We start from the raw sequence: 57,671 nt of genomic DNA, 5'->3' as shown, positions 1-57,671 counted from the left end.
GGCTTTGGGAACTTCCTAAGCCCGCTTCTACACGCATTAACGTCGGCAATAAGCATACTTGCAGAGTTACGGAGTATTTGTACAGGCACTTCTTTCAAGAAAGCCAGCTCAGGCTTCGCTTTGATGGCCGCATACTTCTGGTGGATCTCCGAACCTTTTTCGGCTCGGATAAGTTCGAGACTTTCCTCAATCTTTTGATTACGCATGACATTCGAGCCACCGATCCACTGTGCAAAATGAGTAGCCTGACGGCTACTCAATCTGTCAGTTATTTCGATGCTAAATCCACGAATTGCCATTAATCAAATACCTTGCTCAATTATTAAACACAGAATATTATAGCTCTACTCAAAAATCAACCATGAGTTTAATATGTACGAATGGAGAACAGGAAGAAGTTGCGTTTATAAGAATCAAGTACACCTAGTATTCGTTACAAAATACCGTCGAGAAGTCTTCACGCTAGAAATGGGCGAGATCCTTAAACAAGTATTCAGCGAAACCTGCGAACAAATGCAGTGCGAGCTAATGGAATACGGGTTTGAGGCCGAACACGTCCACCTAATGGTGCAGGTTCACCCTAAACTAGCCGTATCTAATTTAGTGGGCAAGCTAAAGGGTAAGTCTAGTTACATACTTCGACGTGACTATTGGGAATCAGTAAAAACAAAGCTTTGGGGCGACAAGTTTTGGTCTCCTAGCTACTGTGTTGTATCGTGTGGCGGCGGTAGTTTGGAACAGGTCGCTGCCTATATAGATTCGCAACGTAAGCCTCCCTCAGAGAGGGCGGTTAAGCAGAGTAAAGCCATTACCAAGCATAAAAACTAAAACCGCAGGGCTTAACTCGTGGCTAAAGCAGACGAGAATGCGCCCTGCAAATGTTCAAAAAACCGATAGTGCATCATTAGCGCTTATTATTGAGCATGAAAAAGTACACATAAAACGCCGTGATAATTTACTCAATATGCTGTTTTTAATAGCAACATTAATATGCTGGTTTAACCCAGTAGCATGGCTAGGCTACTTAAGCTTTAGACGCTTACAAGAACTGTCATGCGATGAAAAAGTGCTTGAAAATAAGGGTACTCAACAACGAATTTTATACAGTAAAGCACTGATTAATTGTGCAGAACACACCCGCACAGGTTTAATGGCCTACTCACACTACGGAGATAAAAACATGATGTTACAACGACTCAAGCAAATAAAGCATACCGGAAACAGCTCACTGGCCGCCAAAGGTGCCTTACTTATTTTTACCGCAGGCATACTAAGCAGCTTTGCCACAGCTAAACAAACAGACGCATCTTTAGCTAAAGCAGAGCACATTTCACCCACAATACGCATTGAACCAGTTTATCCTTCACATGCTGCTGAGCAAAGCATTAGTGGTTCCGTGGTTTTAAAATACGATATCAGCCCAAACGGTGAGACACAAAATGTCTCCGTCGTTAATGCCAAGCCAGCGGGTGTATTTAATAAGGAGGCAAAAGTAGCATTAAAGCAATGGCAATATAAGCCATCAAATTCTGGCTTTAAAGATGTACTCGTGCAGTTAGACTTTGCACTTGATGAAACATACAAATCGCAAAGTCTGATTGAAAAAGTGACTGTTGCTGCAAAATAAGTTTCAACACTTAGAAACCCTAAAGCAAGCGCCTTATTTTAGCCGCTTGCTTTGTGGTTTTTAAATATATACCCAACCCATCTCAAGATGCAGAATTCAGCGTTTCACAGGGGCTTAATATCAAGGCGTTACTTTGCAAGAATGGCAGTCCCTTTTAAGATGGAACAACGATGAGAGTAAGTCCTGTAAAACGCCCAAAGGGTTGGCTTAAAAGCGATTTATACTGCGTTATTGATTTTTACAATAGAACCACTATTATTTGCAATCAATGCCTTGCCTAAATCGCTTTTAATTCCAACTGAAACTCGCATATTGAGGTGGTTTGAGTATAGACGTTAGAAACTGACCACAATCATCGCGATAGCTGCGCCTAAACCAACAAACCACACTAATGAGCGAAGCACATCCAGGTCTAAGTAGTAAAAAACACAATATAAAACACGCGCTATAATATGAGTAGCAGCCAAAAGCTCAGTTACTTGATGCACATTATTGGTACCAAGCACTACCGCCAAAGCAACGGCGAATACCGCAAGCGCTTCAAAGCAATTTTGGTGTGCAGCTAAAGCCCGCCCGCCAAAACCCTTTAGCTTTGCTTGCTGAGCACGCGGGTGCTTGTTGTCGTAGCCGTCAAGCTTGTGCATCGCTAAAGCAAGCGGTACTTTGGCAAGGTAAGGCATTAATACCGAAAGTAAAGCGCAGATCAGTAAAGTTGTCATTGTTATTCCTCTTATTACTTTTCAATAAACTAGCATAAAAAAGCCGTCACTACTGATATAAGTAATGACGGCTAACAATAACATCACCATTACTATAGCTCAGATTGCTTAGTTTGAAACTGTGACAAATTGTCGCAGCCAATATATTTTCATATTCCGTATTATGGATTCGCATTAGCGTTTCTCTACTGGTAACTTACCCATCTATCAAATTTTTTGTTTTTTATTATGACTTGGATTTTTTTAACTATTTTAGCGGCTTTTATGCAATCGTGGCGTAATGCCCTGCAGAGTAAACTCAGTGCACATGTGAGCGTTGCAGGAGTAACACTTGCACGCTTTATTCTTGCCAGTCCAATTGCCTTGGCTTATTTAGCATCTTTATATCTTTATCAGGATGCTGCTTTACCAACTTTTAACCTATCTTTTGTTAGTTATATTGTCGGTGCCAGCATAGTACAAATTATAGCGACAGGGTTGATGGTGCAATTATTTAAAATGAATAACTTTGCCGTCGGCGCAGGGCTTGCTAAGAGTGAAGCGCTGGTAGCAGCTATTTTAGGAGTATTGTTTTTTGGTGCCACTCTCTCAGTACTAGGTTGGCTGGGTGTATTTATTGGCTCTATAGCCGTTTTATTATTAAGCGGAATCACTAATGTTAAGCACTTTAGCTTGAAAACGGCTCTACTAGGTTTAGCCTGTGGTACTGCATTTGCATTGTCTTCATCGTGGATCCGCGAAGCGAGCCTTAACTCAGGGCTACTATTTCCTTATTCTGCCGCATGGGTGTTGCTGTTTATTATTAGCCTACAAACTATTATGTTATGTGGTTATATTGCCTTTAAAGAACCCGCAACATTTTGTGCGATGTGGGCACATAAACGCACGACTAGCGCAGTAAGCTTTTTTAGCTGTATTGGTTCTATTGGTTGGTTTAGTGCCATGAGCTTACAACATGTTGCTTATGTAAAAACCTTGGGTCAAGTAGAAGTGTTTTTTACTATTTTAATATCAATATTGTGGTTAAAACAGCCGCTCAAACACCAAGATAGTGTGGGGCTTGTGTTAATCGCCATAGCAGCAATCTTAGTGATACTACCAATATAAAAAGTGCGGCTATTGCCACACTTTAAATAATTGAATTAATGACTTATTTTAAGCGTAATTACACCACTTATAATCAACAGCACCCCAGCAATACGACCAAAACTGGCAGCATCGTTATAAAAAAGAATACCAACTAAAAACGTACCCGCGGCACCGATCCCCGTCCATACGGCATAAGATGTACCCATAGAAATATCACGTTGAGCAAGCCATAGCATAAAACCGCTGGCAACCATAAACACCACTGCAATGCCAATACCTAACCAACGGTTTTCACCTTCTTGCGACATTTTTAAGCCTACAGGCCAGCCAATTTCAAGTAAGCCAGCAATAATTAAATACATCCACGCCATTAATTATCTCTCTTTTTTAGAATCACATCATATAAATCTTCACGGCGATCTTTTAAGTTACGTACGGTCCCCTCACTGTGAAGAATTTTCAGCTTATCCATATCTAAATCACTAAATAGCAACATCTCTGTATTCGGGGTTGCTTCATTAAGCGTTGCATCATGCGGGAACGAAAAGTCCGAAGGCGTTAATACCGCCGATTGTGAGTATTGTACATCGAGGCTTTCTACCTCTGGCAAGTTACCAACTGAGCCTGCAATCACTACATAGCACTCATTTTCAATCGCACGAGCTTGGGCACAGTGACGAACACGTAAATAACTGTTTTTGGTGTCGGTCCAAAATGGCACAAACAAAATATCTAGACCTTGTTTGGCTAAAATACGCGACAGTTCTGGGAATTCTACGTCATAACAAATTTGAATGCCTACTCGCCCTGCATCGGTATCAAAAACGGCAATTTTATCACCACCTTGAATTACCCAATCGTTTTGCTCATGCGGGGTAATATGTATTTTACGTTGCTCGTCAACTTTACCGCTGCGGTGACATAAATAACTAACATTGAAAATTTTATCATTTTCTGAAAGTGGCATAGAACCGGTAATAATATTGGCGTTATATTCAACAGCCATACGCGACATGGCATCGCGGAATGTTTCAGTGTATTCAGCTAAATTACGAATCGCTTCAGTTTGGCTTTTTTGTTCAGTTAAGCCCATTAGCGGCGCATTAAAAAATTCAGGAAAGAGGATAAAGTCACTTTTGTAATCAGATACCGTATCTACAAAATACTCTACCTGCTTTAATAATTCATCAACCGAGTCTACGCAGCGCATTTGCCACTGCACTGCACCGACACGCACAATCGATTTAGTCGATTCAAGTACCGTGTCGGTTGGTTCATACATAATGTTATTCCACTCAAGTAACGTGGCATAACCTACTGACTCCTGATCTTCTGGTAAGTATTTTTTAAGTAGCCGTTTTACTTGAAAATCATTTGACAGCTGAAAACTTAAAATTGGATCATAAAGCTCTTTATGATCAACCTTAGCAATATACTCCGTCGGGCTCATATCCTTACTATGATTAAAATAGCGCGGAATACGACCACCGGCTAAAATAGCTCGTAAGTTATACTGACGACAAAGCTCTTTGCGCGCATCATAAAGTCTGCGGCCTAAGCGCATACCACGGTGAGTAGAAGAAATGACCACATCAAGGCCATACAAAGCATCGCCTTCTAGGTCGCTAAATACACGGTCGTGGCCATCAACAATGTCTTCGTAAGTATGTGGATTAGAAAAACGATTGTAATCAACTTGCACACTTAACGCTAAGCCAACCAAAACACCATCATCAATTATGCCTAATTGCCCTTCAGGAAATTGATCTATTAATCTAAAAATAGTGTGCGTTGGCCATGCCCCACCTAAACCAGGGTAAGCTTGATCCATCAAGGTTTTTACTTGTGGATACTGCTCTTTACTTAAGTTGCAAATCTCAAGGTGGGTTTTTTCTGCCGACATACACGACTCCTTTTGGCAAAAGGGATTAATACCTGCTGAATAAAGCAAACCTCAGCTCAACAGATATGAAATAATGGCACAAAAATACCATTCAATTTTATATATTAACATTGGCTGAGTTTTTTAAGCTACGATAAAAAGTGTAATTAGTCACTTTTTTAGTAACCACTTGATGCACTCTAAGCCTAGTATAGCTGGCAGAACCACTGCCAACATTTTTGCTTTATCAACTAGCCGATAATACGTAATTAGCCCTAAATGGTCACTTACCGCGCCCAGCGCTCACTTATCATCCATGTATTGAGTACCATCAGGCGCCTTTAAAATGCCGCCAGCGCAAATATACTGCTACAAGCTAGTATGGCTTAATCGTGAGTCGATGAATCACCGATTGTGGTAACAATGGCGTTGGCTTAGCTTTTATATAGTCATCAAACCCAGCACGATAAAACCTCGAAAACGGATGCCCTGATTGCCCACCAGGTATTGCCATTATTGCCTTATCTAAATGCCCAGGCTGCGCAATAAAGCGCTGCGATGCACCAAAGCTAGTACCTTGTACTGCAGGCATGTAGCTATCACCAAAACCTACCGCACTGGGCATATTTAAAAAGCTTTTTAAAATAGGCATCTGTTTAGCAAATGGGTGCTCTATCACTAACTCATTAACCTTACCCCATTGCCAACTTTGCAAGTTATTACCATATTTGGCAGTTAACTTTTTAACTACCAATTCAAAAGCACCCTCCATTTGCGCGGACCAATTAGCATACTTTTTATTTAACCAGCTGGCTGGCTGTTGCTTTATCAGTTGCCATGTTGCTGGCTCTAAATCACGCTTTATGTACTCTAAGCTACCTTGTTGTTGCTGAAGGTTTTTCTCAATGCTACCAAATAAACTATTAATCACTTCATCACGAAAATGCCTAACTAATGTATATCCTACAGACTCTGCACAAGCACATCGCTGCCAGCTATCAAGAGCTTGTATATACTGCTTATTTTTTTGTGGCGCTGCCTTTAATTGGCTAAGCAATAAAGTATGCCAGGGCGTTAAAAATCGAGCTTCGTTGTCATGCTGTAATTGGTTAAAATCAGCTTCATTAAATTGCTGTTTTTCATAAAGCCTATCGCGAATTTGACTTGCGCGAGCGCCAAGTGCATAACTACCATTACCAAAACGTTGATCATCTTGGACTGAAACTACTCGTGAGTTACCCGTCCATAACCGACCATCTTTAGGGTTTTTAACACTTGGTCTTATAACTTCATTATCGTGCCACTTTGGAGAATAGCGCCCCTCAGGTACTGCAAGTTCACTAGGGGTTTTACGTGCTGGTATTGCGCCCATATTTTTCCATGCTGCACTGCCTTGACTATCAACCACTACTAAGTTTTGCACAGGGATCCCGATTTCAGCAGCGATACTTAATGCATCATCAACATTTGTAGCTTGCTCTAATTTTAGTAAGCTCATGTCAACCGCATAATCATGATGAGCAACCCAGCTTAACGCATACGGTTTATCATTAATTTGTTGTACAGGGCCGTATTCACTCATGGTAATTGAGTAATCTTCATCAACTGTACCTGCAACCGCTATTTGTTCTTTTACTTGCCACGTTTTATGGGTGTCATTAATCGCAATCCAATCAGCAGTATCAAGGTAACCATTGGTAAAACCCCACGCGATTTTATTATTAGTGCCAACCACAATGGCGGGCGCGCCGGGTAAAGATACGCCAGTAATCTGATGCTGTTGCCCATTTTTAAGATAATTAAGTTGCGCCCGATACCAAATAACCGGCACTGCCATAGATAAATGCATATCATCCGACAGCATACCAGCGCCCGTACTTGTTAATGCACCTGTTACCGCCCAATTATTACTGCCGCGTTCTTGATTGGCTGCAATCTCAACATGAGTACCGACTTTCTGTTCAAGTGCGGGGATCCCACCTGAGTAAGGCGCTAACTTACTACCATCTAATGCTGCTTGATGAGTACTTGGCTGGGTTAAAAACGCTATCATTTGCCTGCCAAATTGCTGTTCAATTTGAATCAGCGCCTTATCTCGCTCAAAGGTTGCCGTTTGTAAATCTAGGTACATGCTAAAAATAACTAACAGGCTATCTTCACTTTGCCATGGCTTTTGCTCTGTACCCGTTAATAAATATTCAAAACTCTTAAAGCCAATTTGTGCCAGCCCTTCGTTTACACCCGTTGCATAACTAGCTAATAAGTTTTTATCCGACTCAGGAAGCTGCTCGAAAATAAATTGGCTTCGTTTGCGTAATTGATGAAAGCGCATTTTTTTATCTAAATTAATAGCTGCTTTACCAAATAACTCGCTGAGTTCGCCAGCGGCATTGCGGCGTAGTAAATCCATTTGGAAAAAACGATCTTGGCCATGGGCAAAACCAAGTGCATAAGCGGCATCATTACGGTTACTTGCATGAATAACGGCTTGGCCTAATTTATCACGCTCAATGAGCACTTTATTCGTCACTGCTTTACTGCTCCCTTGGCCATCAAGGGCGGGCAAACTAAGCGTTAGCACTGCATACAAAACACCAGTAGCAAGTAAAGCTATTATTAATAAACTCAGCACCAACCATTTTATTACCTTAACCATAAACGTATTCCTTGACGGGTATTAACCCATCATAACCTGTGTTTTATGAAAAAATAATATTACACACTATATCAATAAAAAAATAACTATAATTAATCCCACGTAGGTACTGTCACCTACGTATAAATTAGCTATAGTTAATGTGCCTAACAATAAAGTTTGATGTGCTGATGCCCTTGCAAAAAAACAATAAAAAACTTCAAACCACTAACTTTAAAATCGCTTTTTGGGTTTCCCTAGTACTGATTGTATTAATAGGTTTTGTACTCGATCACATTAATTACAACCGTGAAAAAGCAGCACAAAGGCTGCAGGTTCTTTCTGAGGTCAGTACCTATCGCACCCAAATTGAATCCACTCTAGTAGCTAACATTCAATTAATTCGAGGTCTTGGCGTAGCAATAGCTGCAGAGCCAAACTTAGATCAAGCACGATTCGCACAAATAGCAGCCCCATTATTTAAAACCTCCTCTGAGTTACGAAATATTGCCGGTGCGCCTAATATGGTCATTAGCATGGCCTACCCTTTAAAAGGTAATGAAGCAGCTATTGGCCTTAATTTTTTAGAAAATGAAAAACACCGTTCCAATGCTCTCAAAGCACGTGATACCAATAACATTGTTATGGCTGGGCCTCTGGAATTGATACAAGGAGAGCAAGCCTTAATAGCCAAGGTACCTGTATTTTTGGAACCTGATGAAAAATTCTGGGGGCTATTATCGGTGGGGTTAGACATCGATAAAATTTACACCAAAGCAGGATTATATGAACTTGAAGAAGAGTACTTTGTAGCGCTACAGGGCCGTGATGGTCTTGGTACTGAGGGGGATTATTTTCGAGGTTCAACTGATATTTTAAGTAACGATCCGCTATCATTCCCACTGCACTTTCAAGGCGGAGAATGGCAGCTATATGTAAGCCCTAAATCGGGATGGGATCCTGCTAGTTCAAGTATCTGGCCATTACGATTTACTATTTTAACAATTTGCGGGATGCTAATTTGGGCCTTTGTTTTCTTTTTAAAAATGCTTAACCGCCAACAACAAAGCGAACAAATGTTCGTGACCATGAGCAATATGGCACAAGTTGGGGCATGGTCATTTAACTTAGAGAATCAGCAAGTTTACTGGTCAGATATGACCAAGAAAATATTTAAATATCCTCTTGATAAGCAGCCCGACTGGCCCACTAATTTAAACTATTTTAAGTCAGGTAAAAGCCGTAATACAATACAGAAGCTCATTGAAAGAGCAATTAAACACAACGAGAATTACGAGGTAGAATTACAAATAATAAATTCTGAAGGGCAAACCGTATGGGTACTTATGCATGGTGAGCCAGAGCAAAAAAATGGCCGATGCGTGCGTATTTTTGGCTCATTACAAAATATTGATACCCGCAAACGGATTGAGTTAGAAAATAGTAAAATAGCATTGCACAACGAAATGCTCGCATCGTTAACCACTAATGATTTAATTCTAACGGGTGAGCTAAGTCGCTCAAAAGCTATTATTACTCAAGCAATTTGCCATGCTTTAAAAGTAGATAGAGCAAGCATTTGGATATTCAACACTGCAAAAGACAAGCTAGAGCTTTTTGCCTTCCATGGTAATCATGATCTTAGCTACAGCACTGCAAAACCATGGCTTAAAAGTGAATTAGAGGATTTTTTTGCCGCCATTGAAAGTCATGCAGTGGTTAGCGCTACAGATGCACAAAATCACGCTATGCTCAGCCCTTTAACCGCTCAGTACCTTAAGCCCCTTGAAATTAAATCAATGCTCAATGTTATTATTCCCGCAGGCTCTGGTGTTATGGGCATTGTTTGCGCTGAGCAATCAAGTAACAAACGGCACTGGACTCACAATGAGGAAGGTTTTTTAATCGCCGTGGCTGCGCTTATTGGTAGTCTTCACTCTAGTCAGCAACGTATCGAAACCGAGCAACAATTAGTCACCGCCAAAGAAACTGCAGAGCAAGCCGTAAAAGCTAAAAGCGAGTTTTTAGCTAGTATGAGCCATGAAATTCGTACTCCTATGAATGGGGTACTTGGCATGCTCAATATTGTCAAGCAAACCCAGCTTAATAAACAACAAAAGCATCATATCGAATTGGCACAGTCATCAGCGCAATCATTGTTAAGTATTATTAATGATATTTTAGACTTTTCTAAAATCGAAGCCGGCAAGCTAGACATTGAACATGTCACATTTAACCTTTCTAAGTTGCTCGGTGAAATTGTCGAGTCATTTGCACTAAAGGTAGAACAAAACAATAGTAAATTGATTTTAGATGCCACCAAAGTCACATTTAATGTGATTAAAAGCGATCCTAACCGCTTGCGTCAAATTATTAATAACCTACTTGGAAATGCCGCTAAATTCACTCAAGATGGTGAAGTAATTGTAACGGCAGAAGTTAAAGATAGCTTTGAAGGCACCTTTTTACGTTGCGCTATTATTGATACCGGAATTGGTATCAAAGCAAATAAACAAGATACACTTTTTGATTCATTTACCCAAGCAGACACCTCTACGACGCGTCAGTTCGGCGGCACCGGGCTTGGCCTTGCAATTGTAAAGCAGCTTTGTGAACTAATGGGTGGCGAAGTCAGTGCTACGAGTGTATATGGTCAAGGTAGTACATTCTCATTTACTATTAAAGTTCATCCAGTGCAAACTGAAGAACAACTACCCAGCCACTTGATTAAGAATAAAAAAATACTAATAATTGATGACTGCATCTTAAGTAGCACCATCGCGAGTAAACAGCTAAGCTTATGGGGCAGTAATGTTAACACTCTCAACAATTACGAAAACTGCCAACAGCAACTAGCGGCCTTTGACAACGTATTTGACGCAGTGTTACTCAATTATTACTTTTTCCAGCAAAGCGATACTAAAAGCATTGCAGCACTTAGCCAATATTTAACCAAACATCACTGTAAATTGATTCTAATGGCACCAATGGGCTTTTCTCGTGAGGAAGCGAATTTACCTTTTGAGATTGCCAGCATTATCTTTAAACCACTAACTCCATCAGACTTATTCGATGCTTTAGCGAACGATAAATACATAGAGCAACAACAAATTAATACGCCACCACAAACATCGGTAACCTTAAGTAATTTTGCCGATGAAAAAAGTGTTACAGTGCTTTTAGTTGAAGATAACAAAGTTAATCAAGTTGTGGCGTCTGCATTATTAAAGCAAGCAGGAGTCAATTTTGATATTGCTGAAAATGGCCTTGAAGCTATCGCTAAAATAAAAGAAAAAGCCTCAGCACCTTATCAACTCATTTTAATGGATTGCCAAATGCCAGAAATGGACGGTTATCAAGCAACAAAAGCAATTCGTCAAGGCCAAGCGGGAGAGGAATATAAAGAGACAATAATAATTGCGCTCACAGCTAACGCCATGCAAGGCGATAGAGAAAAGTGTTTAGCTGCCGGCATGAATGACTACCTAACGAAACCACTTGATTTTAAAGTCCTTAATCCTATGCTACAACAATGGCTAAGCCATCAATAACGCGCTAAGCTAAGACTTTAAGTAGGCAGAGAAATATTATGCAGTTAACCGTAAATCAACAACGAGTAATCGGCTGTTTATTAGAAAAGCAAAGCACTACGCCAGAGCATTACCCATTATCTTTAAATAGTTTAACCAATGCTTGCAACCAAAAGTCAAACCGTGACCCAATACTTACACTGAGTGAAGAGCAAGTACAAAACACCCTAGATGAACTAATTTCAGAACACTTAGTTACCCTCGATGAAGGGCTATCTGGACGAGTAAATAAATATGCACATCGCTTTTGCAATACCGAGTTTGGCAATTTACAGTTCAGTGAGCAACAACGCGCTATTATTTGCTTAATGCTACTAAGAGGCGCACAAACACCTGGCGAATTAAGAACACGCTGTAATCGCCTTGCTGAATTTAATAATGTTAATGAAGTAGAAGCCGCACTGAATACATTAACGGGCTTAGATCTGGTAACTAAACACCCACGAGAAGCAGGTAAACGCGAAAGCCGTTATAGCCATTTATTTTGTGATGCGAAAAGCCCTAGCCCCCTCACAGAGCCGGTACCAGTGACTAAATTTAAAACCGATGAACTCAGTGAATTACAGGCTGAAATTGACGAACTAAAAACCGAGCTTGCAAAAATAAAACAACATTTAGGGCTTTAACTTCGGTTAATCTCATTACATAATTACCCCCTAATCAACACGAGGAGCAAACCAATGCGCGCTGAGATACTTGCTGAAATGAAAGTACAGCCGACTATAGATGTAACCGCTGAAATCACCCGTCGAGTCAACTTTCTAAAAAATCGCCTAGAGGCTGCCAAGTGTCGCTCTTTAGTCTTAGGAATTAGTGGCGGTGTGGACTCCTCAACCTGCGGTCGTTTATGCCAACTTGCTGTTGATGAACTGAATCAAGCACACACTACACCTCACTATCAATTTATTGCTGTGCGTTTACCATACGGCGTGCAAGCCGATGAAGATGAAGCACAAATGGCACTTGATTTTATCAAGCCAAGTAAACGCCTCACAGTTAACATCAAACCCGGCGCAGACGGCATGCATGAGCAAGCACTCGCCGCGATTGTAGGCGCGGATGAGTCATTACCTGAACAAACTCAAGTTGATTTTATTAAAGGCAACGTCAAAGCCCGTCAGCGCATGGTAGCGCAGTATGAAATTGCCGGTTTTTGCCAAGGCTTAGTGGTTGGCACCGATCATAGCGCAGAAAATATTACTGGCTTTTATACCAAGTTTGGTGACGGTGCTTGCGACTTAGCCCCCCTGTTTGGTTTGTCAAAACGCCAAGTTCGCGCCCTTGCTGAGCAATTAGGAGCCCCTGCCGCTCTTGTTCATAAAACGCCAACGGCTGATTTAGAATGCGACCGCCCAGGCCTTACAGATGAAGAAGCATTAGGCTTAAGTTATGAGCAAATTGATGACTTTTTAGAAGGCAAAGAAGTCGCGACCGAAGTAAAAGAAAAGCTCATCGCAATATACAAACATACCCAACATAAACGCCAAGCAATACCTACAATTTATGATGAGCTGTAATTATTTATAGCTAATTACAGCTATCACACGCTAAATTAAGAGCAGTTAACGCCAATGACAATTCGTTAACTGCTTTTTTATATCAGGCTAAAATAAAACCGTTGATCGTTGTAAAGGTTTTTTACGTATAGCTGACGTCACTATGGATGAAATATTACCGCCATTTAGTTTATAGTGGGCGCAATAAAACACCGTGTTAAATTGAGAACAACAAACTTTATGACATCACCGATTTTAATAACCGGTGCAGGCCAACGAATTGGTTTAGCATTGGCCGAACACTTTATTGCTTCTGGGCAATCTATTATTGTTACCTATCGTACTCGCCATGCCGCTATTGATAAACTCGAAGCGAAAGGTGCAATTTGCCTCTACGCAGATTTTAATACCGATACCGCAATTAATGAATTTATTACGCTATTAAAGCAACATTGTCAGTCGTTAAAAGCGGTTATTCATAATGCCTCTAGTTGGGATTGTGAAGCAAACAACCCTGACAGTGCTGCATTATTTGATAACATGATGCGTATTCATGCTAAAGCGCCTTATTTAATAAACTTAGCTGTGAGTGAGCTGTTATTAGCATATCAGCAGCATAATCAGCCTGCAGACATTATTCATTTAACTGATTATGTAATTGAAAAAGGAAGCCCAAAGCACTTAGCTTATGCCGCTAGTAAGGCTGCACTCGAAAACCTTACAAAATCATTTGCAGCTAAATATGCCCCCTATATAAAAGTAAATGCGATTGCCCCTTCGTTAATTATTTTTAATGAAGGTGATGATGAACAATATCGCCAAAAAACGCTAAAAAAATCATTAATGGCTATCGAACCAGGCTGTAAAGAAATTATCAACAGTGTCGAATTATTACTAAATAGCCAATACATCACAGGACGCTCATTACCTGTCGATGGTGGCCGGCATTTAAAATAACTAATTTATAAATAATTGAGAACATTATGCACAATGAACTAAAAAACAGTTACCAAGAAATTATCAGCGCTGTAGGTGAAGATCCTAACCGTGAAGGCTTACTCGACACCCCTAAACGCGCAGCCAAAGCTATGGAGTATTTAACTAAAGGCTATCGCCAAACCTTAGATGAAATCACCAACAACGCGGTGTTTACTTCTGATGCTGATGATATGGTGCTAATTCAAGATATAGAGCTTTACTCTATGTGCGAACATCACCTATTGCCATTTGTTGGCCGCTGCCATATTGCTTATATTCCCGATGGCAAAGTACTTGGCTTATCTAAGTTTGCTCGTATTGTTGATATGTACGCACGTCGCTTTCAAATTCAAGAACAACTCACCCATCAAGTCGCCAAAGCGGTTGAAGAGGTAACGGGTGCTAAAGGTGTTGGCGTAATCATTGAAGCAAAGCATATGTGTATGATGATGCGTGGTGTCGAAAAACAAAACTCAAGTATGCGTACATCGGTTATGCTAGGTAGCTTTAGAGAAAATTCAAAAACTCGTAATGAATTTTTACAACTAGTAAAAGGCTGAGCTAATGGCTAATGCAATTATCAACGTAACCAACTTACGCCTGCGTACATACATTGGTTTTAACCCTGATGAGCGTGAAAAAAAACAAGATGTTGTGATTAACTTAGAAATTCATTACCCAGCTGATCAAGCATGCGAAACTGATGAAGTAGAGCAAGCACTTAACTACAAAGTGATCACCAAAGAAGTAATAAGTATTGTTGAGCAAGGACACTTTTTATTACTTGAAAAGTTGGTCGCTGAAATTCTAGCTGTGTGCCATAGCCACAGCAGCGTAAATTACGCCAAGGTAAGAGTAGATAAACCCCATGCATTGCGTTTTGCTGACTCTGTATCATTAACCCTTGATTGGACTAAATAATAATCTTATCAAGCCCCGTGGCAAAGGCGAGTACGACGAGATAACGAACTCCTTTGCCAAGGGTGACAATCCACAAAAACGTCCACCAGCGTACTCTAAATATCCCAGCAACAACCGTAAGTGGGTCGCCAACAATCGGCAACCATGCAAAAAATAAACTATACACGCCGTATTTTTCAAAGCTCAGCTCAGCCTTCGTGATACTCCCTGATGAGACAGGAAACCAGCGACGATCTTTAAAACGCATTATTTGCGTACCTAGCCAATAACTAGTACAGCTACCAAGCACATTGCCACACGTTGCCACCAACCAAAGTAACCATAGCAAATAACCCCCTTCGGTTACCATCGCTGTAAGCACGAGTTCTGATGAACTTGGTAGTAAAGTCGCGGAGACAAATGCCGTAAAAAATAGAGTTAAATAAGCCATAGCACCTTTAATTCACACAAATAAAAACCCAGCCATAGCTGGGTTAAAAAAATGCCTAGCTTGCTAGCTATTATTTTATAAAGTTAATCGTCATCGGGTAGGAAAACTCTTTACCATCGTTGGTTTTAACAGCGGCAATCACCACCATAATAAACGAGAAAATAGCAACCAGAGGCAGTAAAATCACACCAATAACAACAAACATCAGCATAAAACAAACCACATAAGCAATCAGTAATGTAAGCTGAAAATTAAGTGATTTCTTACCATGTACTTCAACCAGTGGCATTTCATCCTTTTTGATGAGCCATATAACGAAAGGGCCAATGATGGCGCCAAATGGAATAAAAAAACCAACAAGTGCACTTAAGTGGCAAGCCATAGCCCAAGTATGCTCATCTTTATTATTCAGTTCAACAGGGGCAGCTTGCGGCTCTAAAGGCTGCCTAGTTGATTGTGTTGTTTCAGATTCAGGTCTGTGATTTTCTTCCATAATAGTTTCCTTGTTTTGATTGTTCACTATTTAATATTACACCTTGTATAGCTAAAAACACAGTGAACTCATCAATTCCTTTTGTTAATTTAAGTAAGCTCTCAGCTTATAAAAGTAAGCGTGATAGAAATATAATAACTTTGTGAGGCTTTTGTGGTGTCACAGCTCAAGACTAAAAATATCAATAATTATTAAATAGAATACCTAATCGTATTAATAGGAAAGCTTTTGTATTATTGTCTTGGTATCGCTTAAAAAAAGTATTTAGGAAAATCAATGAACTCAGAAGTCATAAATATTTTGACTATGGCGAAGGTAATCCAAACAGCCGTAGCACCAGTCTTTTTAATTACCGGTATCGCAGCAACGCTAGGCGTGCTATCGAACCGATTAGCTCGTATAACCGATCGTGCGCGTCAGCTTGAGCGAAGATTAAAAGTAAGCGTTGATGAAAGCTTTAATCTAACTTTAGCAACAGAACTCAGAGCACTACTAAAACGTTCCCGCTGTATCCATATTGCATTTAGCTTTAGCGTATTAAGTGCACTATTGGTGTGTACTGTGGTTATGTTATTGTTCTTATCGCATATTCAATCAATTAATTTAGGTGTGACTATCGCGTTCTGTTTTGTAATTGCAATGGCATTACTCATTTTTGCATTTTTAGCATTACTAGGAGAGGTTTTTCTAGCAACAAGAAGCATGCGCAGAGGAATGATATTTGCCGATGTTGACCTCAATGATTAAGCACTGATTTAGTAATTTAAGAACAAGTATCAATGATTAGAGTTAATATTTATAGTTAAAGCTAAGTTAAGCTTCATCGCATTAAGCTTGAACCTTTGTAATAACTAAGATACAACAATAACTATTCTTGCTATGAATAGACAAACTAAGGGGCAAAAGGAATGAAATTAACATCGTTATTTTTAGGTGCTGCATTATCAGCAGTTACATTTGGAGCATCGGCGAACTCAGTTTTTAAAGAGCCAAGCGACGCCATTGAATATCGCCAAGCAGCGTTTTCTATGATCAGTGTGCAAATCGGTGATATGGGCGATATGCTAAAAGGTAAAGTTCCTTTTGATGCAGAACGTTTTCAAAAGCGCGCTGACAATGCAGCGGCTTTGGCAAAAATGCCATGGGAAGCATTTGTAGAAGGTAGCGATAAAGGTGATACCGCTGCATTACCTGAAATTTGGAGTGATAATGAAACCTTCATGAAAAAAGCAACAGCCTTTCAACAGTATGCTGACGAATTAGCTGCTGCAGCCAAAACCGGCGACAAGAAGTTGATTGCTAGTGCGTTTGGTCCGTGGGCTAAAGGCTGTAAAGATTGCCATAAATCATTCAAAGATTAATTATCTTTTAAAGTATAAAAAACCCGCTTAAATCAAATTGACTAAGCGGTTTTTTTTATGGGATAAAAAGCAGCTTTATATAGCCGCTTTTATCGCCCTATTTTTTAATACGGCGGCGTAGTATTGCAAACGGTGCAGCTAACAATACTAACCAACCAAATGAACCTGATGAATCATTATCTGGTTCTGGTGCTGGCTCTGGCTGAGGATCAGCAATCGTATCATTGACAGTTATAGACACTGTAGTCGCTTCTGAAGTGGTACCTGAAGCTTCGCGTACTGTGTAGGTAAAGCTATCTTCACCTGAGAATTGCGCATTAGGTGTATAATCAATGCTGCCATCATCATTCACAGTGGCGGTGCCATTACTCGGCTGCTCTGCCACCTCAAGAGTTGATGCTTCAAGGCTTCCCGGGATACGAGCTCCTTTATGAGCAAAGAACTCTGATGTTGAAGTCTCTGAAGTAGCGCTTGCATCAAATACAAAACGAGATTCAGCTAAATCATTCTCAAGTACATCAATAGTAATTGTTTGCTCTTCATCTACTACAACTGAATCATTCGCTGTGTAATGGCTACGATCTTTTGCGAACACTTGGAAATCAATTGATACCGAGCCACCTTCAGCTTTGTTTATCACATATCCTTTACCAATGTCATTACCTGTTGGGATATTGCTAAGCAGAGCACCAATCTGGCCATCAACCGATTCAACACCTGCTGAGTGAGAACTTGGCAGCTGTGGCACATCAATATAATTTATACGTATATCATCAGTACCTTCAGTAATTATTACCTGAAATGTATATTGTTCACCACTACCGGCATACAATTCAGCATTATTCCATTCAACAATATAGAATACATCTCCATCTTCATTACTGAGCGTACCTAGGTAAAGTTGTCCACCCCCCGTAGCACCTCCGGCCAAGTCATAGTCAGCCCACAGCGGTGCAATCACTCCATTAGGCGCTTGTGAATCAGGCATAGCTTGAGGCGCATATGAACCTGTTGTATCTACATCGGCACCTACAGCAATAAAGCCATTATCAGAAACAGTGAAAGACGAATACTCGCGGTCATCAAATATAAAGTCGGCATTTACGGTTACACTAAACTCATCACAATCCCCGGCACAAGCAAAAGGTTCTATACCAAAATCGGCTAATGAAGTAGTGCCTAAAAAGTCTTCACCCTCTATAATAAAGCTTTCTCTTGTTGCCGTGCCTTGCCAATTGATTGAACGCTTATCATCACTTAAAGTAAGATCTCCTGAACCGTTAGTAACAGTCGCTACAGGCTGTGCTCCACTAAGCATTTCGGCGTTTTCATCTAGCTCAACATTGATTTCAAACTCATCACTATACACCGTATTATTAAACTCAACGGCAACTTTAGCCGGTGTATAAGAATTCAGCGAGTCGGCATCAACAGACACTTTAAATACACTTGCATTAGTTGTTTCATCATCGTGAATAGCAAAAGGTAAATGTGCTACTTTTCCTGATGTATGAGTCCAGACTACATGACCAAAATTCCAGCCCTTAATAGTATTAAAAGAGGTATCTATATCAAGGTTAAATGTTGCTGTATCACCTTCATTATCACTACCTAATGCATCTAAACTTATAACACTTGGTGATACGCTAATTTCAGCGCCTGCCATATCTGTAACAACTTTAGCGGTCCATTCACCAGCTTCATCAAGCATGTTAGTCATAGTATTAGAAAAACTACATACACTTAAACAGCTTGGATCTGCATAAGAACCGTGCCCAAACGTAAGAGCTGCGTCGAAAGAACTTGGTATATCTAGTCTCCCTGCACCTACATCGAATGGATCAGCTTCGGTTACAAGATCTTCTTTGTGTAAACCATCCATTTTAGACGTGCTCATCAATGCTGTTTTTATTTGTACTGCATTCCACTGTGGATATTGTTGCTTCATTAATGCTGCCGCACCCGCGACATGCGGGCTGGCCATACTCGTGCCGGTTAATGAACTAAATGTTAAACCGTTTCCTTCATCGGGCGAAAATGCAGATAAAATATCAGTACCTGGCGCTGCAATATCAGGCTTTAAAAAGCTTGGTTCGCCATTAGGCCCACGCGAACTTGACGAGTTCACCGCATCAGTAAATCTTTCTACAATAGTTCTAATTACTGTTGGATCAAGGCGTGCAATGAGTGCATCCTCGGTATCTGTTAATAATTCGACTATGTCGGTACCATCTTCAAGACTCACAGATACTGCAGGGATAGTAGCGTCGTCCATTGCCATACCCATTGCACCGCCTAGGACATTGTTATGAATGATGACAGCTTCAGCCCCAGCTTTTTCTGCATTTTGTGCTTTAACAGAAAATGCACACGTACCACGTGAAACCAGCGCGACCGAATCAGCAAAGCTAACACCTTCTGCAAACTCTTCACAGCCTTCAAAATTATCTGGCGCTATCACTTGAGCCGAAATGATTGGCAATTCAAGCACTGAATCTAATGCCTCATTACTGCCCTCAACCGCCATATAAGACTCGCCTGCAACTTCAAGTGTTTGCGAGAAAAAACGACCCGTTTGTGTATTAGCAACAGTTAAGCCAGACTCGATACAACTTGGACAACCAATAGTTTGTGGCGCGTTACCATCATTACCAGCAGCTGTAACAACGACAACCCCCGCTTCTTCGGCTGCTTTAAATAAATCAGCATAAGCGCTCGATGCAGGGTTACCACCAGCACCACCACCCCATGAGTTATTTATTACATCAGCACCATCAGCGATAGCAGCTTCAAGAGCAGAAATAAGAGCTGATGTTGTACCACTAGCACCACCGTCGTTTGTGTGGTAAAGCGCCTTGTAAGCTAATAGCTGTGCTGCTGGTGCAACACCAGAAAGAGCTAAGTTGCTACCTTGATATGTTATTTCAACAGAGTTACCAACAGCCGTCCCGGCAACATGAGTACCATGTCCGTCATAACCTAATGGTGACAAATATTCATCTGGATGAAGTCCACTAGGAGTAGGCCCGAAAGCACGCGCTACTATAAGTTTATTGTTACAAAAATCAGCCTCCCCGGTTGAAATTCGACAATAATCAGGGTTGCTAGTTAAATATGCTTGTTGATCCGCAGTAAACTCCGGCTCACCGAAACTATTATCTGAGAACATTGGGTTTTCAGGACGGATACCGGAATCGATCACCGCAACCTTGACACCTTTGCCGGCCTCTGATTGCCCACCGAGAGCTTCCCATGCCTCGATCCCTTTAACAACATCAATCGATGCATCCATCACTGCATGATACTCAGTATCTAAAAATACTTTTTTTACACCTGGTAATGATGATAAAGCAGCTAGTTGATTAGACTCCCCTTCAACAACAACACCATTAAATAATGTATCAAATGATTTAGATACTTTAGCTCCACTTACTTTGGCAATGCTTTGTGTTAGTTGTTTTTGTTTTGCTTTTAAATAGCTTCTATATTTAACAGCAGCTTGTGAACCTAGTTGTACTTTACTATCTCCTGTCACAGATGATGAAGTAGCCATTAAACCAACAATATCACCTTCATAAGTGGCTAGAGGTTCATCTTCTAGCTGTACAATATAACGCGTTTTCGTTTGTTGAGTTTTATTTTGAGAGTATTGTTTAATACTTGAAGTTTCTGATTTAAAAACTTTATCGAAAGTGGGGGCTGCTATTGAACTAGTTGCTGCAAATGTAACAGCAACTGCAGCTGCGACAGCTGAAATTTTTATTGTTTTAGACATATTAATCCCTGGAAATGTTTTTTGTTTAAGTGATATCAAGCACATGAAATGCCACGTAATGGCAAATCAAATTAACATCAATAACAATTAAATCACAATAAATAACCGTTAGGGTACCAATATATCTAAAAAAAAAATAAAACTATAAATAACAAAACATTACAATGTAAACAAATGTAAATAGCTGATAAAAAAGAATAACTAACTAAACAAATAGCTCAGTGGTTCTTTACCCCACGTAAGCATTAGCACAATTAATAGCACAGCAAAAATGGCAAAAGCTAGCCAAGGAGTTTTGGTCACTGATTCTGCTGGAGCGGGACTTTGCTGCTCTTTACTGCCTGTGATCATCGCTTTAACTAATGGCTTGCCTTTAATACTATAAATAGCAATCGCTACAACATGCAAAATAATCGCATAAAATAAAATATCAAAATTGATACTATGAAGCCAACCGGCAAAATCCACAGTATCACTTGAAATATATTCCACCAAAGGACCATCAATGAGAATGTCATCGCTATTCATCAGCCCTGAAATTAATTGCACAATCAGCAAACCAAAAAATGCAATCACCATATAACTACCCGCTGCGCCATGGCCTGGCTTTTCATCTGTTTCAGTAAACGACTTAAATGCTTTAATAGGTGAATGAATAAGCGCGCTTAACTTGGCTGTTTTACTGCCAATAAAGCCCCAGATAAGTCGTGTAGCCAGTAGTGCGATTGTAAAAAAGCCTGCAACAAAATGCAGTTCCATCATTGCTTCTTCAGCGCTAAAGTAAAGTGTTGCCATAGCGATTACTAACAGCCAATGAAAACTTCGAATAAAACCGTCCCATACTTTAATTTTTGTCATCACTAACCTCAAGCCAATAAAAAGGGTATTATTTCAAACTTACGGTATTTTAGCATTACCGCTTGATTTATCTATGACAAAAAAAGAATAAAAAGAGTACTATTTTATGAAGTCGACTTACCGCGCCATTTTGAAAGGTTTTTTAGACATGCTGCCGCTGTGCCTTGCTGTGATACCATGGGGAATTTTGTGCGGCTCGTTGGCGATTCAAAATGGCTTTACTGCGTTTGAAACTCAAGTCATGTCATTACTCGTCTTTGCAGGTTCTGCGCAACTCGTTGCTATTGAACTAATGGCGGGTAACCCCCCCTTATTAACTATTTTATTTACTACTTTTATTATTAGTTCTCGGCATTTTTTATACGGTTTAGCTGTTCGCCATAAAGTGATTGATAAACCTATACGCTGGCGCTTACCTGTAAGCTTTGTACTGACTGATGAGCTCTTTGCATTTTCGCATCACCGTAAAGCATACCGAACAAAAGTGCGCTTAATTTACGCCCTAAGTGCAGGATTTAGTTTTTATATCGCGTGGAATTTATGGACCTTGATTGGCATTGTGGCGGGTAGTTTATTACCAGACCTAACTAATCTTGGCCTCGACTTTGCCATCGCCGCCACCTTTATTGCACTGGTTATCCCAGGCATAAAAAATTTGGCTACTTTAGCCACAGTAATAACGGCCGGTATTGTTGCTACTGTTTTAAAAAGCCAAGGCTTGCAACTTTGGCTCGTTGCAGCGGCTTTAACAGCAATGAGTGTCGGTTACTTAATTAGTCGCATCCAAACAAAGAAGGAGCACAGCGCATGATGACCACTATTTTGCTCATGGCCTGTATTACCTTTTTTACTCGCTATTTATTTTTACACCGCGCTTTACCATTTAAAGTTGGGCCTAAAATGCAGCAGTTTTTAAGTTTTAGCGCACCCGCTGTACTTACCGCTATTTGGGTGCCGATTGTGTTTGTCACTGATGAGGGGATTAATTTAGATTGGCAAAACCCATACCTGAGCGCCGCTGTTGCAGCCATTATTGTGGCCTATAAAACGCACAACATTTACTACACAACATTGGTAGGCATGGGTTTATTTTTGATTTTAAACTAACGAGTTAAACCTGTATTAAACGCTCGCTAATAAAATTTTACGGCTTTTATCTATCGTCACTTGCTCACGTTCGCCAAGTGCTGTCATGCCGTGGCGTTCAAGCTGCGATACTATTTTATCTGCAACTTCTTCACCTAAGTTATAATCACTCAATCGAGTTGGCATATTAACGCTATGAAAAAACGCTTCTGTGGCGACTACCGCTTGCTTAATGGCTTCATTTTCATCAGTAATATCAAGGCCTAATACACGCTCGGCGTATTGCAAAATTTTATCGCGCTTGGTTTCTTGCTGCTCTAACATCATTCGCGGTAACACAATTGCTAAAGTTTGCGCATGATCAAGGCCGTACACAGCGGTCATTTCATGACCAAGCATATGTGTTGCCCAATCTTGTGGCACACCAGCACCAATTAAACCATTGAGCGCCATAGTTGCTGACCACATAACATTGGCGCGCACTTGGTAGTTATCTGGCTCGCTAAATGTTTTAGGACCTTCTTCTATTAAGGTCATTAAAATACCTTCTGCGAAGCGGTCTTGCAGCTTACCGCCAACATCATAAGTTAAGTACTGCTCCATAGTATGCACAAACGCATCAACAATACCGTTGGCTACTTGGCGTTTAGGTAATGAGTAAGTAACAGCCGGATCAAGCACTGCAAATTGTGGCTGCACAAAGGGGCTGCCAAATGGCAATTTAGAGTCAGTTTCAAGGTTAGATATCACGCTCATTTTGTTTGATTCTGAACCTGTTGCTGGCAAAGTTAGTACGACACCCAATGCAATCGCAGATTTAATTTCAGCACCCTTGGCTAAAATATCCCACGGCTCACCATCAAAGTTAGCCGCAGCAGCAATGAACTTACTACCGTCAATAACCGAGCCACCGCCCACTGCTAGAATATAATCAATCTGCTTTTCTTTAACTAATGCAACGGCCTTCATACACGTTTGGTAGCTTGGGTTTGGTTCAATACCTGCAAATTCAAACCATTGATGCTCACTTAGTGCATCGCTGACTTGCTCATAGATGCCATTTTTTTTAATGCTGCCGCCACCGTAAGTAACAAGTACTTTTGAGTTTTTAGGTATTTCTTGTTTAATTTCTGCAATTTGTTGTTCGCCGAAGTGAATTTTCGTCGGGTTTGAAAAACTAAAATTTAGCATTTTTTATCCATCATTGTGTCATTAATATGCAGTATATTGTAGGTCCTTAATTTCTAAAAAGAAGTGGTTCAGCAGGTAATCTCCTTTGCATGTATGCAACAATGAATGATATAAGTAATAATTATATCTATATTGGAAATATTCCTATGTGGCAAGGACTCGATGAATTTTTACACGTGGTTGAATACGGCAGCTTTACACAAGCCGCAAAAAAGATGGATGTGTCTACCTCCCACATTAGCCGTCAAGTTCAACAATTAGAGGCGCGCCTTGGCTCAATTTTATTTCAGCGCACTACGCGTAAAATAAACCTAACGGATACAGGTCGCGAATACGCGGTAAAACTAAAAGCCATCAAACAAGAGTTGATTGATGCCAACAATCAACTGCAAGGTGAGCAACGAAAACCTAAAGGGCTTATTCGTATTTCAGGTGCTGGTGAATTTATGGCTGCACAGGTAGCGCCTAAAATAGCCGAATTTGTTACAGACTACCCTGAAGTAGAAATTGAAATTGACTTTAACAACCGCAATGTTGATTTAGTCGAAGAGGGTTTTGATTTAGCCATTCGCTTTGGCCGCATGCAAGACTCTAATTTAATTGCTCGCCCCCTTTGTCCACGTTTTATGACCTTAGTGGCCAGCCCTACTTATTTAAAACATAACTCAACTCCCACACAGCCAATACAACTACAGCAACATAATTGCCTAATTGCCATGGGTAACCGCTGGCGCTTTAATGTAAATAACGAGGTGCAAGAAGTAAAAGTAACGGGTAACTGGCGTAGCAGCCACCCTAGAGCACTGCTAGGCGCCACTTTAGCAGGGCTTGGTATTGCTCACTTAGCAGCTGATATTGTTGATGAATATGTAGCAACTGGCCAGCTACTTACTATTTTAGAAGAATTTCAAGTAACTGATAACGCCTCATGGTTGGTTTACCCGCGTAAAGACTTAATGCCGTATCGGGTTAGGCTACTGATAGAGTATTTACTAAAAAGTTTTAGCAGTGAAATGTAAGGGATTATTAAAAGTTCGGCTTTGCATAACTCAGTACTCAAGTTAATATTGACGCAAATAACAATAATAATTATTGAGCCAACATGAATGACTTTTATCAACTTTCAACGATGACCTTGCAAGGCCAACCCTACGAATTTAGCGATCTAAAAAATAAAGTCGTATTAATAGTCAATACCGCCAGTGAGTGCGGCTTTACTAAGCAATATGAAGGGCTACAAACACTACATAAAAAATATGCTGAGCTGGGTTTAGTGGTGCTGGCTTTTCCTTGTAACCAATTTGGTAAGCAAGAGCCCGGTAATGCAGATGAAATAGCTAAAGGCTGTTTAATTAACTATGGTGTAGATTTTACGGTGATGAATAAGGTTGATGTAAACGGCGAGCATGCTCACGCAATTTTTCGCCATTTGAAGTCACAACTTCCGGGGCTATTTACTCGCAAAATAAAATGGAATTTCACCAAGTTTTTAATTGGTTCAGATGGCCAGGCAATTCAGCGTTTTGCGCCTTTTACCAAGCCACAGCAAATTGAAAGTGCGATTGTTAAGGCGCTTAAAAATAAGTCGTAAGCATTAAAACAATAAAGAGGCATTAGGCCTCTTTACTTTTAGTCGTTTAAGTACTCATCAAAGTCATCATCACCTATACTTTTACGCAAGCGTTTTTGCTCCAGGTAGTCTTCCAACTTTTTTTTCACTTTTTGCTTTTTCTTGTCATGTTGATTGCGCCCGACCATTTCGTACTCGTCTTCAACAAAATCATCATCTAGCGCATCGTAACTAAATGTCTTACTCACAACCCACTCCATAAAATGCTTGAAACCAACCAAACGCTCATTGCGACAAAAGCTGGTAGATTAAATAAATTTAATGCGGCTATCCAGACTATGAAGGCGCATTAAAATAAAGCCATATTGCTACCTTAAATAGCTTCTATGTCATTAATGTGAATAAATAGCGCTAAATTTGAATTTTAGAAAGTGAGACTTTTTTATCGAAACGATAAAAAAATTTTATTACCCAGGATTTATTAGTCAAATTGACTAACTATTAGTTTATTTTTAATAAAAGGCTTTACATAAAGTTCATCGTAAAACGTTAACTCCTTGTTTATAAATACAAAATACAATTGGCATTAAGCTTGATAATAACTACATAATAACGAATTATTATTTCAAATAAGATGGAAAATAACATGAAAAAGTTACTGTTAATTAGCTCATTACTCATTACGACTTCTGTAATGGCGCATAACGATCATGATAATAATATTTCTTTTAATGGTGAGCAGTGCGACGTTGAGTTTCATAATGACGTGCGTATTAAGCCTAACGAGTTAGAGATCTTCACCAGTGATAATCACACCATGAAAATTGTTAATGACAACCAACTTTATATCGATGATCAAAGTATTACACTTAATAGTGAGCAGCGCCAAGCAATCAACGATTACTCGGAAAGCCTGCGTAGCCAATTACCCGAAGTTGCTGATATAGCCCTAGAAAGCGTAAAAATTGCAGGTGTTGCAATTAATGAAGTCGCTCAAGCATTTAATATTGAAGAGCTTGATAGTATCGACAAGTTAATGGCTGATATTGAAACTAAAGTAAACGATACTTTTTACCAGCAAGATGATTTTGTGATGGGCCAGCAAAGCTTTCAAAAATTTGGTGAAAACTTTGAATCAGATTTTGAAGAGCAAATATCAGCTGCGGTTGAATCTGCAATCAGCCAGTCCATGGGTAGTATTTTAATGGCGGTAGGCTCACAAATGATGGACTCAGGTGGCGACATGAAAAGCTTTGAACAACGCATGGAAAACATGGGCACAGCAATAGAAACCAAAGTAGAGCAGCAGGCTAAACGTTTAGAAAAACGCGCAGATACGTTATGCAGTAACTTTTCGGTTATTGCAGAGCAAGAGCAGCAACTTGTAACGCTGCTTCCTGAGTTAAAAAGCTACTCATTGTTTAGCTACAAGCAAAACACCTCTAAACAGTAAAGTTTTGATATCCCTTTTGCAGCAAATGGCTTAATTCCACTTGCTGCTTTTTTACTTTTAGCTTGCTGAGTTAATTCTGCCAAAGTATAAAAAACCACCTCTAAACGCTCTCACCCCATGGCAAGCCAAAGCTTATTCTAAAGCAACTACGGTACTTCTTTCCCACAGAAAATAACCCCTAGCGTAATACTTATACCCACAAAAAGTGCTAAATGAAAAAGTTTTACTGTACCGTACTCTGGGCCTAAATCAGCCTAAATAACGGTCATACTCACCACTGGCAATAAATTCATACAAGGTCCACGGATTAATACACGGCGCCGAACAATTCAAAGCACACTTTTAACGTCGTACTTGAGCTGCAAATTTACCCGCTATAATCCAATCAACACGATAGCTAGGATTCTAAACTCAACGGTTAAAGGCACAACGTATGAAAAGCGCAGCGTTATATAGCAATTGTACTAACCTGGATATTGGTATTAAGTAAAAAGTTACCGATGCATAATTCAGTTCACGATCATGGCTTACTGGCACTTTGCAATTTTGGCTTAAATTACTTTATTGGACGCAAATTACCAAAGCTCAGCAATGGTCTCTATCACATTTTCAATACTGCTATTTAATGAACACAATCAATACCCGGTTATTCTTTACTAAACAGATTGTAAGACGTAGTTATTTTGGTGCAACCCTGTAGGTTATTGGTAAACAGATGGCAAAACATATTTATTTTGGTGCAAATCTGGAGGTTATTGGTATCATGAGCGTGTTTTGGCCACAAAACCAGCAATTCGACTTGAGTAACTGGGTGTTCGTCGGGTTACTCCTTGCACTTACGGGTACCTTTGTGGCCTCATTGGGCAATATGGTGAGTGAGCGCAACTCATTGCACTGTATTGGTGCCATGCAAGGTAACATATTGGTGCTATATAAGTTAACATATGGGGCATGTTATATAGTGCACTTGGCTTAGCCATATATGTACTATTAAGTAATAGTAATTTTGTTATTTCTGCCCTGAGTAGCTATTGGTTATCACTGCTTTAGTTCGCGGTCTTCGGTATTGTGATTTCCTTTACATGCTACTTAGCTTTACTAAAAATATCCGCCCAGAGCGGGTCTGTTACGTAATAGTATTATTTCGTTAGTTGCAGTAACGCTAAGTAGTATTTTTGAATACTTTATTTGGCAAGCTAATACCTTTTTAGGGTTTAGTTTAGTGCTACTCGGTAATGCTATTGTACTGACGCCCGCCCACCAAGCGAATTAACGCTTTTTTGCTGCCAGATCATTTCAGCAAAAAAGCTCTATCCCCAGTTAGAGTGCGCTATTGCGCAACTAACGCCAAAGCGCCTACCTAGTAGGCGCTTTTTTTATACTTTACTTTTTTATAACGCAAGACAGATGGATGAACACTATTTTTAGCTCGCGTTAAACTGATAAACTCCCATCGGCTTTAATTAATAAACCAAACGTTTTAATTGTGGCTGGTATCGATATAACTTGGCTTTAAACTCAAAGCAGCGCTGCATTAAGTTTTAGCTTTACAGTTAAAGCCCCGTGCAAAGTTATTATCTGTTTCACATGATAAAAACGCTAATGATACAACCACTATTAAATAATGCATTCACTGTTAAGTGCAGCAACCTATCAGCCCTTATTACCACTACTAAAAACACTAAAGCGACCTGGCAAACTTTTTCACGGTTTAAGTCAAAGCTCCCATTGGTTAACTAGTCGATACTTAACCCCTTCCTTGAGGTAGCCTATAGTAATTAATCAATTATTTTTTAGTATTTTTTTAGCTATAGACTCTCTTGTTACCACCATCTACATACGCTTTTCCTTGCTAGACTTAACGGCCACTTAAAAACACAAAAAAGCAAATTATATTAATCTGAATAATTACGCAGCCACTTTATATTCAAATGCATAAACCTATACAAAATAAAAATAAAAATGAATAAACACAACAAGTTAAAAATAAACCGCTATGCATAAAAATGCAACACCTTAAAATCTCACAAACTTAACAACAAGTTAATAGCCACTTTCAGATAAATAAAACTAATCCTTCAACCTCAATTTTTATCGTTGTCTTTTTATCCAAATAGCATGCAAAATACGCACGTTTTCAACCAAAACAATTCGGAGCAAAAGTAATGACACCAGTAAATACATTAAATGGCGCAGCAACCCCACCTGTGGCAACTAAATCAACCAATCGCAAAGCAAAAATGTTAGCTAGACTTAACCAGTATGGAAAAGCGCTCGCATTAGGCGGCGTAATTCAATACAAATAATCACCCAACCATGATTATTTTAGCGGTGCAGCAAACATCCAACCACTAAATGAAGACTCTTCTTTAGCTCCTCGTTTGCTGCAACCCTTTATTATTTAATCTATAAATACGCTATTTACGCCCATCTATATAATAAAAAAGCCTTTTTAGAACAAAAAACCATCAAACGAACATTTTGCTATTTACACACCTCAATCACCTGCGTATTATTCTTTCCCAACGGAGAGATGGCAGAGTGGCCGAATGCACCGGTCTTGAAAACCGGCAGGGGTTTGTAGCCCCTCTAGGGTTCAAATCCCTATCTCTCCACCATTTTATGTTTTGGTGATTCACTCGATTATCAAAATAACAGTTTATGCGCCGGAGAGGTGGCCGAGTGGCCGAAGGCGCTCCCCTGCTAAGGGAGTATAGGGTTTGTAGCTCTATCGAGGGTTCGAATCCCTCCTTCTCCGCCATTTATTATCGAAGAAAGCCCCACAATTTATTGTGGGGCTTTTTTTGTTATAAAAAATAACAGAAGGCAGGTGAGAAGCTTCTACAGGGTTCGCCCAAACGTTGTCTTAAACCAAGTTAAACGCACGTAGTGCGGCCGAAGGGTAAAGTACATGGACATAAGCAAGCCTATTCATTTCCTGTAATGATCAGCAAATTCCGACTTCAAATCTGCAATAATCTCACTGCGTTAGGCCCTCTTGTTAGTTTTTGTTAGTATTTTATAATCTTAGTCACCTTTACTTACGCGAACTAATCTTATGACTAATACTATGACTGAACTTGAAAAAATGTTGGCGGGCTTACCTTATGTCGCCTCCGATCCCGAACTTGCGAAAGCGCGCACTCACGCAAAGGTTATTTGCCATCAGTTTAATTTGGCTGATCCTACAACGCCTCATGAGCGAGTTAAAATTCTTGGCGAATTACTTAAATTTAGAGGCAAAGCGTATCTTGAGCCAATGTTTTACTGTGATTTTGGTCGCAATATTGAATTAGGTGATAACTTTTATGCTAATCATAATTTAACTATATTAGATGTTTGCAAAGTGACGATTGGTAGCAATGTGATGTTTGGCCCACATGTAATGATCTCAACAGCCACTCACCCTATCGACCCTATTGAGCGTCGTAGCACAGAATCTGGAAAACCAATAACAATCGGTAACGATGTCTGGCTCGGCGGTAATGTGTCGGTGTTGCCAGGAGTAAACATTGGCGATAACTGTGTGATTGGCGCAGGTAGTGTAGTTACTAAAAACATTCCAGCCAATTCAGTGGCCGTTGGTAATCCATGTAAAGTTACCAAAAATATAGAGGCTAAATAGCCTCTCTGGTTGTTAACGCGGGTTAATTCTGCACACTAAACTTGTCGGCATCTAAATGTGCAGGAAAGCGTTGTTTAAACAGTTCAAGTGGCTCCTTACTGATTGTACTAATGATGACCTCACTTTGATTGTCTTGTGCCAGTGCTTGGGTGTCACCTTTAAAATCATACACACCAGTGCCACCATTATGCGCAACGCCATTACCATCATCACCCACCCGATTAACCGCCAATACGTAACATTGGTTTTCCATCGCGCGCGCCATCAGTAAGGTATCCCATACTTTGCGTCTGGCTGCGGGCCAATTAGCGACATTGACCATTACATCATAATCATTACAACTACGTTGAAAGACCGGAAAACGTAGGTCATAGCACACTTGCGGTAAAATTCTAAAGCCATTGAGCGTAAATATTTTACGCTGCTCGCCAGCTTGTACAAAATCGCCCTCTTTCCCTAAACAGAACAGATGGCGCTTGTCGTAAAATTTAACATCCCCGTTTGGCCACACCCAGTAAAAGCGATTGGCTTTTTTATCACCTTGCTGTACGAGTACCGAACCGGCAATTACTGCATTGGCTGACTTTGCATTTGCGACCATCCAATCGAGCACCTTACCATTTTCAGGCTCTGCGCAATCTAGGTTAATAGCAAAGCCGGTGGCGAAGGTTTCAGGTAGTAAAATGAGCTCAACTGATTTATCGATATCCGCAATTTGAGCGCTAAAGCTTGCTAAATTAGCGTCTTTATCTAACCAGTTAAGCGATGTTTGTATTAAGGCAATGGTTAAAGTTGACATAAAATCTCCGCAGCTTGTAATAAGGTCAATTCGTTTTTAGCAAAACATAAACGAATTACTCTATCATTGCTAGGCTGCTGATAAAACACACTGAGCGGAATGGCCGCAACACCGGCTTGTTCAACTAACCACTGGCAAAATTCAATATCATTTAAATCAGAGACATCACTGTAATCAAGCAATAAAAAGTAAGTACCTTCGCTTGGCAAAATAGTGAAGCGGCTCTGTTTTAGTGCGCCGCTAAGTACATCACGCTTTCGTTGATAAAACTCGCTAAGCTCGTCGATATGTTCCCCTTCCTGTTCTAGCATATCTGCCAAAGCATGTTGTGCGGGGGTGAAGCTTGAAAACGTTACATATTGGTGAACTTTACGAAACTCTGCGGCAAGTTCGGCCGGGGCAATACAATAACCCATTTTCCAGCCAGTGCTATGAAAAGTTTTACCAAAGCTTGAAACTACAAAGCTTTTAGCAAACAGCCCATCATCACGCAGTACACTTAAATGCGGCTTATCATCAAAAGTAATATGCTCATAAACTTCGTCACTTATTACATATAAATCGTGCTCTAAAACTAATGCTTTCAATGCAGCAATGTCGTGTACCTTCAATACTTTACCGCTGGGGTTATGCGGCGTATTGATAATAATAGCGCGCGTTTTACTGTTTACCGCCTTTGCTACCACTTGCCAATCAATTACATATTCAGGAGCACTCAATGCAACATGAACCGATTTACCACCAGCGAGTTCTATCGCGGGCTGGTAGGAATCGTAAGCGGGGTCGAATACAATCACTTCATCGTCTTTGCGTACAATGGTTTGAATTGCCACAAATAACGCTTCTGTTGCACCCGAGGTAACGGTGACCTGCTCGCTGGCATTAATATTAGCGTTGTATTTACGCTTTGCTAATCCAGCTACTTGTTGTTGTAAACGGGGTATACCTGCGGATGGAGAGTATTGATTCTCACCTTCAAGCACATAATGGTTAAGCTGCTTTTTAAGTAGCTCTGGCACCTCAAATTCAGGAAATCCTTGTGATAAATTAATAGCTTGGAATTGATTTGCAAGCATGGTCATTTGACTAAAAATACTGGTGCCTAAATTTGGCAGTTTACTTTCAAACACAGGTGGCCCTTAATGATGGTTTTGCGCCCAAAGCGATGCTATCATTGCACTAAGTAGAAGTATAGCCGTCTATACTATTTCAGTAGCTTGGGGGAATATATGCATAACAATACTGCAATTTCAGAACTTATAAAAGCAGGTAAATGGATCAGCCAGCGCGGCTGGGTCCCCGCCACAGGTGGAAACTTTTCAGCGCGCACAGCGACTGGTTTTGTTGTCACGGCAAGTGGCTTTGATAAAGGTCAATTAGGCACTCACACCTTTATTGAGCTTGACCATTTGGGTTATCGCACCGCTGGCGCAGGTAAACCCTCAGCCGAAACTGAATTGCATTTAAGTATGTATAAGCTTATTCCTCATGCTAATTTTGTATTGCATACCCACTCGGTCGCAGCAACCGTGTTATCACGCGTGATTAAAGGCCACAACCTAGATTTACAAGGTTATGAAATGCAAAAATCATTGACTGGCAATACTTCACATCTAGACACGCTAAGCATTCCTATTTTTGATAACGACCAAGATGTTGACCGCCTAGCCTTATTGGTCAGCGATCACCACTTACACAGCCCTATTGAACATGGTGTGCTTATTCGTGGCCATGGTTTGTATGTGGTTGGCCGTAATCTTCAAGAAGTAGAGCGTCACCTTGAAGGTTTAGAGTTTTTATTTAGTTGCGAGCTTGAGCGTTTAAAGCTTGAAGCCATACAAGCAGGATTCAAGGTATGATCAAGGCATTACTTACCGATATTGAAGGTACAATTACGCGTATTTCGTTTGTAAAAGAGGTGCTATTTCCCTACGCAGCTAAACAATTACCTGAATTTGTAAAAGCCAACCAACATCAACCGCTAGTGGCAGAGCAAGTAACTGCCGTTAAAGAGCTTATCGAGCAGCCAAGTGCAGATATAAACACGGTAATTAGTGCCCTGCTTGAGTGGATTGCCACAGATAAAAAAATCACTCCACTCAAACAACTACAAGGTTTTATTTGGCAAGCTGGTTATGAAAATGGTGATTTTACCGGCCATTTATACCCTGATGCCTACCATTTCCTAAAAAACCAGCAACAAGCAGGCCAACAACTTTATGTGTATTCATCAGGATCGGTGAAAGCCCAGCAGTTAATTTTTCAGTATTCGGACTTTGGCGATATTCGCTCACTGTTTAATGATTATTTTGATACCAAAATTGGGGCAAAACAACAGTCAATCGCTTATGAAAATATTCTTGCAGAACTTCCTTTCGCCGCAAGCGAAGTACTGTTTTTAAGTGATGTGGTAGCTGAACTTGATGCCGCTAAAAGCGCTGGTTTAAAAACCCTACATTTAATTCGTGACGGTCAGGCAAGCTCACAAGAGCATAATTATATTAACGACTTTAGCCAATTTACTACGGAGTATTTAGCATGAGCCAGTTAACAATATTCGCTGATTGCAATGGCGATAATGCGCTTTTACAAAGTAACGATGCCAGTGAAATTACCACAGAGCTTGCTAAAGTAAATGTACGTTTTGAGCAGTGGCAGGCAACAGAAACCATTACCACTGATACTAGCCATGAAGAAACCATTAATGCTTACAGCGCTGATATCGAACGCCTAAAGCAACAAGGCAAGTACCAAACAGTAGATGTTATTTCACTCGCTAAGGGTAACCCATCAGCCAAGGAACTACGCGCAAAATTTTTATTTGAGCATACTCATTGTGAAGACGAAGTACGCTTTTTTGTAAAAGGCCAAGGCTTGTTTTGCCTACACATTAACGACAAAGTTTACCAAGTACTTTGCCAACAAGGTGACTTGATTTCAGTACCCGAGCTTACCCCACATTGGTTTGATATGGGCAGTGATCCTGAGTTTACCGCGATTCGCTTATTCAATAATACCGAAGGCTGGGTAGCACAAAGTACCGAATCTGAAATAGCCACGCAATTTCCGTTATTAGATTAAGTACCTATAAGTAAAGGGATATAAATGCAAAAGCTATTCTCATACGGCACATTACAGTTTGAACAAGTACAGCTTGATACCTTTAACCGCTTGCTCGAAGGTGAAACTGATACTTTATCAGGCTATATCGTAAGTGAAGTAGAAATTACTGATGCCGCAGTACTTAAAAGTAGCGGACAGCGTTTTCACCCTGCGCTTATAAAAACAGGGCAAACAACCGACACTGTAACCGGCACCATTTTTAGCATTACCGAACAAGAGCTTGCCAATGCCGATAGCTATGAAGTTGACGACTACGTTCGTGTAGAAGAGATATTTAATACAGGTAACAGCGCTTGGGTGTATGTGGCAAAGGTTTAGAGTCTTCCTTTTAATTTACCGGCTAAGACTTGCTGCTGATTGTAAACGCCGGTATCGATCACCCAACCTGTAATTAACTTGGCTGGGGTAACATCAAATGCCGGATTGTAAACATTCGCGTTCGTTGGCGCCCACAGCGCTTCTCCAAAGCTCCCACTAACACCGCGTACTTCATTGCTATTACGTTGTTCTATTTCAATATCTGCGCCGCTTTCGGTATTTACGTCAAGTGTCGTAGTTGGTGCAACTACATAAAATGGGATGTTATGAAAGTGCGCCAATACAGCTAGATTATAGGTGCCAACTTTATTAGCGAAATCACCATTAGCAGCAATTCTGTCAGCGCCAACAAAAATTTTATCAACCTTGTCCGCAGCCATTAAGCTTGCGGCCATATTATCGCAAATTAAGGTATAAGGTACCTGCCAGCGCTCAAGCTCAAACGCGGTTAGTCGCCCGCCCTGCAATAGAGGCCTAGTTTCATCGACCCAAACATGAATATCGCCATGTTGTTGGTGCGCTTTATAAATAACCCCCAAAGCAGTACCAATTCCAGACGTTGCTAATGCGCCTGTATTACAGTGCGTAAGAATATTATCGCCGCTATTTACCAACTTAGCACCATGATTCGCCATACTTTCACATAATGCGATATCTTCATTAAATAACTGCACAGCAGTTTTAACAATCTCAGCAACATAATCATCGTGCTGCAAAGCAAGCCTTAACAGTGCCATGCAATGCATTAAGTTAACGGCTGTGGGGCGCGTAGCTTCCAGCTCGTTTATTGCTTGTTTCAGTTCACTCCTTTGCATTCCTTGCTCTGCTAAATGAGCAACTAATAAACTGGCTCCTAAGCCTATTAACGGCGCACCGCGTATTTTAAGGGTTAAGATTAAATCTCTCATCGTATTTACATCATTACACTCATGCCACGTTTGCTGATGCGGCAGTAAATACTGATCAAGCACGGTTAAGCAATTATTTTGGTATTTCAAGCTACTGGCTATGAGGTTTTGCATGCACGGTCTCGCATTATTTATTTAATACAAATGGAATAAACGCATTTTACATCACTTTATAAAACACACAACCTGGAAGTGTAGACATCTAAACGGTTGAGGGTATAGAATGCCATTATTTTTAAGTAAGTTATAAATTAGCGAGAATAACCCCATGGCCGAATACTTTGCGTTTAATGCCCAACATGCAGTTGATTATATTAAAAATATTGTAGAAGAAGACGGTTATGATTTTTTTCAGCCTGCACAAAAGCTCACAGCCTATGAGTTTGGTGATGGTAATTTAAACCTAGTATTTAGAATAAGTGATGAGCAAAACCGCAGTGTGATATTAAAACAAGCACTCCCCTACGCTCGCTGTGCAGGCGAATCGTGGCCATTAACTCTTGACAGAGCACGCATTGAAGCCGAAGTGTTACTTAATCATGGTGCGCATTGCCCTGAACACACAGCTAAAGTACTGCATTACAACCCATCACAGGCATTAACGGTTTTAGAAGACTTAAGCAATTTACAAATTTTGCGCGCAGCACAAATTAACGCTGAGCAATTTCCATTACTAGGCCAACATGTTGCCATCTATTTAAGTAAAACCGGTTTTTATAACTCTGACTTTTACTTAACCGCGCAAGATAAAAAAGCAAAAGTAAGTCAATTTAACAACCCAGAGCTGTGCCAAATTACCGAGGATTTATTTTTTAACGATATCCTTCGTGAGCATGAACGCAATAACTACCCCTGTGAATTACAAAGTACGGTTAATAAGCTACAAAATAATAAGGCACTTCATTTAGCTATAGCCAAACTAAAAGCACAGTTTTTATCTTGCCCGCAAACATTGTTACACGGTGATATGCACAGTGGCAGTATTTTTGTCGATCAAAACTCAACTAAGCTGATCGACCCTGAGTTTGGTTTTTTTGGTCCCGTAGGCTTTGATATTGGCTCATTTATCGGCAACTTGTTACTTAATTATTGTGCCCAAAATGGCCGTATAAGCGACTTTGTAGCTCGTCGTAATTATCAGTCTCATTTGTTAACTTGCTTGCAAGAAAGCTACGGTTTATTTGAACAGCAATGGCTTGAATTAATTGCCACACAAACTAATGATAACAATTTAAAAGCCGCGGGTTTCGGCGAGTACTTTATGCAACAAGTACTACAAGACGCGATTGGTTACTGTGGCACAGAATTGATTCGTCGTACCATTGGGTTAGCTCATGTGGCAGATATTGATGGTATTGAAGATGAAAAAGCGCGTCTAGAAGTACAGCGCCATACATTAGCTATTGGCGAGCAGTTAATACTCAACGCCCATACTTGTCACAATAAAAAAGATTTTTTCTCTTTACTCATCAGCCAACTAAACTAATGTCTTTTATAATTTCTTTGGTTCAAAGAATAAAGGCGCATTAAGCGCCTTTAATATTTAGCACTATATCAATTCACTTTTTTACTGATAGTTTTCATAGAGTTTATCTAGCGGCTCGGACAGGCCATTTTCTTGAACTACCCGTACATGTTGACGACCTAATTCACGCGCACTAAATACACCGCACGAATGCGCAATAAGCCCCGCGCCGTAGTGAATATACTTATTATAATTTGCTACACGTTGCGCTTTATCGGCCACATTTAACCCCCGTTGCAGCCGCTCGTTATGCGTTGTAATACCAGTGGGACAGGTATCTTTATTACATTGCATAGCTTGAATACAACCAAGCGCAAACATGTGTCCACGCGCCGAAACAACAAAGTCAGCGCCTAAAGCCAACGCCCAAGCCACTTTTGAAGGAACAATTAATTTACCTGAGGCAATAACTTTTACTCGCTCACGCAGGCCATGCTTTTCAAGCATATTAACCACTAACGGTAAGCTTTCTTTTAGAGGTAAGCCAACTGAATCTAGTAGTGGCTGAGGGGCAGCCCCCGTACCGCCATCAGCGCTATCAATAGTAATAAAGTCAGGCGCCGATTCTGGGCCGCGATGATTGATTTCGGCGAATAAGCTTTCAAGCCATGCATATGCACCAATCACGGCTTTAAATCCTGTGGGTTTACCTGTGATTTCACGAACCTTTGCAATCATATCAAGCAAGTCTGCGGGGGTTTTGACCTCAGGGTGACCATTTGGGCTAATTGAATCATGCCCCTCTGGAATACCGCGAATACTGGCGATTTCTGCACTCACTTTAGCACCCGGTAGCATCCCCCCTTTACCTGGTTTTGCGCCTTGGCTCATTTTTATTTCAAACATCTTAATTTGCTCATGAGCTGCAATGGCTTTTAGCTTATCTAAGCTTAATTTACCTTGCTCATCACGCACTCCATATTTTGCAGTACCAATTTGAAATACGATATCTGCACCACCTTCTAAGTGATACTGACTCAAACCTCCTTCACCGGTATTCATCCAGCAACCTGCTAGCTTTGCACCTTTTGACAATGCGCTAACCGCAGGTTTAGAAAGCGCCCCATAACTCATACCTGAAATATTAAATAACGATTGTGTACTGTAAGGCTTTTCACAGTATGGGCCTAACGTAACGGCGCTCGGCTCTAGCGCCTCTTCATCTAAGGTAGGAAAAGCACAATTCATAAACATGATAGTGCCGGTAACATCTAAACTTTGTGTAGAGCCAAAGGCACTAGTGCGATCGACATTTTTAGCCGCTTTATAAACCCAGCTACGATCTGCACGATTAAATGGCATCTCTTCACGATCCATAGCAAAGAAGTATTGGCGAAAAAACTCACCTTGGCGTTCAAAAAAATACCTAAAGCGCCCTATTACGGGGTAATTGCGTCGAATAGCCTGCTTTGACTGGGTAACATCACTTATGTAAAAGTAAATCACCACCAACACTAAACAACCCAACAGCACGATAAATAAGCTGGCAAACACATCAATACTAAAAATTATAAAGTCATTCATTCAACGCCCTTAATTAATAACTCTCCCACTTAAGAGAAAGAATATAAGTAGTTTAGATTTCAAGCAAAGCCTTTTAAATGAAAACGGCGCAATATATCCCGTATATGGATATAATTTAAAAAGTTACATCGCGCCGTATAGCTAATTACTAAACCATTATCAATCTATTACTGCGCTTTTTCTGCGAGTGCTTTTTGAATATAAAGGTTTATTTGCTCTTCAAGAACTGACAATGGCACTGAGCCATGACGTAATATTTGATGGTGGAATTCGCGGATGTCAAAATCTTGCCCAAGCGCTTGCTCGGTCTCTTCACGTAAGCGCTTAATTGTTAGCTCACCAATTTTATAAGATAGTGCTTGCGCCGGCCATGAAATATAACGGTCAGTTTCAGTTTTAACGTTATGCAATGACAATGCTGTGTTTTCGCTCATAAACTTCATCGCTCGCTCACGGCTCCAACCATACATATGCATGCCCGTATCGACGACTAAACGCGCTGCCCGCCACATTTCATACGTTAGGCGACCAAAGTTACTATAAGGGTCTTGATAAAAGCCTGCTTCTAAGCCTAAATATTCAGAATATAAACCCCAGCCTTCTCCAAACGCTGATAAGTACGCATCTCGACGATAGCTTGGTAAATAATCAAGCTCTGCATTAAGTGATATTTGTAAGTGATGGCCTGGAACTGCCTCGTGCAATGTTAACGCCTCAAGTACATAAAGTGGGCGCTTATCTAATGCGTAGGTGTTCACCCAGTAATAACCGGCTTGATCGTCACGGTTTGAGCCTATATAGCGTCCTGTCGTGTATTTAGGCGCGATACTTTCAGGCACAGGCGCTACACCATAAGGCATTCTTGGCAGAGTATGAAAAAGCTTTGGCAATTGCGCATCCATTTTTTTAGCAATATAGGCAGCTTCTTTTAATAACTCTTCAGGTGTTTTTGCGTAAAATTGTGGATCAGTACGTAAAAAGTTAACAAATTCGGCAAACGTACCGTCAAAATCAACTTCTTTAATCACTTCATCCATTTCTGCGCGAATCCGTGCCACTTCTTTTAAACCCAGTTCATGAATCTCTTTAGGCGTCATGTCTGTGGTGGTGTAATATTTTGCACGATTAGCGTAAAATGCTTTACCGTTTGGTGTCGATGAAATACCAATATCACTGCGAGCAGCTGGCTGATATTGCTCATTAAAAAAGCTTAAATAGCCTTTATAAGCAGGCAGCACTTTATCACGAATCGTTTGCTTGGCTTGTTGCTGTAGGTCTTTAAACTCACTCTCGCTTAAACCTGCGGTATTATTTAAAAAAGGTTTATAAAATTCAGATTTTGTTACGTCATCAACAATATAAGCACTGATCGAGTCCTGATAACCTACTAGCACTGCTTTTGGCTGAGTAAGTCCAACTTCAATACCTTTTTTCATCCAGTTAATATTTTGCGTAAAAAAGCGAGGAACTTGCTGCAAACGCGCTAAATATACTTGGTATTCTGCCGGCTTTTTGTAATCAGAGCTATTAATCATAAAAGATAAACTAGAATGAAAGCCATATTCAGAAGTAAGCGGCATATAGTGGGTGTTAAACACATACTCATCGACACTATTTTGCACTTGCGCTCGGATAATAGTTAAATTAATACGATTTTGTTCTGACAACTTATCTTTATCAACCGCATCTAGCTGAGCGAGTAAGTCTGTATTTTTTTGATATTGCTGCGTTAAAAACTCCGCTGATAAATTAGGCAGTAAATAGCCATCAACACCCTCTTTATGCTTGTAAGGGTTAACGCTCTGACGATAATCAACAATAGATTGAGCTACTTGCGTAAACTGCTTGTCGGCATCAACTCGAGTTGCTTGACATGCACTTAAAGCACCGACAAGCGTGATAGCAACCACTGAATGACACAACTGGCGAGAAAAAGACTTTTTCATATAAATAGTTTCACTTTACTTTAATTATATACCCAACCTATCTTAGCTTAGCTAAAACACCAAACAAATGCGATCAAGAGCCTTAATTGAACGTTCAAAAATAACGCGGTAACGGCCTCATAGATGAGTCATAAAATGTTATATAAAATAGATTGTTGAGAAAACAAACTATTTGCTCTAAAAATTACAAATTTCACAGCTAAATTGTACTTTTTACTTTTAAAACGTAACGATAAAGATTAGTGTAATGCTATTGATACTTAATATCATCGCTTGGATGCCCAAACCCCCATGGAATGGTTAGTTTAGCTATTACGCTTATTTAATTGGTGTATTTAAATGATGTTCCATGACTCCATGGCTATTGCACAAGAAAAAATGACTCGAGTATGTCAGTTTTTAGAGCTGCACGTACTCCCTCCGTCGCCATTAAACTATAGCGTAATCTATCAATACATTAGTAAAAAAAACCCAAATTTAAATACCGAAATTGACCGTGCGCTTAAACAGAGGCAAACAATTGACTGCCTATATATCGAGCAGTTGTATTTTGAGTTTATGAACACTGCACACCAAGCAGAAACGGCCATAGTCAATAATGTTGATAACTTGCTCGGTTCACTTTCTCGTAACGCCAAAATTACAGAGCAAGAAGTGATACAGTTTGCCGATCAAGTAAATGACTGTGTTCATTCGCTTGATGAAAATAATGTCGCAAAAAGCCGCCAAGCATTAAACACATTTAGCAATAAAACAGCACATATACTCAATCAACATAAACAATTTAAATTGACGCTAACAAAAGCTAAGCAGCTTCACAGAAAAACCCAAAAACAACTAACAATGCTTCGCAAACAACATATAACCGATCAACAAACAGGTTTGTATAAGCGTCATTTCCTCAACCAACAGACTCAGCTTTGGCTAAATCAAAACAAGTCAATTTGCGTGATAGCCATTCAAATAGATAATCTTGACCATTTTATTAATAATTACGGTGATGTAATTGGTGAAGCCATTTTAAGTAAAGTGGCTAAGCAAATTAAAAAGTATGTTTTTGAAAGTGGCTTACCTGGCCGTACAGGTAAAGGCGAATTTACTGTGTTACTTGCTGATATTGATCCTGAAACTGCGAATATTATTGCCGAGAAAGTGCGTACCGGTGTAGAAAAGCTACGTTTTGTTAGCTCTAAAAGTGAGACAAAACTACCTACAATCGATATAAGTTTAGGTATCGCTAAGCATCATGATGAAGTTGATTTTAATAAGCTAGCTCGTAAAGCTTCTCTTGCAGCCCATAAAGCAAAATCACTTGGTCAAAGCAGTTTTATTGCCGGCCAATGACTTGCTCTAAATTAAGCTTGCTCCAAAAGCATTTTTTATATAATCAAATTGCACCCCACTACCACTATCAAGTACACTAGGCTGTATTGCCACGATAGAGAAAATTCATGAACGAAAATCAAGAAAAGACCACACATTTTGGCTACAAAACAGTTGCCGAAAACGACAAAGCGTCAATGGTTGCTGATGTATTTCATTCGGTTGCAGCAAAATATGATGTAATGAACGATTTAATGTCGTTTGGTATTCATCGTTTATGGAAGCGTCAAACTATTGCTAGCTCTGGCGTTCGTAAAGGGCATCATGTTCTTGATTTAGCTGGCGGCACCGGTGATTTAACCGCCAAATTTAGCCAGTTAGTCGGTGAAACGGGGCAAGTTGTTTTAGGCGATATTAACTCTTCAATGTTAAAAGTCGGCCGTGAAAAGCTACAAAATCAGGGCCTTGTCGGTAACATTGATTACGTACAAATGAATGCTGAAGCGCTTCCTTTTCCTGATAATAGCTTTAATTTAATCACCATTGCTTTTGGCCTTCGCAATGTCACCGACAAAGACAAAGCACTACGCTCAATGTACCGCATATTAAAACCGGGTGGTCGTTTACTGGTACTAGAATTTTCAAAACCAGAGCATGAAGCACTAAGTAAAGCCTATGATTTTTACTCATTTAATTTACTACCAACAATGGGTAAACTGGTTGCCAACGACAGCGAGTCTTATAAGTATTTAGCTGAATCTATCCGTATGCATCCCGATCAAGACACACTAAAAGCGATGATGGATGATGCGGGCTTTGAACAAACCACTTATCAAAACCTAACCGGCGGTATTGTCGCACTACATCGTGGTTTTAAATACTAACGGTCAATTTTAATAGGAGGAGTGATGTTATCAAATCTAGTTATCGCGCTAATTGAGCGTATTATTAACACCACTCTGGCACTTGATAAAAACCTTCTTACGCAATTAAAAAAAGTTGAACATCAACGCTTATTAGTTGAAATACGTGACTGGCAACAACACTTATTGATTGTATTTTCAGCTCAACATTTGCATTTATACTTAAGTGATGATCAACACGGCGATTGCATGATCAGCGCAGATATAGAAACTCTTATCGCCCTAAAAGATCCGAGTGTTTTAACCCAGCTTATTCGCCAAGATAAACTCGATTTACAAGGCGACCTTAATGTAGCACAAGCTTACAGCAATGCTTTTGCCAACATTGATATTGATTGGCCTGAACACGCCTCGAGGTACTTAGGTGATGCAGGTGCCCAGCAATTGCACTTAATAATACAAAAATTAAAAAACCAAAATACCAAGTCCCTTGCACAACTTTCAAATACGATTACAAGCCTTTGCCAAGATGAGCTTAACGTAACTATTCACCCACTTGAACTTGAGCAATTAAAACAGCAAAACCGCCAATTAAAAAGCCGAACTGCGCAACTTGAAATGCGCATTAATCAGTTACTTAAATAAAATCAGTAAGGATTTTTCGTGTCTACAGCTAGGCTCTATAACATAACTAAAACCTTGCTTAATTACGGCTTAGACGAGCTGATCCCAAAGCATAAGTTTCCATGGTACGGTAAGTTAGGCCGAAAATGTTTATTTTGGTTTCGTAATAAACATCCTGATAAACCAGCAGGCCTGCGATTACGTTTAGCCTTACAAGAACTTGGGCCGGTGTGGATAAAGTTTGGCCAGATGCTCTCAACGAGACGTGACTTATTACCTCAGGATATCGCAGTTGAACTTACTTTACTGCAAGACCAAGTACAGCCCTTTGAGGGTGAACTGGCGCAAAAAATCATTGAAAAAGCCCTGGGTATTCATGATATTAGTGAACACTTTAGCAATTTTAACCAAATGCCTTTAGCGTCGGCATCTATAGCACAAGTGCATACCGCTACGTTGATTGATGAAAAAAATCTGCCGCAAGATGTCGTCATTAAAGTTATTCGTCCTAATATCAAAAGCCAAATTGATGCCGATTTAGCGTTAATGGAAAAGTTTGCTCATATCATTGCTAAACTACTTAGCGAAGCCAAACGTTTACGCCCTGTTGAAGTAGTAAAAGAATACAAAAAAACGTTGCTCGATGAACTCGACTTAATGCGCGAAGGCGCTAATGGTATCCAGCTAAAGCGTAACTTTGAAGGCTCAGATTCACTTTATATCCCCTATGTTTACAGTGACTATAGTCGGGTAAATATACTGGTAATGGAGCGAATTTATGGCATTCCAGTTTCGGACACTGACGCCCTGATTGCGCAAAACACTAATATGAAGCTACTCGCTGAACGTGGTGTTGAGGTTTTTTTCACCCAGGTGTTTCGTGATAGTTTTTTTCATGCAGATATGCACCCTGGTAACGTTTTTGTTTCGTATGAAACACCAGAAAACCCTAAGTTTATAGGCATAGACTGCGGTATTGTTGGTACACTCAGTAAAGAAGATAAGCGCTACCTTGCCGAAAACTTTATAGCCTTTTTTAACCGAGATTATCGCCAAGTAGCGCAGCTGCATGTGGACTCCGGCTGGGTACCCGCTGACACCAGTATTGAAGAGTTTGAGTTTGCTATACGTACCGTGTGTGAACCTATTTTTAATAAACCATTGGCAGAAATTTCATTTGGTCACGTACTTGTGAATCTATTTAATACCGCTCGTCGTTTTAATATGCAGGTTCAGCCTCAGTTAGTGTTATTACAAAAAACGTTGCTGTATGTAGAGGGGCTTGGACGACAACTTTACCCGCAACTTGATCTATGGAAAACAGCTAAACCCTTTTTAGAAGAATGGGTTAAACAACAAGTGGGTCCTTGGTCAGTGCTCAAACAAGTTTATGCAAACTTACCATTTTGGGCTGAAAAAATGCCTGAATTACCGGATCTAATTTACTATAATTTAAAGCAGCAACAAAAAGCGCCTATTACAGCACCAATTGTGAGTACATCACAAAAACCTCTTTTAATTGGCGTTTTTTCTGCAGCTGCTATGATAGTCTCAGGGCTATGCTACTTACAGCATGATACGATTGCTGCTCTTATTGCAGGGGTTGCATCCTTAACAGGTTTTATAATCGCTTGGCGAAACGCATCATAAACTAAGTGCTATTTAATGCTTGGTAAGTATAATCAGTTATAACAATATTAATTCAATTGGAGAGCATAATGGGTTTTAGCGGTATCAGTATTTGGCAATTATTAATTGTTTTAGCAATCATCATACTACTTTTTGGCACAAAAAAATTACGTGGCATCGGTGGCGACTTAGGTAATGCTGTTAAAGGTTTTAAAAAAGCTGTTTCAGAAGATGAATCCAAGAAAACAGAACAGTTAGACGACGTTGAACCTACCTCAGTGCATGAAAAAGAGTCAGCTGAAACTAAGAAAGAAGATAATAAGGCCTAACTGCAATGGGAATGTGGGAGTTAATCATCGTTTTAATTGTAGGCCTGCTTGTTTTAGGTCCTGACCGGCTACCTGTTGCAGTTCGCACAGTAAGCCAATGGATTAAAAACATAAAATCAATGGCTAATTCTGTTAAGGCTGAAGTTAATGAAGAGCTTCGAGTACATGAGCTACATCAAAACCTCAAAAAAGCTGAGCAGAAAAATATGCAAGATCTTAGCCCAGCCTTACAGGATTCATTCGATGAATTAAAAAATGCTGCTGACTCGGTTACCCATAGCTATAAAAAAACACCTCCAGAACAACCAGAAAAAGCTATTGATAATGAAAAAAAATGAAATTACTTCCGCTATTTGTAGCCAACTAATTAAGTAATGAGTTAAATAATATGACGGAGCAAGCTAAGTCAGGTTTTATTAGCCATTTAATTGAGTTGCGTAACCGGTTAATGAAAGCATTACTGACAGTACTGATTATTTTTATATCATTAGTTTATTTTGCTAATGATATTTATAGTTTTGTTGCCGCGCCACTGGTTGCACATTTACCAAGCACGGCAACCATGATAGCAACCGATGTTACAGCGCCATTTTTCGCGCCGTTTAAATTAACTCTATTCGTCGCTATTTTTGCAGCAATACCGATGATATTGCATCAAGTTTGGGGGTTTATTGCCCCTGGTTTATATCAACATGAAAAGCGCATGTTCACGCCTATTTTAGCATCAAGTGTTTTGCTATTTTATGGTGGTATCGCTTTTTGCTATTTTATTGTGTTGCCAATTATTTTAGGCTTTTTTACCAGTACGGGGCCTGAAATGATGACATTAGCACCAGATATAAGCAGCTATCTAAGCTTTGCATTAAAACTGTTTTTTGCTTTTGGTGTCGCGTTTGAAATACCCGTAGCCATTATGTTGCTATGTTGGAGTGGCGCCACAACAACCCAAAGCTTAAAAGAAAAACGACCATATATTGTGGTTGGGGTATTTGTTATTGCAATGTTTTTAACCCCACCTGATGTGCTGTCACAAGCCTTATTAGCATTTCCTATGCTATTGTTATTTGAACTGGGTTTAATTTTAGCTGCCTTTTATACAGCAAAGCCACAACAGGAATCCGAGGAATAAATGAAAATACAACTATTACCCCTACTTACATTAATAAGTGTGACTACAATGGCACACGCTGAGGAAGTTAATTTACAAGCACTACACGCTTGTGCATTTGTTGAAAATGACACTAATCGTCTACTCTGTTACGACAATACTATGGCGGGCAAGTCTTTGAGCCGTAAAGATGCGACTATGGTGCCAGTCAGCGCTTCTTCAAATAAGCCTGAAGCTGCAAATGCTGCGGTAGCATCAAGCCCCGAAGCTAAGAACAAAAACTTTGGCTTAGAGCACAAAGAAGTGGCCAAAGATAATGACGATGAGATCAAAGTAATCGTTAAAAGTGTCGATGAAGCACCTTATGGCGAGTTAATTATCACCTTAGAGAACGGCCAACAATGGCGTCAAATTGGGTCTGACAACATCCGTATTTCAAGTAGTGACAAAGTTATTATTAGCCGTGGTATGTTCAACTCATTCTTACTAAAAAAAGAAGGACAAAACCGCTCTATTCGTGTTAAGCGTACCCAATAATGCAGCCACTCATTGATGCGGGCGTTAACTTAACTAACCATCAATTTGATGGCCTGTATGATAATATCATTGTTCGCGCAAACGCAGCCAATGTAACCAATATGCTGTTAATTGGCTGCGACTTACAAAGCAGCCAAGACGTTTTAACACTCGCTAAGAAGTACCGATATTACGCGACGGCAGGCGTACACCCCCACGACGCAAAATCGGCTGACGAACATTTTATTGAAAAGCTTAGCAGCTTGCTACAACAACCAGAAGTCGTGGCTGTTGGTGAGTGTGGGCTTGATTATAATCGCGATTTTTCACCTAGAAATATTCAACGTGAGGTTTTTTCAAAGCAACTTGATCTTGCTAAAAAACTGAATAAGCCCGTTTATTTACATGAGCGTGATGCAAGCAAAGATATGCTCGCTATTTTAAAAGAGCATTCTGTTAACGGAGTTTTACACTGTTTTACAGGTGACAAAAGCGCTTTAGATAGCTACTTAAACCAAGGTTTATATATTGGTATTACTGGCTGGGTATGTGATGAACGCCGAGGAAAAGAGCTACAACAGCTTATCCCTGACATTCCACTTGAGCGATTATTAATTGAGACAGACGCGCCTTTTTTAATCCCTCGTACTATCTTGCCTAAGCCTAAATCACGTCGAAACGAGCCCAGTTATTTAGCCTATGTTTGCGACACAATCGCTACGCTCAAAAAACTTAGCTTTGATGACGTTGCAAAACAAACTACAGCTAACTTTCAACAGTTATTTGTTAATAAGACTAACTAAATGAAGGCGCTTTGGGAGGCTATTGCCACAATACTGCTGACTTTGTCTCTTTCGGGGGTTGCCAACACCGTTACCGCAGATGAGCACTTTGCCCATGCTACGGATTTAAAATTCAACGATACCGTAAAACCAGGGCTTGTGGCATTACTTCCTAACACTGCGCTAGATAGTGCGATAGAAATCGCCAAGGCTATTTGCTAACCAGTTACCAAAATGAATATAACCGTTACTAATAGCAGTATAAGTTTTACAATAAGTGCAGGGGGTTATAGCGCCATTGCCAACGATATTAATAACCCAGAATTATTCACTAATTATGCAGGTAAAGTGCTTTATCCAGCCAAGAAAAGTGCCCAAAATCGCGTAGTTAATTTTCCAATTTTAGACTAGGAGCACAATAATGGCCCAATCAGGTCTCGATCTTTTCCCTTATACTCGTATGCGCAGAATGCGCCGCGATAACTTTTCGCGCCGCTTAATGGCAGAAAATCAGCTAACTGTGAACGACTTAATATTTCCGGTATTTGTACTCGAAGGTAAAAACCGCCGAGAAACTATCGACTCAATGCCTGGCATTGAGCGTTTATCTATTGATTTATTGCTTGAAGAAGCTAGAGAACTAGTAGATTTAGGTGTGCCTGCGGTAGCACTTTTCCCTGTAACACCATCAGACAAAAAGTCATTACTTGCTGAAGAAGCTTACAATGATAATGGTTTAGTACAACGTACCGTGCGTGCACTTAAAGAAGCGTTTCCTGAACTTGGTGTTATTACTGATGGAGCTCTTGATCCATTTACTACACACGGCCAAGACGGCATTATCGATGATAATGGCTATGTTATAAACGATGTAACCACTGAAATCTTAGTTAAACAAGCACTATCTCATGCCCAGGCTGGCGCAGATGTTGTTGCTCCATCAGATATGATGGATGGCCGTATTTACGCAATTCGCGAAGCTCTCGAAGCTGACGGCTTTATTCATACCCGCATTATGGCGTATTCAGCTAAATATGCATCTAGCTATTATGGCCCATTCAGAGACGCTATCGGTTCTGCTGGTAACTTAAAAGGGGCCGATAAAAAGACCTACCAGATGGATCCTGCCAACTCTGATGAAGCAATTCGTGAAGTCGCACTCGATCTTCAAGAAGGCGCCGATATGGTAATGGTTAAGCCAGGTATGCCTTATTTAGATATTGTACGTCGCGTTAAAGATGACTTTGGTGTACCAACCTTTGCTTACCAAGTCAGTGGCGAATACGCGATGCATAAAGCCGCTATTGATAACGGCTGGCTAAGTGAGGAAGCGACTATTATGGAATCTTTATTAGCATTTAAGCGTGCAGGTGCAGACGGTATTTTAACTTACTTTGCAAAGCAGGCTGCTCGCTACTTAAGTAAGTGATAAAAGCATTTTGCAAATAAAAAAGGGCTATATAGCCCTTTTTTATATTTATAACCTCACCATTGTTAATGTTTTGTATTCTATTTGTAATCATTTTTCCCTACACTAATAATCCCATTTGGGGAAACAAAAAAACACGGGAAAAAATAATAATGTTGAAAACAAAAATAACGCCATTGGCACTTGTATTAGCAAGTCTCAGTACACCAGCCTCAGCTAACCTCATTATTTCAGAGTATATTGAAGGTAGTTCTAATAATAAAGCAATCGAACTTTACAATACGTCGAGTGGCGAGCTTTCACTTGATGGTTATAACCTGTCTCTTTATTCAAACGGAAATCCCGATCTAGCAAGTCCAAATAATACCCTTGATTTAACAGGTAGCTTAGCTGCTGATGGCACTTTTGTTATTGTAAATGCAGGCTCTGGAGACGAACTCAAAGGGAAAGCGAGTATTGAATCAACTGTAACTTACTTCAATGGTAACGACGCACTCGTACTTACTAAGGATGGCATTATTGTCGATAGTTTTGGACAGCTCGGCTTTGATCCTGGCTCATCATGGTCTGAAGGTGGCGTATCAACAGTGAATAAAACACTACGTCGCAAAGCTGATATTACAGCTGGACGAAGTACTGCTACAGATACTTTCAACCCAAGTGAAGAATGGGAGCAATTTGATCAAGATGACTTTTAAAATATTGGCCTTTATGATGAAGAAACAGAACCAACACCGGAACCCGAGCCAGTTGCACCTCTAGAGTGTGGCACAACTAAAACCCTGATCAATGTAATTCAAGGTGAAGGTGGTGATAGCGAATTATTAAATACTGAAGTTGAGCTTGAAGGCATTGTAACTGCTGATTTTCAAGGCACTGAACAATTAGGTGGTTTCTTTATTACATCGCTAGATGCTGACATAGATACAAACCCTTTAACGTCTGAAGGAGTGTTTGTTTACTTTGCTGATACAGCTGTCGATATTGGTGACCACATACGCGTTAAAGGAAGTGTCGCTGAGTACTTTAACGCCACACAAATTGGTGATGTTAGCCAAGTGGAAGTATGCGCTACAAGCCTAACAACTACAGCAACTAAAATAGCATTACCTGTTACAGATGTAGCTGATTTAGAAGCCTATGAAGGCATGCTTGTTAGTCTAGAGCAACCATTAATGGTAACGAACAACTATGGTTTAGGCCGTTACGGGGAAGTAGGTCTTGCAACTGAGCGCCTATACCAAGGTACTCAAATTGCTCTGCCTGGTGATGCAGCTAATACTATTGAAGCCGAAAATCTCAAAAAGCAAATTTTACTCGATGATGGCTCAACAAAGCAAAACCTTGATCCAGTTTCATACCCTAACGCAGGTTTAGATGCATATAACACTCTGCGCCTTGGTGATACAGTAAATGCCATTACGGGTGTTATGGGATACAGCTTTGATCGCTACCGTATTCACCCAACACTACAACCGAGCTTTGTCGCCACTAACCCACGTACCGAGGCTCCAGAGCTACATACTGATGCTGACCTTCGTATCGCAAGCTTTAATGTACTTAACTACTTTAACGGCGATGGCCAAGGTGCAGGATTTCCAACCAGCCGTGGTGCAAGCAGTGAAGCAGAGCTTATTCGTCAAGAAGCCAAGATTGTTAGTGCTATTGTAGCAATAGACGCTGATGTGATCGGTTTAATGGAAATCGAAAATGATGGCTTTGGTGCAAATAGCGCTATTGCGAGCCTAGTTAATGCGTTAAATAATGAAGATAGTCATAATGAATACGCATTTGTTGATTTCAATGTAGATAAAATTGGCACTGATGAAATAACAACTGCACTCATTTACCGTGCTAATAAAGTAGTGCAATACGGCACGGCTGCAATCACAACCCAATACCCATTTGACTATAGTAATCGAGCTCCTATCGCACAAAGTTTCAAATCAATTGATTCTGAAGAAGTATTTACTGTTGCTGTAGCGCATCTAAAGTCAAAAGGAAGTTGTGGTAGCGCAGACGGTAACAATGCTGATTTAGGTGATGGTCAAGCATGTTGGAATGAAATTCGAGTTGTAGGAGCTAATGCATTCGCAGACTGGTTAGATAACAAGCCTACTGGTATTGAAGATGATGACATTATTTTAGTCGGTGATATGAATGCTTATGCTATGGAAGATCCAATTCGCACATTTGCTGATAAAGGCTATAAAAACGTAGTTGCTGAGCTAGATGGCGATACTAAAGGATACTCGTATAGCTTCTCAGGACGTATTGGTAGCCTTGATCATGCTGTAGCAAGCGAGAGCTTACTTGCTAAAGTAGTTGCCGCAAAATATTGGCATATCAATGCCGACGAGCCTATTAGTCTTGATTACAATGTGGAGTTTCAATCTGATTCACAAGTTGCTAGCTTGTACGCAGATAACGCATATCGTGCTTCGGATCATGATCCCGTAATTATTGATATTCAATCTACACCCGCTGCTGAACCTATTCCTGAGCCACAAGCTCCGGAGCTAGATCCTGAGCAGAACTTTAACATCAGCGAAAATAGTCCAATAGGTACAGTCATTGGCCAATTAAGATTTTCTGATGCTGATGCACAGTACACACCTGTTGTGGGCTTTATAGTATCTGGCCACAATGCAATAACTATTGATGAACAAGGACGATTAATCGTTGCAGACGATTTAGATTTTGAACTTGAAAGGAAAATAACATTAATGGTACAAGCTAAAGACAGTGCTGGTAACCTATCAAACGCGCAACTTATCTATATTAATATTCATAGTGATGAACCAAGTAATGGAGATTCTGGCTCATTGTTTTGGTTAACTTTATTAGCATTACCGTTAACACTGTTACGCCGTAAAAAAGCATAACAAAAAAATATTGACTAGAATGTTGTAGTAATTTTTATTTATAGTTATCACATAATAGTGAAAAGGCAGTTATTTAATATTAACTGTAAGCTTTATCTAAAGAAAACATAGCTAGGTTAAATACAGTAAACAAATATAAATGAAAGACATTAAAAAACCCGCAACTAGTGCGGGTTTTTTTCGGAGTAAAAGAGCTAATTACTTAGCTGCTTTTTTCTCTTTTTCTGCAGCGATTACAGTTTCTGCCACGTTTTGTGGACATGGTGCGTAGTGTGAGAACTCCATAGAGAACTGACCACGACCAGATGTAATCGTACGTAAGTGACCAATGTAACCAAACATTTCTGAAAGAGGTACGTCAGCCTTGATGCGAACGCCTGTAGCGCCAGCTTCTTGGTCTTTGATCATACCACGACGACGGTTAAGGTCACCGATTACATCACCAACGTTATCTTCCGGAGTGAACACGTCAACTTTCATGATTGGCTCAAGAAGTTGTGCGCCCGCTTTAGGGATAGACTGACGGAAAGCACCTTTAGCTGCGATTTCGAACGCAATTGCTGATGAATCCACGGCGTGGAAAGCACCATCAAAAAGCTCAATTTCAACGTCAAGTACAGGGAAACCAGCTAGTACACCTTCGCCCATCATTGACTTAAAGCCTTTCTCAACTGCCGGCCAGAATTCTTTAGGTACGTTACCACCAACAACTGATGATTTAAACGTGAAGTCTGAACCCACTTCGCCTGGCTTGATGCGGTAATCAATCTTACCGAACTGACCAGAACCACCTGATTGCTTCTTATGCGTGTAGCTATCTTCGATTTCACGAGTGATAGTTTCACGGTAAGCAACCTGTGGTTGACCAACAATAAGGTCTACACCGTAAGTACGCTTAAGGATATCTACTTTGATATCTAAGTGAAGTTCACCCATCCCTTTAAGGATAGTTTCGCCTGAATCTTCATCTGTCTCAACTTGGAAAGATGGATCTTCTGCAACCATTTTACCGATGGCAACACCCATTTTCTCATTACCGCCTTTATCTTTAGGCTGTACAGCAATTGAGATTACTGGTTCAGGGAAGATCATCGCTTCAAGTGTACATTCATTCTTAGGATCACAAAGTGTGTGACCAGTTTGTACATTCTTCATACCAACAACAGCGATGATATCACCCGCTTGCGCTTCGGTAAGTTCGTTACGCTCATCTGCTTGCATTTCAACCATACGGCCGATACGCTCAGTTTTACCCGTTGCAGCGTTAAGCACTGTGTCACCTTTTTTCATACGACCTGAGTAGATACGGATGAAAGTAAGGGCACCGAAACGGTCGTCCATGATTTTGAACGCAAGCGCTTTAAGTGGCTCATCAACAGATACAGTTGCAACTTCACCAGTTGGCTCGCCTGTTTCTTTATCTGTTAGTGGCTGTGGATCAACCTCAGTTGGTGATGGTAAATAATCAACAACCGCATCTAGTACTAACTGCATACCTTTGTTCTTGAACGCAGAACCACAGTAAGTAGGGAAGAACGCAAGGTCACGAGTACCTTTACGGATACAACGCTTGATATCTTCTAGTGAAGGCTCTTCACCTTCCATGTACGCTTCCATAAGGTCGTCGTCTTGCTCTACAGCAGTTTCAACTAGCATTTCATGGTATTCTTCTACTTTATCAACCATGTCAGCTGGAACGTCTTTAATTTCGTAGTTTTCAGGAAGACCGGTGTCATCCCAAACGTATGCTTTTTTCTCTAATACGTCTACTACACCTACGAACTCGTCTTCGATACCAATTGGTAGCGTCATTACAAGTGGGCTAGCTGCAAGTACTTTTTCTACTTGGTCAACAACACGGTAAAAGTCAGCACCCATACGGTCTAATTTATTTACAAAAATAACACGTGCAACGCCTGACTCATTCGCATAGCGCCAGTTAGTTTCTGATTGTGGCTCAACACCACCAGAACCACAGAATACACCGATACCACCGTCAAGAACTTTTAATGAACGATATACTTCAACTGTGAAGTCAACGTGTCCTGGAGTATCGATAACGTTAAAGCGGTGATCTTTCCACTCACACGTTACAGCTGCTGATTGGATAGTAATACCGCGCTCAGCTTCTTGGTCCATGAAGTCAGTCGTTGACTCGCCGTCATGCGTTTCACCACTTTTATGAATTTTACCCGTAAGTTTTAGGATACGCTCAGTGGTGGTAGTTTTACCCGCATCAACGTGCGCGAAAATACCAATGTTTCTGTACTTCGATAAATCTGCCATTATTTTACTCTTAATAAAGTCGAAAAATTATTCGGCGGGAGTATAACACCACTTACCACGAACATCACCATAGAAGTCGCTTAAAATGCAATCAATTCTATAAAATATTTGTTATAGCTATTACCAAGCATGGCTTTAAAGCGTATAAGCTTTATTTATAAGATAATTATTACGAAATGAAAAGCAGCTAACTCACCTTAGAATGTATTGCTGTAAAACAACTCACGGCCCTAAGCAGCCCATTTCCTATGTAAAAAAAGGTTTTTTTGATATTCATTAAAAGCATCAAGTATTTTTCTAAGGTTAACTCATCCCCCTTTTGATAAGCATTCCAGTGAATTTTTACTGGGGTTTGGGTCAAATAAAATATCGACTATCGATTGAGTTACTTCGTTAGCGCCTGTCGGACATTGTCGGCGTAACTAAAATCGTGCTAACGAAAAACATGTGCGATACGACAGTAAATTTGCCAGCCAAATACAAAGCAGTGTCTATTTAAGTAGATGCGAGCCACCAACCATTATTAGCAATCAACAAAGTACAGTAAACACCTAGCGAAAGACCATAAATTAAGTATTTAAAAGTAATGATTTACGCTTATCTGCCAAGCTTGCTATAGCAAATAAAACGCTTAAATACACACTTGCCAAAGGCTTATTAACCAAATAAAAAATATAACGGCTTCCTTTTAATTATTATTAAACCTCAGCATAGGCATTTTAATAAAATTAAAGCCCAAAATTAAGTGCTAACCAGTTGTTTTTCATATATCTATATAAACAGCCTAAAAATAAATAGGAATTATTTGCATTTAGTGTTGACACAAAACTAAATCTAACTGATAATCAATATCAACAAGACGGTAAAGCACAGCGGCTTGTTATGGAATAAACTGAATTTGTTTCTCGACCCTGAAACAACGTGTAGCCCACGTTAAAGCGATGGTTACCTGTTATTAACCACAACGCCCCTTGATGTTGATAACAGGTAGCCGCCCTACTATTTTACTTGCTACATTGCTCATATCGGTGACGGTAGATATGAAACTAAAAAAGCCCTTACGGGCTTTTTTTATGCTTATAATTAAACTAGCTCAATTACTTTAAATAACCTGAGCCTAACTAAAAATTAGCGGCGGTTTTTTCGCGCTCGCGCTCGGCGTTGTTTTTTCTCTTCTTCTTTAGCTGCTTTTTTAGCTTCAGCAGCAGCGCGAAGGCCTGCAACCATTATTTCTTCTTCTTCACGCATAGCAGGCGTTTCCATCGTGATGCGGCCAATAATACCATCACGTAATTCATTGATAAGAATTTCTGACATTTTATACGTATCAATTTGATTACCACTACGAATACAGCCGCGTTTTTTACCCGCCATTTCCACAAACTCCCAATCACTTTCTGGCAGTTCATCGAGTTTATAACGCGCTTTTAATAGCTCAGGGTACGCCTGTAACAAATACTCAGCGGCGTAGCTTGCCACTTCTTCATAATCAAGCGCCGTATCACGTATTGCCCCCGTAGCACCAAGACGATAACCCGAGTTTTCGTTTTCTACTTTAGGCCACAGCATACCCGGTGTATCGTAAAGCATAATTCCGTCTTCAAGCTTAATACGTTGCTGCGCTTTAGTGACTGCAGGCTCGTTGCCTGTTTTTGCTACAATGCGTCCAGCCAATACATTAATTAACGTAGATTTACCAACGTTAGGAATCCCCATGATCATCGCTTTTATTTGCTTATCAGCGCCGACTTTATGCGGTACTAATTTTTTACAAAGCTCATTAATCCGGTGAACTTCAGCGGCCTTATCATTACCAAACGCAATAGCTTTAACAGCATTTTCTTGCTCAAAATACTCTTTCCACGTTTGCGTCATTTTCGGATCGGCTAAATCAGCTTTATTTAAAATTTTGATAACCGGCTTACCTTCACGTAAAGTCGCCACCATCGGATTTTCACTACTGTAAGGAATGCGCGCATCTAGCACTTCGATGATCACATCCATTTGCGGCATTATTTCTTTAATTTCGTTACGGGCTTTGTTCATGTGCCCAGGGAACCACTGTATACCTGTTCTACTCATTTGATATGTAAACCTTTTATTTCAACCCATAACACCATGGGGGACTGTGTGGGGTACTGGGTGAATAATATCGATTTATCACCTCAACTAATAGTGAGTAGTTTACTACATAACTTAGAATTATTGCAGGTGCTTACATTATTCGGTAATGGGCATGTCATCACTAGACTTAATAATTCTCAGGTAAAGGTTTTACCTGTAAACATAGTTAATAATATATAACAATAATGAGTTAAATAGCATGGGGAGCTAAAAATGTCACAGCTCAAAGCAGGCTCAACCGATTTTTCAATAACAACCAACCTATGAGCGTCTGGAAAAGTATGTAGTGAGCTTTGATGACACCTCAGATACTGCAATTAACCGCGCTAGACTTAATAGAATATGTAACTGAAGGGAGATCAGATAAATACCCCCCTTAAAAAATCCGTCTTATCATCTCACAATAAAACAAAAAATGAATTCCAAGCATATCTAATTAAATCAAAAATGGCAGAAATGATTATCCATTTATCCGCTATAGCGACGCTAACCATGAGAAAAACACGTAGACTGGAGCCGTGGCGTAGTATTTATATAACGGCGTGCTGAAATGAGTTGTGCCAACCAGCGCCCAATATCAGCAGTCTATTACTATGACACTAGCCCAGATGGTGATCCCCAGACGGGACTATACTACTGTAATAACCTAGCAAAGTTATTACAGTAGCTTCTTAGCGCTTTATTATTTAATTACTATTGGGTTAATTGGAGAGCCTGACCCTTTTTTCATTTTCAAAGGAGCAGCTGTAAACATAAAGGAATACTGGCCATCATTTGCACTATCTTTAGCAAGATCATCTAACCAGTATAGTTCACTTAATACGACACCAAGATCACGAATTAATGCACCA

54 protein-coding genes, 2 tRNA genes and 1 pseudogene (1 of these 57 running past the window's edge) are annotated in these 57,671 nt (G+C 40.1%); 39 read left to right on the top strand and 18 right to left on the bottom strand.

Annotated features, from left to right (window positions below; all coding sequences use genetic code 11):
* Positions 1 to 299, bottom strand: partial view of an RNA-guided endonuclease InsQ/TnpB family protein gene (locus ACT3RM_RS00285; protein WP_441834037.1) — the 5' end (the start) only. The gene continues 1,219 nt to the left of window position 1, outside the view; 299 of the gene's 1,518 nt are visible here — the first part of the coding sequence; it begins with the start codon at positions 297 to 299; its stop codon lies off the left edge, out of view.
* Between the two features lie 73 nt (positions 300 to 372).
* On the opposite strand from ACT3RM_RS00285, the gene tnpA reads away from it, so the two are divergent.
* Both tnpA and ACT3RM_RS00275 read left to right on the top strand, forming a co-directional pair.
* Positions 373 to 828, top strand: coding sequence for an IS200/IS605 family transposase (gene tnpA / locus ACT3RM_RS00280; protein WP_441834036.1), 456 nt, complete (start codon positions 373 to 375; stop codon positions 826 to 828).
* A 37-nt stretch (positions 829 to 865) separates the two neighbouring features.
* On the top strand, positions 866 to 1,627 hold the full coding sequence (locus ACT3RM_RS00275; protein ID WP_441834035.1) for a M56 family metallopeptidase: 762 nt from the start codon (positions 866 to 868) through the stop codon (positions 1,625 to 1,627).
* 335 nt (positions 1,628 to 1,962) lie between these two features.
* On the opposite strand, the gene ACT3RM_RS00270 is transcribed toward ACT3RM_RS00275, so the two are convergent.
* Positions 1,963 to 2,346 (bottom strand): MAPEG family protein, encoded by a 384-nt coding sequence (locus ACT3RM_RS00270; RefSeq protein WP_441834034.1) that lies wholly within the window; start codon positions 2,344 to 2,346, stop codon positions 1,963 to 1,965.
* 228 nt (positions 2,347 to 2,574) lie between these two features.
* On the opposite strand from ACT3RM_RS00270, the gene ACT3RM_RS00265 reads away from it, so the two are divergent.
* Complete coding sequence (locus ACT3RM_RS00265) at positions 2,575 to 3,453, top strand: multidrug transporter (protein WP_441834033.1); 879 nt, start codon at positions 2,575 to 2,577, stop codon at positions 3,451 to 3,453.
* Positions 3,454 to 3,488: 35 nt separating this feature from the next.
* On the opposite strand, the gene ACT3RM_RS00260 is transcribed toward ACT3RM_RS00265, so the two are convergent.
* The 3 genes from ACT3RM_RS00260 to ACT3RM_RS00250 all read right to left on the bottom strand — a co-directional run bounded on the left by ACT3RM_RS00260 (position 3,489) and on the right by ACT3RM_RS00250 (position 7,973).
* Entirely contained in the window at positions 3,489 to 3,806 is a 318-nt protein-coding gene (locus tag ACT3RM_RS00260; protein WP_441834032.1) for a DMT family transporter, read from the bottom strand.
* Positions 3,806 to 5,338 (bottom strand): GNAT family N-acetyltransferase, encoded by a 1,533-nt coding sequence (locus tag ACT3RM_RS00255; RefSeq protein WP_441834031.1) that lies wholly within the window; start codon positions 5,336 to 5,338, stop codon positions 3,806 to 3,808. The genes ACT3RM_RS00260 and ACT3RM_RS00255 overlap by 1 nt, the downstream gene beginning before the upstream one ends.
* A 355-nt stretch (positions 5,339 to 5,693) precedes the next feature.
* Positions 5,694 to 7,973, bottom strand: coding sequence for a penicillin acylase family protein (locus ACT3RM_RS00250; protein WP_441834030.1), 2,280 nt, complete (start codon positions 7,971 to 7,973; stop codon positions 5,694 to 5,696).
* Positions 7,974 to 8,143: 170 nt separating this feature from the next.
* Here ACT3RM_RS00250 and ACT3RM_RS00245 point away from each other — a divergent pair, with 170 nt between their 5' ends.
* The 6 genes from ACT3RM_RS00245 (at position 8,144) to folX (ending at position 14,937) form a co-directional block, all read left to right on the top strand.
* Positions 8,144 to 11,503, top strand: coding sequence for an ATP-binding protein (locus ACT3RM_RS00245; protein WP_441834065.1), 3,360 nt, complete (start codon positions 8,144 to 8,146; stop codon positions 11,501 to 11,503).
* A gap of 38 nt (positions 11,504 to 11,541) precedes the next feature.
* A complete protein-coding gene (locus ACT3RM_RS00240) occupies positions 11,542 to 12,168 on the top strand; it encodes a YceH family protein (RefSeq protein ID WP_441834029.1) in 627 nt (208 codons plus the stop codon).
* A gap of 54 nt (positions 12,169 to 12,222) precedes the next feature.
* Positions 12,223 to 13,059 (top strand): ammonia-dependent NAD(+) synthetase, encoded by an 837-nt coding sequence (gene nadE, locus ACT3RM_RS00235; RefSeq protein WP_441992745.1) that lies wholly within the window; start codon positions 12,223 to 12,225, stop codon positions 13,057 to 13,059.
* A 219-nt stretch (positions 13,060 to 13,278) separates the two neighbouring features.
* On the top strand, positions 13,279 to 13,995 hold the full coding sequence (gene folM, locus ACT3RM_RS00230) for a dihydromonapterin reductase (protein ID WP_441994483.1): 717 nt from the start codon (positions 13,279 to 13,281) through the stop codon (positions 13,993 to 13,995).
* 26 nt (positions 13,996 to 14,021) lie between these two features.
* Positions 14,022 to 14,576: a GTP cyclohydrolase I FolE gene (folE, locus tag ACT3RM_RS00225; protein WP_441834025.1), complete on the top strand. Its 555-nt coding sequence runs from the start codon at positions 14,022 to 14,024 to the stop codon at positions 14,574 to 14,576.
* A 4-nt stretch (positions 14,577 to 14,580) separates the two neighbouring features.
* Positions 14,581 to 14,937, top strand: coding sequence for a dihydroneopterin triphosphate 2'-epimerase (folX, locus tag ACT3RM_RS00220; protein ID WP_441994484.1), 357 nt, complete (start codon positions 14,581 to 14,583; stop codon positions 14,935 to 14,937).
* Here folX and ACT3RM_RS00215 read toward each other — a convergent pair.
* Positions 14,930 to 15,367, bottom strand: a complete 438-nt coding sequence (locus ACT3RM_RS00215; RefSeq protein WP_441834023.1) for a YqaA family protein — start codon at positions 15,365 to 15,367, stop codon at positions 14,930 to 14,932. The two genes, folX and ACT3RM_RS00215, sit on opposite strands and share 8 nt — an antisense overlap.
* Positions 15,368 to 15,437: 70 nt before the next feature.
* Entirely contained in the window at positions 15,438 to 15,860 is a 423-nt protein-coding gene (locus tag ACT3RM_RS00210) for a DUF4870 domain-containing protein (RefSeq protein WP_441994485.1), read from the bottom strand.
* A gap of 276 nt (positions 15,861 to 16,136) precedes the next feature.
* Here ACT3RM_RS00210 and ACT3RM_RS00205 point away from each other — a divergent pair, with 276 nt between their 5' ends.
* The gene (locus ACT3RM_RS00205) at positions 16,137 to 16,607 is read left to right on the top strand and encodes a DUF2721 domain-containing protein (protein WP_441994486.1); all 471 of its coding nucleotides are present in this window, start codon (positions 16,137 to 16,139) and stop codon (positions 16,605 to 16,607) included.
* A 161-nt stretch (positions 16,608 to 16,768) separates the two neighbouring features.
* Positions 16,769 to 17,221, top strand: coding sequence for a c-type cytochrome (locus tag ACT3RM_RS00200; RefSeq protein WP_441994487.1), 453 nt, complete (start codon positions 16,769 to 16,771; stop codon positions 17,219 to 17,221).
* Between the two features lie 97 nt (positions 17,222 to 17,318).
* On the opposite strand, the gene ACT3RM_RS00195 is transcribed toward ACT3RM_RS00200, so the two are convergent.
* Together ACT3RM_RS00195 and ACT3RM_RS00190 are read right to left on the bottom strand one after the other, a co-directional pair.
* A complete protein-coding gene (locus tag ACT3RM_RS00195; RefSeq protein ID WP_441994488.1) occupies positions 17,319 to 20,996 on the bottom strand; it encodes a S8 family serine peptidase in 3,678 nt (1,225 codons plus the stop codon).
* Positions 20,997 to 21,197: 201 nt separating this feature from the next.
* Positions 21,198 to 21,854 (bottom strand): cytochrome b/b6 domain-containing protein, encoded by a 657-nt coding sequence (locus tag ACT3RM_RS00190; protein ID WP_441994489.1) that lies wholly within the window; start codon positions 21,852 to 21,854, stop codon positions 21,198 to 21,200.
* A gap of 106 nt (positions 21,855 to 21,960) precedes the next feature.
* Here ACT3RM_RS00190 and ACT3RM_RS00185 point away from each other — a divergent pair, with 106 nt between their 5' ends.
* The gene (locus ACT3RM_RS00185; RefSeq protein WP_441994490.1) at positions 21,961 to 22,665 is read left to right on the top strand and encodes an AzlC family ABC transporter permease; all 705 of its coding nucleotides are present in this window, start codon (positions 21,961 to 21,963) and stop codon (positions 22,663 to 22,665) included.
* Positions 22,662 to 22,961 carry an AzlD domain-containing protein gene (locus ACT3RM_RS00180; protein ID WP_441994491.1) on the top strand — a complete coding sequence of 100 codons (300 nt, stop codon included), beginning with the start codon at positions 22,662 to 22,664 and terminating at the stop codon, positions 22,959 to 22,961. The genes ACT3RM_RS00185 and ACT3RM_RS00180 overlap by 4 nt, the downstream gene beginning before the upstream one ends.
* Positions 22,962 to 22,976: 15 nt before the next feature.
* Here ACT3RM_RS00180 and ACT3RM_RS00175 read toward each other — a convergent pair whose 3' ends face one another.
* The gene (locus tag ACT3RM_RS00175; RefSeq protein ID WP_441994492.1) at positions 22,977 to 24,131 is read right to left on the bottom strand and encodes an iron-containing alcohol dehydrogenase; all 1,155 of its coding nucleotides are present in this window, start codon (positions 24,129 to 24,131) and stop codon (positions 22,977 to 22,979) included.
* 101 nt (positions 24,132 to 24,232) lie between these two features.
* On the opposite strand from ACT3RM_RS00175, the gene ACT3RM_RS00170 reads away from it, so the two are divergent.
* Both ACT3RM_RS00170 and ACT3RM_RS00165 read left to right on the top strand, forming a co-directional pair.
* The gene (locus ACT3RM_RS00170) at positions 24,233 to 25,150 is read left to right on the top strand and encodes a LysR family transcriptional regulator (protein WP_441834014.1); all 918 of its coding nucleotides are present in this window, start codon (positions 24,233 to 24,235) and stop codon (positions 25,148 to 25,150) included.
* Positions 25,151 to 25,233: 83 nt separating this feature from the next.
* A complete protein-coding gene (locus ACT3RM_RS00165) occupies positions 25,234 to 25,722 on the top strand; it encodes a glutathione peroxidase (protein WP_441994493.1) in 489 nt (162 codons plus the stop codon).
* 38 nt (positions 25,723 to 25,760) lie between these two features.
* On the opposite strand, the gene ACT3RM_RS00160 is transcribed toward ACT3RM_RS00165, so the two are convergent.
* Positions 25,761 to 25,949, bottom strand: a complete 189-nt coding sequence (locus ACT3RM_RS00160) for a PA3496 family putative envelope integrity protein (RefSeq protein WP_441836580.1) — start codon at positions 25,947 to 25,949, stop codon at positions 25,761 to 25,763.
* Positions 25,950 to 26,347: 398 nt separating this feature from the next.
* Between ACT3RM_RS00160 and ACT3RM_RS00155 the strand changes: the two genes are divergently transcribed.
* From ACT3RM_RS00155 to ACT3RM_RS00130, 6 genes are all read left to right on the top strand, one after another.
* Complete coding sequence (locus ACT3RM_RS00155; protein WP_441994494.1) at positions 26,348 to 27,154, top strand: YggN family protein; 807 nt, start codon at positions 26,348 to 26,350, stop codon at positions 27,152 to 27,154.
* A 715-nt stretch (positions 27,155 to 27,869) separates the two neighbouring features.
* On the top strand, positions 27,870 to 28,130 hold the full coding sequence (locus ACT3RM_RS00150) for a hypothetical protein (RefSeq protein ID WP_441836578.1): 261 nt from the start codon (positions 27,870 to 27,872) through the stop codon (positions 28,128 to 28,130).
* Between the two features lie 1,189 nt (positions 28,131 to 29,319).
* On the top strand, positions 29,320 to 29,460 hold the full coding sequence (locus tag ACT3RM_RS00145) for a hypothetical protein (RefSeq protein WP_441836577.1): 141 nt from the start codon (positions 29,320 to 29,322) through the stop codon (positions 29,458 to 29,460).
* Positions 29,461 to 29,681: 221 nt separating this feature from the next.
* Positions 29,682 to 29,772, top strand: a tRNA-Ser gene (locus ACT3RM_RS00140).
* Between the two features lie 50 nt (positions 29,773 to 29,822).
* Positions 29,823 to 29,915 (top strand) — tRNA-Ser (locus ACT3RM_RS00135).
* A 309-nt stretch (positions 29,916 to 30,224) separates the two neighbouring features.
* Entirely contained in the window at positions 30,225 to 30,779 is a 555-nt protein-coding gene (locus tag ACT3RM_RS00130; protein ID WP_441836178.1) for a sugar O-acetyltransferase, read from the top strand.
* Positions 30,780 to 30,801: 22 nt separating this feature from the next.
* Here the strand turns inward: ACT3RM_RS00130 and ACT3RM_RS00125 are convergent, their stop codons facing one another.
* The gene (locus tag ACT3RM_RS00125) at positions 30,802 to 31,578 is read right to left on the bottom strand and encodes an amidohydrolase (protein ID WP_441836177.1); all 777 of its coding nucleotides are present in this window, start codon (positions 31,576 to 31,578) and stop codon (positions 30,802 to 30,804) included.
* Positions 31,566 to 32,708 carry a methionine aminotransferase gene (locus ACT3RM_RS00120; RefSeq protein WP_441836176.1) on the bottom strand — a complete coding sequence of 381 codons (1,143 nt, stop codon included), beginning with the start codon at positions 32,706 to 32,708 and terminating at the stop codon, positions 31,566 to 31,568. The genes ACT3RM_RS00125 and ACT3RM_RS00120 overlap by 13 nt, the downstream gene beginning before the upstream one ends.
* 99 nt (positions 32,709 to 32,807) lie before the next feature.
* Here ACT3RM_RS00120 and ACT3RM_RS00115 point away from each other — a divergent pair, with 99 nt between their 5' ends.
* Genes ACT3RM_RS00115 through ACT3RM_RS00100 form a run of 4 tightly spaced genes read left to right on the top strand, consistent with a single transcriptional unit; the run spans position 32,808 to position 35,019 of the window.
* Complete coding sequence (locus tag ACT3RM_RS00115; RefSeq protein WP_441836175.1) at positions 32,808 to 33,437, top strand: methylthioribulose 1-phosphate dehydratase; 630 nt, start codon at positions 32,808 to 32,810, stop codon at positions 33,435 to 33,437.
* Positions 33,434 to 34,120: an acireductone synthase gene (mtnC, locus tag ACT3RM_RS00110; RefSeq protein ID WP_441836174.1), complete on the top strand. Its 687-nt coding sequence runs from the start codon at positions 33,434 to 33,436 to the stop codon at positions 34,118 to 34,120. The genes ACT3RM_RS00115 and mtnC overlap by 4 nt, the downstream gene beginning before the upstream one ends.
* Positions 34,117 to 34,659, top strand: coding sequence for a 1,2-dihydroxy-3-keto-5-methylthiopentene dioxygenase (locus ACT3RM_RS00105; RefSeq protein WP_441836173.1), 543 nt, complete (start codon positions 34,117 to 34,119; stop codon positions 34,657 to 34,659). Before mtnC ends, ACT3RM_RS00105 begins: the two co-directional genes overlap by 4 nt.
* A 24-nt stretch (positions 34,660 to 34,683) precedes the next feature.
* Positions 34,684 to 35,019, top strand: coding sequence for a gamma-glutamylcyclotransferase family protein (locus ACT3RM_RS00100; RefSeq protein WP_441836172.1), 336 nt, complete (start codon positions 34,684 to 34,686; stop codon positions 35,017 to 35,019).
* Here the strand turns inward: ACT3RM_RS00100 and mtnA are convergent.
* Complete coding sequence (gene mtnA / locus ACT3RM_RS00095) at positions 35,016 to 36,041, bottom strand: S-methyl-5-thioribose-1-phosphate isomerase (protein WP_441992943.1); 1,026 nt, start codon at positions 36,039 to 36,041, stop codon at positions 35,016 to 35,018. The genes ACT3RM_RS00100 and mtnA overlap by 4 nt on opposite strands.
* A 154-nt stretch (positions 36,042 to 36,195) precedes the next feature.
* On the opposite strand from mtnA, the gene mtnK reads away from it, so the two are divergent.
* Positions 36,196 to 37,413, top strand: a complete 1,218-nt coding sequence (gene mtnK, locus ACT3RM_RS00090; RefSeq protein WP_441836170.1) for an S-methyl-5-thioribose kinase — start codon at positions 36,196 to 36,198, stop codon at positions 37,411 to 37,413.
* Positions 37,414 to 37,494: 81 nt separating this feature from the next.
* On the opposite strand, the gene ACT3RM_RS00085 is transcribed toward mtnK, so the two are convergent.
* Positions 37,495 to 38,976 carry an FMN-binding glutamate synthase family protein gene (locus ACT3RM_RS00085; protein ID WP_441836169.1) on the bottom strand — a complete coding sequence of 494 codons (1,482 nt, stop codon included), beginning with the start codon at positions 38,974 to 38,976 and terminating at the stop codon, positions 37,495 to 37,497.
* Between the two features lie 167 nt (positions 38,977 to 39,143).
* A complete protein-coding gene (locus ACT3RM_RS00080) occupies positions 39,144 to 40,922 on the bottom strand; it encodes a DUF885 domain-containing protein (protein ID WP_441992944.1) in 1,779 nt (592 codons plus the stop codon).
* 357 nt (positions 40,923 to 41,279) lie between these two features.
* Here ACT3RM_RS00080 and ACT3RM_RS00075 point away from each other — a divergent pair, with 357 nt between their 5' ends.
* From ACT3RM_RS00075 to ACT3RM_RS00015, 13 genes and pseudogenes are all read left to right on the top strand, one after another.
* Positions 41,280 to 42,266, top strand: a complete 987-nt coding sequence (locus ACT3RM_RS00075; RefSeq protein ID WP_441836625.1) for a GGDEF domain-containing protein — start codon at positions 41,280 to 41,282, stop codon at positions 42,264 to 42,266.
* 107 nt (positions 42,267 to 42,373) lie between these two features.
* Entirely contained in the window at positions 42,374 to 43,129 is a 756-nt protein-coding gene (ubiE, locus tag ACT3RM_RS00070) for a bifunctional demethylmenaquinone methyltransferase/2-methoxy-6-polyprenyl-1,4-benzoquinol methylase UbiE (protein WP_441994495.1), read from the top strand.
* Between the two features lie 24 nt (positions 43,130 to 43,153).
* Positions 43,154 to 43,753 carry a ubiquinone biosynthesis accessory factor UbiJ gene (locus ACT3RM_RS00065; RefSeq protein ID WP_441994496.1) on the top strand — a complete coding sequence of 200 codons (600 nt, stop codon included), beginning with the start codon at positions 43,154 to 43,156 and terminating at the stop codon, positions 43,751 to 43,753.
* Between the two features lie 18 nt (positions 43,754 to 43,771).
* Positions 43,772 to 45,382, top strand: coding sequence for a ubiquinone biosynthesis regulatory protein kinase UbiB (ubiB, locus tag ACT3RM_RS00060; RefSeq protein WP_441994497.1), 1,611 nt, complete (start codon positions 43,772 to 43,774; stop codon positions 45,380 to 45,382).
* 68 nt (positions 45,383 to 45,450) lie between these two features.
* Positions 45,451 to 45,690 carry a twin-arginine translocase TatA/TatE family subunit gene (gene tatA / locus ACT3RM_RS00055; RefSeq protein ID WP_441993600.1) on the top strand — a complete coding sequence of 80 codons (240 nt, stop codon included), beginning with the start codon at positions 45,451 to 45,453 and terminating at the stop codon, positions 45,688 to 45,690.
* A 5-nt stretch (positions 45,691 to 45,695) separates the two neighbouring features.
* A complete protein-coding gene (gene tatB, locus ACT3RM_RS00050) occupies positions 45,696 to 46,028 on the top strand; it encodes a Sec-independent protein translocase protein TatB (RefSeq protein ID WP_441835828.1) in 333 nt (110 codons plus the stop codon).
* Between the two features lie 50 nt (positions 46,029 to 46,078).
* The gene (gene tatC, locus ACT3RM_RS00045; protein ID WP_441835827.1) at positions 46,079 to 46,819 is read left to right on the top strand and encodes a twin-arginine translocase subunit TatC; all 741 of its coding nucleotides are present in this window, start codon (positions 46,079 to 46,081) and stop codon (positions 46,817 to 46,819) included.
* A complete protein-coding gene (locus ACT3RM_RS00040; RefSeq protein ID WP_441994498.1) occupies positions 46,820 to 47,335 on the top strand; it encodes a hypothetical protein in 516 nt (171 codons plus the stop codon).
* Positions 47,332 to 48,117: a TatD family hydrolase gene (locus tag ACT3RM_RS00035; RefSeq protein ID WP_441994517.1), complete on the top strand. Its 786-nt coding sequence runs from the start codon at positions 47,332 to 47,334 to the stop codon at positions 48,115 to 48,117. The genes ACT3RM_RS00040 and ACT3RM_RS00035 overlap by 4 nt, the downstream gene beginning before the upstream one ends.
* A complete protein-coding gene (locus ACT3RM_RS00030; RefSeq protein ID WP_441993594.1) occupies positions 48,118 to 48,318 on the top strand; it encodes a hypothetical protein in 201 nt (66 codons plus the stop codon).
* 12 nt (positions 48,319 to 48,330) lie between these two features.
* Entirely contained in the window at positions 48,331 to 48,507 is a 177-nt protein-coding gene (locus ACT3RM_RS00025; protein WP_441994499.1) for a hypothetical protein, read from the top strand.
* 10 nt (positions 48,508 to 48,517) lie between these two features.
* Entirely contained in the window at positions 48,518 to 49,525 is a 1,008-nt protein-coding gene (hemB, locus tag ACT3RM_RS00020; protein ID WP_441994500.1) for a porphobilinogen synthase, read from the top strand.
* A gap of 152 nt (positions 49,526 to 49,677) precedes the next feature.
* Positions 49,678 to 52,410 (top strand): annotated as a pseudogene (locus tag ACT3RM_RS00015) (ExeM/NucH family extracellular endonuclease).
* 198 nt (positions 52,411 to 52,608) lie between these two features.
* Here ACT3RM_RS00015 and fusA read toward each other — a convergent pair.
* Together fusA and ylqF are read right to left on the bottom strand one after the other, a co-directional pair.
* Complete coding sequence (gene fusA / locus ACT3RM_RS00010; RefSeq protein ID WP_441994501.1) at positions 52,609 to 54,696, bottom strand: elongation factor G; 2,088 nt, start codon at positions 54,694 to 54,696, stop codon at positions 52,609 to 52,611.
* 1,128 nt (positions 54,697 to 55,824) lie between these two features.
* The gene (ylqF, locus tag ACT3RM_RS00005; protein WP_441994502.1) at positions 55,825 to 56,778 is read right to left on the bottom strand and encodes a ribosome biogenesis GTPase YlqF; all 954 of its coding nucleotides are present in this window, start codon (positions 56,776 to 56,778) and stop codon (positions 55,825 to 55,827) included.
* Positions 56,779 to 57,671 lie beyond the last annotated feature (893 nt).

Source organism: Pseudoalteromonas sp. AOP7-A1-14 (assembly GCF_052376275.1).
GTDB lineage: Bacteria > Pseudomonadota > Gammaproteobacteria > Enterobacterales > Alteromonadaceae > Pseudoalteromonas.
Note: the sequence above shows the minus strand (reverse complement) of the source record. Positions and strands in the feature narration are given on the sequence as shown.

Coding starts and splice junctions, on each gene's coding strand:
- ACT3RM_RS00075 (WP_441836625.1), top strand. CDS start 41,280: ATGGCTATTGCACAAGAAAAAATGACTCGAGTATGTCAGTTTTTAGAG.
- fusA (WP_441994501.1), bottom strand. CDS start 54,696: ATGGCAGATTTATCGAAGTACAGAAACATTGGTATTTTCGCGCACGTT.
- ACT3RM_RS00150 (WP_441836578.1), top strand. CDS start 27,870: ATGGCAAAACATATTTATTTTGGTGCAAATCTGGAGGTTATTGGTATC.
- mtnC (WP_441836174.1), top strand. CDS start 33,434: ATGATCAAGGCATTACTTACCGATATTGAAGGTACAATTACGCGTATT.
- ubiE (WP_441994495.1), top strand. CDS start 42,374: ATGAACGAAAATCAAGAAAAGACCACACATTTTGGCTACAAAACAGTT.
- ACT3RM_RS00175 (WP_441994492.1), bottom strand. CDS start 24,131: ATGCTAAATTTTAGTTTTTCAAACCCGACGAAAATTCACTTCGGCGAA.
- ACT3RM_RS00125 (WP_441836177.1), bottom strand. CDS start 31,578: ATGTCAACTTTAACCATTGCCTTAATACAAACATCGCTTAACTGGTTA.
- folM (WP_441994483.1), top strand. CDS start 13,279: ATGACATCACCGATTTTAATAACCGGTGCAGGCCAACGAATTGGTTTA.
- ACT3RM_RS00205 (WP_441994486.1), top strand. CDS start 16,137: ATGAACTCAGAAGTCATAAATATTTTGACTATGGCGAAGGTAATCCAA.
- tnpA (WP_441834036.1), top strand. CDS start 373: ATGTACGAATGGAGAACAGGAAGAAGTTGCGTTTATAAGAATCAAGTA.
- ACT3RM_RS00250 (WP_441834030.1), bottom strand. CDS start 7,973: ATGGTTAAGGTAATAAAATGGTTGGTGCTGAGTTTATTAATAATAGCT.
- ACT3RM_RS00165 (WP_441994493.1), top strand. CDS start 25,234: ATGAATGACTTTTATCAACTTTCAACGATGACCTTGCAAGGCCAACCC.
- ACT3RM_RS00260 (WP_441834032.1), bottom strand. CDS start 3,806: ATGGCGTGGATGTATTTAATTATTGCTGGCTTACTTGAAATTGGCTGG.
- ACT3RM_RS00240 (WP_441834029.1), top strand. CDS start 11,542: ATGCAGTTAACCGTAAATCAACAACGAGTAATCGGCTGTTTATTAGAA.
- ACT3RM_RS00255 (WP_441834031.1), bottom strand. CDS start 5,338: ATGTCGGCAGAAAAAACCCACCTTGAGATTTGCAACTTAAGTAAAGAG.
- ACT3RM_RS00210 (WP_441994485.1), bottom strand. CDS start 15,860: ATGGAAGAAAATCACAGACCTGAATCTGAAACAACACAATCAACTAGG.
- ACT3RM_RS00215 (WP_441834023.1), bottom strand. CDS start 15,367: ATGGCTTATTTAACTCTATTTTTTACGGCATTTGTCTCCGCGACTTTA.
- ACT3RM_RS00100 (WP_441836172.1), top strand. CDS start 34,684: ATGCAAAAGCTATTCTCATACGGCACATTACAGTTTGAACAAGTACAG.
- ACT3RM_RS00030 (WP_441993594.1), top strand. CDS start 48,118: ATGAAGGCGCTTTGGGAGGCTATTGCCACAATACTGCTGACTTTGTCT.
- mtnK (WP_441836170.1), top strand. CDS start 36,196: ATGGCCGAATACTTTGCGTTTAATGCCCAACATGCAGTTGATTATATT.
- ACT3RM_RS00185 (WP_441994490.1), top strand. CDS start 21,961: ATGAAGTCGACTTACCGCGCCATTTTGAAAGGTTTTTTAGACATGCTG.
- hemB (WP_441994500.1), top strand. CDS start 48,518: ATGGCCCAATCAGGTCTCGATCTTTTCCCTTATACTCGTATGCGCAGA.
- ACT3RM_RS00040 (WP_441994498.1), top strand. CDS start 46,820: ATGAAAATACAACTATTACCCCTACTTACATTAATAAGTGTGACTACA.
- ACT3RM_RS00080 (WP_441992944.1), bottom strand. CDS start 40,922: ATGAAAAAGTCTTTTTCTCGCCAGTTGTGTCATTCAGTGGTTGCTATC.
- ACT3RM_RS00130 (WP_441836178.1), top strand. CDS start 30,225: ATGACTGAACTTGAAAAAATGTTGGCGGGCTTACCTTATGTCGCCTCC.
- ACT3RM_RS00180 (WP_441994491.1), top strand. CDS start 22,662: ATGATGACCACTATTTTGCTCATGGCCTGTATTACCTTTTTTACTCGC.
- tatB (WP_441835828.1), top strand. CDS start 45,696: ATGGGAATGTGGGAGTTAATCATCGTTTTAATTGTAGGCCTGCTTGTT.
- ACT3RM_RS00105 (WP_441836173.1), top strand. CDS start 34,117: ATGAGCCAGTTAACAATATTCGCTGATTGCAATGGCGATAATGCGCTT.
- ACT3RM_RS00170 (WP_441834014.1), top strand. CDS start 24,233: ATGAATGATATAAGTAATAATTATATCTATATTGGAAATATTCCTATG.
- ACT3RM_RS00265 (WP_441834033.1), top strand. CDS start 2,575: ATGACTTGGATTTTTTTAACTATTTTAGCGGCTTTTATGCAATCGTGG.
- folE (WP_441834025.1), top strand. CDS start 14,022: ATGCACAATGAACTAAAAAACAGTTACCAAGAAATTATCAGCGCTGTA.
- ACT3RM_RS00155 (WP_441994494.1), top strand. CDS start 26,348: ATGAAAAAGTTACTGTTAATTAGCTCATTACTCATTACGACTTCTGTA.
- ACT3RM_RS00270 (WP_441834034.1), bottom strand. CDS start 2,346: ATGACAACTTTACTGATCTGCGCTTTACTTTCGGTATTAATGCCTTAC.
- ACT3RM_RS00025 (WP_441994499.1), top strand. CDS start 48,331: ATGAATATAACCGTTACTAATAGCAGTATAAGTTTTACAATAAGTGCA.
- ACT3RM_RS00195 (WP_441994488.1), bottom strand. CDS start 20,996: ATGTCTAAAACAATAAAAATTTCAGCTGTCGCAGCTGCAGTTGCTGTT.
- ACT3RM_RS00245 (WP_441834065.1), top strand. CDS start 8,144: ATGCCCTTGCAAAAAAACAATAAAAAACTTCAAACCACTAACTTTAAA.
- ACT3RM_RS00085 (WP_441836169.1), bottom strand. CDS start 38,976: ATGAATGACTTTATAATTTTTAGTATTGATGTGTTTGCCAGCTTATTT.
- folX (WP_441994484.1), top strand. CDS start 14,581: ATGGCTAATGCAATTATCAACGTAACCAACTTACGCCTGCGTACATAC.
- ylqF (WP_441994502.1), bottom strand. CDS start 56,778: ATGAGTAGAACAGGTATACAGTGGTTCCCTGGGCACATGAACAAAGCC.
- mtnA (WP_441992943.1), bottom strand. CDS start 36,041: ATGCAAAACCTCATAGCCAGTAGCTTGAAATACCAAAATAATTGCTTA.
- ACT3RM_RS00190 (WP_441994489.1), bottom strand. CDS start 21,854: ATGACAAAAATTAAAGTATGGGACGGTTTTATTCGAAGTTTTCATTGG.
- ACT3RM_RS00145 (WP_441836577.1), top strand. CDS start 29,320: ATGACACCAGTAAATACATTAAATGGCGCAGCAACCCCACCTGTGGCA.
- tatA (WP_441993600.1), top strand. CDS start 45,451: ATGGGTTTTAGCGGTATCAGTATTTGGCAATTATTAATTGTTTTAGCA.
- ACT3RM_RS00065 (WP_441994496.1), top strand. CDS start 43,154: ATGTTATCAAATCTAGTTATCGCGCTAATTGAGCGTATTATTAACACC.
- ACT3RM_RS00275 (WP_441834035.1), top strand. CDS start 866: ATGCGCCCTGCAAATGTTCAAAAAACCGATAGTGCATCATTAGCGCTT.
- ACT3RM_RS00200 (WP_441994487.1), top strand. CDS start 16,769: ATGAAATTAACATCGTTATTTTTAGGTGCTGCATTATCAGCAGTTACA.
- ACT3RM_RS00115 (WP_441836175.1), top strand. CDS start 32,808: ATGCATAACAATACTGCAATTTCAGAACTTATAAAAGCAGGTAAATGG.
- tatC (WP_441835827.1), top strand. CDS start 46,079: ATGACGGAGCAAGCTAAGTCAGGTTTTATTAGCCATTTAATTGAGTTG.
- nadE (WP_441992745.1), top strand. CDS start 12,223: ATGCGCGCTGAGATACTTGCTGAAATGAAAGTACAGCCGACTATAGAT.